The sequence below is a fragment of the Pseudomonas sp. Z1-29 genome, from assembly GCF_051131995.1.
GTDB lineage: Bacteria > Pseudomonadota > Gammaproteobacteria > Pseudomonadales > Pseudomonadaceae > Aquipseudomonas.
Window position 1 is genome coordinate 1,543,226 of the sequence record NZ_CP071645.1, and the last position, 57,671, is coordinate 1,600,896.

Genomic DNA, 57,671 nt, shown 5'->3' on the forward strand with positions numbered 1-57,671 from the left:
AAAGCCCTGGCCGCCGCCACCGCCGTACTGGCGACCAACAATGCCGCCACCGCCGTGGCGATGGACCCGGGCGCGGCGGGCGGGATCAACATCAGCCTGTCCCTGGGCACCAAGAAGAACGAAAGCACCACCACCTACACCAGCGACAGCGCGGCCGGTTCGACCATGACCGCCGGCAGCGACGTTCGCCTGCGTGCCACGGGCGCCGGTGCCGCCAGCAACATCACCGTACAAGGCAGCGATATCAAGGCCGGCCGCAACGCCAGCCTGCTGGCGGACGGTGACATCAGCCTGCTCGCCGCGCGCAATATCGACAAACAGGAAACCGACAGCAAAGGCAGCAGCGCGAGCATTGGCATCGGCTTCTCCCTCGGTGCTCGCAACGGTTTCACCCTGGACCTTGGGGCGTCCGGCACTCGCGGCCAGGCGGATGGCGATGGCCTCACCCACACCAACACCCATGTCCAGGCGGGCAACCAGTTGCTGCTGTCCTCGGGCGGTGACACCAACCTCAAAGGCGCGGTGGCGAGCGGCAAGCGAGTGTTGGCCGATATCGGCGGCGACCTGAACATCGAAAGCCTGCAAGACACCAACACCTACGTGGTCGATGAGAAGAGCCTGGGCGTTGGCATCAGCCTGTGCATCCCGCCGTTCTGCTACGGCATGAGTTCGGTCAACGGCGTCAGCGGCAGCTTCGGTGCCACGGATATCGATTCCAACTACGCCAGCGTGACCGAGCAATCGGGCATCAAGGCCGGGGACGACGGCTTTGATATTCGCGTGGGGGGCAACACCGACCTGGTCGGCGCGGTCATCGCCAGCAGCGACAAGGCCGTGCAGGACGGCAAGAATCGCCTGGTCACCGCCAGCCTCACCAGCCGCGACATCAAGAACAGGGCCGAGTACGACGCCAGCACCGTCAGCGTCGGTGGCGGCTATCGCCAAGTCGGCAAGGACCAACAGGGCAACGCCACCAGCGGCGGCACGCAAACCCCGGGCACCGACCTGCCGAAGAACGACAACGACCTCAGCGCCACCATGCCGATCGCCATCAGTGCCAGCGACGCCGCCAGCAGCGTCACCCGCAGCGGCATCAGTGGCGGGACCATCGTCATCAGCAACGACGCCGAGCAACAGAAACGCACCGGCCAGAATGGCGAGCAAACCGTCGCCAGCCTCAACCGCGATGTCTCCAGCGATCGCGACACCACCAACACCCTCAAGCCGATCTTCGACGAAGACGAAATCCGTGCCGGTTTCGAGATCGTCGGGGCGTTCTCCAACGAAGCCAGCACCTTGCTCGCCAACAAGGCCAAGGAAGTCGACTACAAGCGCAAACAGGCCGAGGAGGCGCAGAACAAGGCCCTGGACCCCAACGCCAAACTCACCGACAGCGAACGCCTGGCGTTGCTCGGCAGCGCTCAGCGCCTCAATGCCGAAGCCAGGGGCATCGCCGACAAGTGGGGCGCGGGCGGCACCTACCGGCAGATCACCACCGCCCTGGTCGGCGCGGCCAGCGGCAACATCAGCGGCGGCAACAGTGCGTTCGTCCAAGGGCTGGTGGTCAACTACCTGCAGCAGCAGGGCGCCGGCTACATTGGCGACCTGGTGGCGGACGGCAAACTCACCGAAGGCTCGCCGCTGCACGCCGCCCTGCACGGCATCGTCGCCTGCGCGGGCGCCGCCGCCAGCAGCCAGAGCTGTGGCAGCGGAGCCGCAGGCGCGGCGGCGTCGAGCCTGCTCACCGGCCTGTTCTCCGAAGCCAGCCCCGATGAAAGCGAAGCCCAGCGCGAAGCCAAGCGCAACCTGATCGTCAGCATTGTCACCGGGTTGGCCGCCACCAGTTCCTCGCTCGACCCGGCTACCGCCAATAGCGCGGCCGGTGCAGCGGTGGACAACAACTGGCTGGCGACCCAGCAGTTGGTTCAGGCGGAGAAGGAATACAGCGCGGCTGATGGCTTAGGCGCCAAAGCGCAAGTGATCGCCAAGTGGGCGTACATCCATCAGAAGCAAGACGTCCTGACCCGCTTCGGCTTGGGTAAGGGCTTGGTGCAGGCGGGTTGGAACGACGTCGAAGGGTTGGCGCAATTCCTCCTTAATCCGGTTGACGGGATCAACGGTATCAAAGCCCTGATCAACGATCCGGAGGTCCGCAAGCAGTTACAGGACGGCGTGTTCAATGAGCTCAATGCCAAACTGGACCGCGTTAAAGATGCCTTGGAAAACGGGGGTGATGATCGCGCCGTGCAATTGGGGCAGGACATTGGCGAACTCGTCTGGCAGGTCGGGAGCATCGCCACGGGCGTCGGTGGGGCGGCCAAGGGCGGGGTGGCGTTGGCGAAGGCCGGGATCAAGGTGGGGGCGGAAGGGCTTGAAAAGATGGCCGATATGGCTAGACTCGAAAAGCTCGCGAAAAATGTAGATCAGTTGCCAGAACGTATTCCTGTCGAGCCAGTAAGACCAAATACTTCCAATGCAGGAGCGGAGACTGGCGGGCAACATGTCGAAAGTCCGCTGGCGTTACCAGCACCTGCAAGGCACAGTGTTCCTGACGGCTATACAGTTGCCGAAAATGCGAACGGAACTGTCACCGTAACCGGGCCACGCGGTGGTATCTATAACTCAACAGGTCGGTATACAAATGACGGTAAGCCGATTTATCGAGATAATAACGGTGGCTTTGTATCGCTCGAAGGTGGACGTACACCTGTTTCCGCGCCGCCGGATTATTCCAGCGTTCCTGTACACCATATCTGCACTAATAAATGTAATGCCGGGGCAAACGGACAGATTGCCTGGTCTAAGCAGTTCCAAAAATTCTTTGATGGTTCCGATCTGGACATTAATAAGGCAACTGAGAATCTGGTCGCGGTTCCGGGTCATAGAGGTCCACACCCTCAAAGTTATCATCAATATGTTTATGGTAGCCTCGACGATGCTACGCGTGGGTTGGAACCCGGTACCGCGCAATATAAGAGTGCAGTGGTGAATACTTTAAATAGGATCAAGGTTGAAGCAGTCACGCCGGGAAGCTCGGTTAATCGATGGCTTACAGGAAGCTGAAATGAAATATTACTTGTTGCGAGAAGATGTACAGTTTCCTGAGCGTTGGTATTTGGGTGATATAAAGCACTGCAATAACTGGCTCTTTATCGATCCTCCTGCAGAATATATGGAGCCATGTACCTACGCTCTTGAGGTTCTTGAAGAGGGCGTGAGTCTGGATTTTTCCTTAGCTGGATATGCCTCCGTGCCGATCTTGAGTAAAAAAGCCAGGGATGCGTTGGCAGGAATTCCCGACGTTGATGAGCCTTATATGAATGTCGTGCTTGAGCCTGTGACGGTTGCAGGTAAGCAAACTCATGATCATTACTATGTAATGATCATCGAGACTCAATTGGATTGCGTAGATGAATCACGTTCCACTTTTGAAAAATATGAGGTTGATGACCCCGTTCGACCTGATCGAGCTGGTGAGTACAGAGTTTTTCTCAATCTTATAATTGATCCTACCAAGGCTCAGAGAAAACATATTTTTCGTATCAAGAAACATTTGGGGGCATTGATAGTTAGCGAGGATGTAAAACTTAAACTGGAACGAGCAGGTCTTACAGGGATGCTATTCGAAGGTGTTAATGGCGAGGGCGAAGTTGTGTGTTAATTGGCGAGAGGAGAGGGTGAGCCAATGTTTCCTCTGGAGCGATAGTCTGGACTCAGAGCTAACAGGTCAGTCAGTATGGAAAAGTAGCAGATTTGTTTATTTGCTCGGTTGTAAATAAAGCTGCCCATTTGTTCTGCGATGTGCTTTGTAATGAAGTTGAAAATTGAATTTCCCAAAAATTTAGTTACGGTTGAGCTGCTCCGACAGGAACGGATTCCCTGTGTATGCAAGATAGCCAGCGAGTTTGAGGTTTATTTTGCTGAGACTATTCCTGAATCGTCTGGAGTGGTGTTGGAGTGGGATCGGAAAGAATTGGAGTTAAGAGCTGTTGCGGGGGCGGGGGGGCAGTACACGCATCATGCTTCTGGTTTGATCACCCTGAAGGACGTTGGGGGCGGGGTTTATGAAATAATCGATCTTGAGATGTTTTATAGGAGTTTTGGTTGGTGCGCTATCTTGAAGAATGGTGAATGTGCACCACCTGGGGAATTCTGGGACGAAGAGTGATGGTTGCGCGGATTTATTGCAGCGTTCACTAAAGAACGACGGGAGCTAGACGTGAAGTCTTTGTTGTTGGACTGGTGTGCCTTCTGTGAAGGCCGGGCAGTCTTCGATAAAACTCGCTTTTTGGGATTGTTGAAGAGGGAAAAGGGGACGGATTGATTTGTTGGGATAAGGGGCGGGTTTATTTAATTGTTAGGCTCTAGGTTTTCAAATAAATCTGTCCCCTTTTCTTTATTTTCTTCAAATTCGGCTCGTCCAAGTTGAAACCAACTAAAGACGGTTTGCAGATGAGTGATGATTGGTTGCAGGGAACCAACACCAACTACGACCGCATTCTGGCGTCGGTCGGGGGCAACCAAAAAGCGGCTGATAGCATCAATAAAGCGATGGCGGCTGGTCGTGTCGAGAAGTGGTTGGTACACACAGATCCATTCGGAAACGTTACCGTAGGTGTTCTGGAAAAAGGCGGGAAGTTCGTGGCTGATCCTGTTGCAACATCCAAGTTACTAGGGGGGATTAAATGATTCGGGCACCGCTGGGAGACTCCCGCTATTGGTCGGAATGGGTTGAGTATGGTGATGAGAGTATCGTCGACGCGCTGGAGACCGCCGCCAAACCTGCTGGCGATCCCGATTATGCGCCGCAGTACGTTTTCATCATTGCGCAGAAACACTGGCACCAGATGCTGCGCCGGTATTCCGCTGGAGATCCGATAGCGGACCTTTCGCGATACTTCCCCGGGCTGCTCGATGCTTGGGAAGAGGCCGAGCACCTTGGCGCGACGGTCTGGACCCAGGAGCAGCAATTCACTCGCCATAGCTGGCGCGTCAACTACGACCATTACATCACCTGCTTCTGGCTGGTAGGGTTGGGATTGGCGCTGGATATTCCAGATGACCAGTGGAAGCGGTTGTTGACGTTGATCGGTAACGAAGGCGAGGACGTGCTACTCGACCGAATAATCGCGAGTCGCAGCCCTGAACGCAAAACAGGTTCTGTGCTTCTTTATCCGAAACCCTACGCTCGGTTGCTGACGGCGATAGACGCTCCGGCGGATTCGCAAGCCTCCCTGTTGAGTGCGTTCGTCAAGCATTGGTACGTGGAGGTGCGTACCGGTGCCAAGTCTGGCTCTGATCTTCAGGCCGTCAGTTATAGACACCCCTATTGGTACACCTATGGCGATGAAAATTTCGAGGGCGGCGCCTATTTCGGTCGTTGGTGCGTTGAGGCCGTGGCGGCGGTCAAGGCTTTCGATATCGACGACTCACAGTGCTTGGGGCTGGAGCATTACCCAGGAGATTTATTGAGACCCAATGGGCCGAGTACGCATCCAGCGAGGCTGGAAGTTGACCCGGCTGCTACGGTGGTTGTGGAGAATAAGGGAGGGTTTTGGGCGAGGTTGTTGGGGCGTCGTGAATGAGCAGTTTTGCGCCGATGGTGGGCCTGACATCGTCCTTTGTGGCAAGGGAGCTTGCTCCCGCTCGGTTGCGCAGCAGCCGCCAAAAAAAATAGGTCCGCTGCGCGGCCCAGCGGGAGCAAGCTCCCTCGCCACGGGGGGGGGGGGCAGCCGGTTCCCTGCACTCGGTTTCTCCCACACCTTCTCCTTAACGGAACGCCACCTCCTGCCGATAACCCGATGAGCCCGTTTCTCTCCAACGTTTCGGCTCGCAATGTACGTCACGACACAGCCAGCCCAAGCGATTGCTGAAATCCCTTGAACGTTGCTGGCTGGTGGCTATCATCTGCGCGCCTCGGGGTTGTGACACGGCGTTTCGTTGTTATGCCATTGGGTTATTTTCTTACTTGCCTGGACATCCTCGATGCTCGCGTACCACCAAAAAAGTTTTCTGATCGTCGATGATTTCTCGGATTTCCGCAGTTCCGTCCGGTCCATGTTGCGGGAGCTGGGCGTCAAGGACGTGGATACCGCCGATACCGGTGAAGTGGCCCTGCGCATGTGCTCGCAGAAGCGCTACGACTTTATCCTGCAGGATTATCACCTGGGCGACGGGCGCAAGAATGGCCAGCAGGTGCTGGAAGACCTGATGGTCGAGAAGCTGATCAGCCATGAAAGCGTGTTCCTCATGGTGACCGCCGAGACCAGCCAGGCGATGGTGCTCAGTGCCCTGGAACATGAGCCGGATGCGTACCTGACCAAGCCGTTCAATCGCTCCGGCCTGGCCCAGCGGTTGGAGCGGCTCGAGCAGCGCAAGACCTTGCTCAAGCCGATCCTGCAAGCCCTTGACCGTGGCAAGCCGATGGAAGTGCTCAATGCCTGCATCGCCCTTTGCAAGCAGGACCCTCGTTATGGACCGTTGTGCCTGCGTTATCGGGCCGATGCGTTACGCGACCTGAATCAGAACGAGGCCCTTGAGCGATTGTACAACTCCATCATCGCGGATCGTCCGTTGCCTTGGGCGTACGCGGGGCTGGGGAAGTTGCTGTTCAAGCGCGGGCAGGTGGGCGAGGCCAAGGCTGTCTATGAAAAAGCCTTGAAAGCTTTTCCGATGATGCCCGCCCTGTACGACGGCATGGCCGATGTGCTGGTGGCCGAAGGTGATACGAAGCAGGCGCAAAACGTGCTCGAAGAGGCGGTGCGCCTGTCGCCCCTGGCGGTGCGCCGGCAAGCGCTGCTGGGCAAGCTGGCAATGACCAATGAAGATTACGACACCGCGTCGAGAGCCTACCGCCAGGCGGTGGGGCAGGGCGCGCAGTCGCGCTTCAAGGACCCGGAAACCAACCTCGGCCTGGCCCATGCGCTGATCAGCAAGGGCAGCGAGAAAGGCCTGGATACCCGCACTCGCCTGGAAATCAACACGACGCTCAGCGCCGTGGCCAAGGAAAACCCCAGCGATCCGGGGCTGCAAGTCCGGGCGCGGCTGATGAAGGCCACGAGCCTGTTGCTCAACGATGCCGAAACCGCCGAGAAGCTCACCGAGCAGGCGTTGCAGCGCCTCGACGGCATGGAGCAATTCATGAGCGCCGAAGCCGCCTTGCTGGTGGCCAAGCAGCTGCAGATGCTTGGGCAGACCAGCGCCGGCGAGTCGATGCTGAAGAACTGCGCGGAAATCTACGGCGATGATCCGACAGTGATGCAAGGCATCGCCAAGCTCACCGATGACCCCAACATTCTCAATCAGGGCAGCGCCGCCGCCGAGCTGAACCGTGAAGGTGTGCGCGTCTACAAGACCGGCGCCTTGCCCGAGGCGCGAGAGCTGTTCCGGCGCGCCCTGAAGCTGCAACCAAAAAACATCAGTATTGCCCTGAACATGGCGCAATCCCTGCTGCACGGCACCGATACCAGCGTCGAATCGGAGCTGCTCCAGGAATGTCGCGCCTGCCTGAAACTGGTGGGCATGATGCCCGATACCGATGCGCGTTTTGCGCGCTATCAGAAACTGCGAAGCAAGGCATTTGGCGATGAATGACAGCGAACAGGCTCTCGATTTTTCCACGGTGATTGCATCTACCGTGCACGATATGAAGAACTCCCTGACCTTGCTCACGCAGGCTCATACGCAATGGCTCGAGCGTTTGCCGGAGTCCGAGCGGCAGACTTCGGAGCAGGGCGTGATGGACTTCGAGTTCGCCCACCTCAACGGCCTGCTGGTGCAACTGCTGGGGCTGTACAAGCTGGGGGTCAACCAGTTGCCGTTGCATCCGGCCTATCATGAGCTGGATGACTTCATCGAAGCGCAGCTGGCCGGCCATCAGGACGTGTTCCGCAGCCGCGGAATCATGGCCACCTACGAAGTCGACCCGCTGAGTCCGCTGGGCTTTTTTGATCGTGAGTTGATTGCCTCGGTGCTCGACAACATGATCAACAACGCGATTCGCCATGCTCGGCAGACGCTCTTGATCAGCGTGAGCGACGAGGCCGGGCAACTGGTATTGACCATCAATGACGACGGCGAAGGCTATCCAGCTGCGATGATCGAGCGTCAGGCCGAGTATGTGCAGGGCATCAACCACAGCTCCGGCAGCACCGGCCTGGGCCTGTATTTCGCCGCGAGGATCGCCGGTCTGCATCAGCGGGGTGGCTTGAGCGGGCGTACCGAGATTGCCAATGGCGGCGTGCTGGGCGGCGGGGTGTTCAGGCTTTACCTGCCCTGAACAAAACCTCTCGCAACACTTCCCTCACCTGTGGGAGCGAGCCCGCTCGCGAAGGCGTCCGCCCATTCGATACTGAATTGGCTGATCCACCGCCTTCGCGAGCAGGCTCGCTCCCACAGTTGTTTCAGTAGTAGCTGTTTATTTTTGTAGCTGCTTGATATTCCGAACAGCTGGAGCCTATTTTGTACGGGTTGCCGTTCGCGGCTCGCACATAACAAGGATTGCGTCATGACGACCGATGGCCAGCGTTCACTCGCACAGCGACTGACGGGCATTGATGAGATTGAATGTGTCACGCCGGATTTGAATGGCGTGCCGCGAGGCAAGGTGATGACCGCCGAGGGCTTCCTCGAAGGCCGGCGGTTGCAGATGGCGCGGGGCGTGCTGCTGCAATGCATCATGGGCGGTTACCCGCCGTCGCGTTTTTATGGCAGCGATGATGGCGACCTGGCGCTGGTGGCCGATCCGAAACAGATCCATCGCTTGCCATGGAGTCATCCGCCCCGTGCCCTGGCGATTTGCGACGCCGACGAGCTCAGCGGGGAGAGCTCGCCGCTGTCGACCCGTGGTCAGCTCAAGGCTGTGATAGCGCGCTATGCGGCGCTTGGGCTGGCGCCGGTCGTCGCGACGGAACTGGAGTTTTTTGTCTTCGCAGCCAATCCGGATCCGACCCAGCCGTTCCGACCGCCGGTGGGCCTGGACGGACGCCGCGAAGACGGCCAGTCGGCGTTCAGCGTCAGCTCCAACAATGGCTTGCGTCCGTTCTTTACTGAAGTCTACGAATGCATGGCGGCGTTGGGTTTGCCGCGCGATACGTTCATGCATGAAATGGGCGTGAGCCAGTTCGAAATCAATCTGCTGCATGGCGACCCTCTGTTGCTGGCCGACCAGACGTTCCTGTTCAAGCACTTGCTCAAAGAAGTGGCGCTCAAGCACGGCCTGACGGTGGTCTGCATGGCCAAGCCCCTGGCGCAGACGCCAGGCAGTTCGATGCACATTCATCAGAGCGTCGTCGAGCTGGACAGTGGTCGGAATGTATTCAGCGACGAGGCGGGCGAGCCGACGGCTGTTTTCCGTCACTTCATCGGTGGGCAGCAGGCCGGCATGGCGGATTTCACCGCACTGTTCGCGCCGAACGTGAATTCCTACCACCGCTTGTGCCACCCGTTTGCTTCGCCAAACAACGCCTGTTGGTCCCATGACAATCGTTCGGCCGGGTTGCGCATTCCGGCCAGTTCGCCGGCGGCCCGACGGGTCGAGAACCGCTTGCCGGGCGCTGACGCCAACCCGTACCTGGCGATCGCCGCCAGCCTGGCGGCCGGGCTGTATGGCATCGAAAACCGGCTGGAGCCAAGCGCCGCGATCCAGGGCGAATTCGAAGTGCCGGAGAATCTCTCCCTGCCATGTACCTTGCATGCGGCCCTTGAGCGTCTCAAGCGTAGCCACTTGGCGAAGGAACTGTTCGGCAGCGAGTTCATCGAAGGTTACATCGCGTCGAAGAGCCTGGAACTGACCAGTTTCTTTGACGAGATCACGCCTTGGGAGCGGCGCGTCCTGGCGGCCCAGGCATAACCAACCGTCGCATTCGGGCTATCTTCAGAAGATAGCCCTCACTCACCTCAAGGAGCCGCTCGGAACGCCGATGCGCCAAATCTGGAAACCTTTTCGAGCGCTTTATTTCGCCTCGCTGATGATGCTCATCGGCTCAGGCCTCCTGAGTACGTACCTGGCCTTGCGTCTGGCTGCCGACAACGTCGACAGCCTGTGGGTCGGTGCGCTGATGGCCGCCAACTATTTCGGCCTGGTGCTGGGCGGCAAGATCGGTCATCGGCTGATCGCCCGCGTCGGGCATATTCGGGCCTATTCGGCGTGCGCCGGGATCGTCGGCGCGGCGGTATTGGGCCACGGCCTGGTGAACTGGCTGCCGGCCTGGATCGTGCTGCGGATGATTGTCGGTCTCGGGATGATGTGCCAGTACATGGTCATCGAGAGCTGGCTCAACGAGCAGGCGGAGGCCAAGCAGCGCGGGGTGGTGTTCAGCGGCTACATGATCGCCTCGTACCTGGGGCTGGTGCTGGGCCAGCTGATCCTGGTCATGCACCCGGCCCTGGGCCTGGAGCTGCTGATGCTGGTGGCGTTGTGTTTCGCCCTGTGCCTGGTGCCCGTGGCGCTGACCCGGCGGATTCACCCGGCGCCGCTGCATCCGGCACCGATGGAGCCGCGTTTCTTTATCAAACGCGTGCCGCAATCGTTGACCACGGTGCTTGGCTCGGGGTTGATCGTCGGCTCCTTCTACGGCCTGGCGCCGCTGTACGCTTCCCAGCAGGGGCTTACTACCGAGCAGGTCGGTCTGTTCATGGGTAGCTGCATCTTTGCCGGCCTGCTGGTGCAGTGGCCGCTGGGTTGGCTGTCGGATCGTTACGATCGTGCGCTGCTGATCCGCTGCTTCGCGCTGATCCTGGTGGTGTGCGCGTTACCACTGGCGATCCTGTCGAAGGTGCCGGTGGAGGTCCTGTTCATCGCGGGATTCTGCTGTTCGCTGGTGCAGTTCTGTTTGTATCCGTTGGCGGTGGCGTTTTCCAACGACCACGTCGAAGGCGATCGCCGAGTGTCGCTTACGGCCATGTTGTTGGTGACTTACGGCGTGGGAGCCAGTATCGGTCCGTTGGCGGCCGGGGTGCTGATGAAGCTGTTCGGTAGCCAGATGTTGTACGGATTTTTCGCCTTGTTCGCTTTGGTGCTGGTGTGGCGGATCCGGCCGAAAGCGGTCACCAACCTGCATCAGGTCGATGATGCGCCGCTGCACCACGTGGCCATGCCGGACAACATGACCAGCTCACCCTTGGTGGCGTGCCTCGACCCTCGGGTAGACGAGCAGGTCGTCCAGGATCAGATGCAGACCTCGCCCAACCCCGACGTGGAACCTGAGCCTGAGGCGGAATTGGAACCGGTCACCGAAGGCGCGGACGACGAACCGCCACCTTCGGATTTCACCCGGGCCAGGCCATGAAGCGGCCATAAAAAAACGGGCAACCCTTGCAAGGGATTGCCCGTTTTTTATCGCCCGCGAAAAAATCAGAAATCGTCTTTGTCGAACCGCCGGGCTTCACGCTGCAATTGATACACGAAGCGTTCGACCTGGCGCTGCACCAGGCCGCTGATGTTGTGAAAGCGCACACCGGCGAAGGTGGTATTGATCCGCTCTTCAAAATGCAGGTAGCGCAGTTCGACCGGCGCGGTCATGTTGCCGAAGGGCAGGGCGGCGACAAAACGTTCGTAGACCTGGCCCAGTTGCAGGCGTGCGGTAATGTCGCCATCGAAGCGCAGCTTGCAGCCGGTTGCGGAAATATCCAGCAGTTTGCCATTCACCGGTGTCTTCAGCTTGTCGCCACCCAGTTCAACATTCACCAGTTGCGCCAGTTTCAGTGCGGCCCGGAAGGCGTTGCGGCGCTGGTGGTAAACCACTTCTTCAGGCAGGGCGCCGCGGTAGCAGCGGCCGTCCTTCGAGTCCTGGATGGTCAGCGGACCGTTGCCTTCCCACGCAATGCGCACGCCGTCATGAAAACCCTCGACCCGAAACGGCTCGCCGGCCAGCAGGAAACGCTCGCCGTCCCGTGGGATCATTTCGTCCAGGGCGATGGTGTTGGTGTCGCGATCGACATCCACCAGGTAGCTCTGGAAACGCTGGGTGCGCTCATGAAAGGTAATGATCAGGGGGTCGTGGCTCTCTTGCAGCATCCGCAGGTTGCCGGAGATTTCCAAGGGGGTGGTGAGGACCATGGGCGGCTGCGGAGCATCATCCGCGTTTGTGGCATTGAACACGGTGGGTCAATCTCCAGGCAAAATACGACTACAAAGAGCCAGCATTTTGCCAGCATGTATCGCGCGTTGATAGTGCGCAGGCATCGTTCGTTTCACGCCTGGCTGAGCGGACGGTGCTTGACCATTTTTGCGGTCGAACCGCGAGCGTCGTAGAGCGTCGGGATTTCGCCGCCATTGAGGATCCGCAACTGGTTGGCGGTAGCGACTTGCTGCATCTGGATGGATTGACCGTTGCGGGCGTTGGCGGCCTGACACTGGCTGAGCAGGTCATTGAGCACCGCGCTTTGCGCCAACAGCTGATCGCCAACCGACGACTGGCTGGCCAGCTGCGCGAGGCCGTTGTTGTCAGCGGGCAGGTTGAGGCTGGCGAGAATCTCGCTGCGCTTGCGGCCATGCTGATCGAGCAAAATGATCAATGCCTGTTTCTGCGCCAGAAGATTTTCCAGCAGAGGCATATCCCGCCCGTGCAATGCCAGGGCTTCGGTCTGCAACAGCTCCAGCAATTGTTGCGCCGGGGCAAAGTCGTCGATGATCAATTGCAACAAATTAGTATCGTGCATGGCTGGCCTTGGGTCTTAAGCGTCCAAAAGCCTGGCGCTGGCATCAGCCTAGCGCTGGGCTTCGAAGTTGAGCAGTTTGCTGGCTACACGGTTGCTGTCGACTTTATAGCTGCCATCGGCGATTGCTGCTTTCAACTGCGCCACGCGGGCGTCGTCGACGACAGGTTGATCGCGCAGCTTGTCAGTGACCTTCTGCAACTGCTGAGCCTCATTGCTGAGGTGTACCGACTCCCCGTTGTTGACAGTGACGGCCTTGTCAGCCGGCTTGGACTTGTCGGTTTCGACGGTTTCCTTGCTGGCGCCAGTGCGCGTTGTGCCTGTCAGCGGCGAGGAGCTGTTTAAACGATTGAAATCGATGACCATGGTAAAAAACCTCTGGGTATTTGGACGCTTGCCATGTTTTCGGCCATTCCCAAAATAACTTTAGGCTCATTTATCAAATGAACGTGCGCACGTCTGCGCTTGCCTTTGCGTAAGGCACAGTCTAGGGAACACCGAGGTCAAGCGCCAGCCTGTCTACCCCGTTACATGGCCACTTCCACGTGGCCGGGCGCTATCACCTGCGCCTTGATCACCCGTTTCGAATTGAGGTTCTTTACCCGAATCTGCTCGCGTACGCCGCCATTGGCCAGCGCCTCGCCGGGCATCCGCACGGCCAGGGTGCCGCTGCGGGCGGTAATGACGACCTGGTCGCCCTTGCGGATCACTTCGGCCTGTTCCAGGTGCACGAGGGTAACGACCTGATCGGCGACCATTGGTCGGACAAGTTTCTGCCCGATGGCCTGATCGGCGGACGTCAGGAAACCCTGGCTGATCTGGCTGATGTCGCGTTCACGCAGCACCACGTCCTGCGGCTCGACAATCCCGGCGCGCTTGAGCGGACGGGTGGTCGTGACGATCTCGCGGAACAGCCGCACTTGAGCGGGCACAAAAACCGTCCAGGGCGCGGCGCTGTCGCAACGTACCTTCACCGTGACCCGGCCCAGGGGCCTTGCCGGGCTTTCCAGCGAGGCAGTCAATTCCTTGTCGCACATCGGCATGCGCAGGCGCGGGTCGAGCTGGTTGACTTCAATCTCGTAGCGACCTTCGGTTTGACTGGTTGCCAGATAGTCTTCTACGGTGAATTCAAGAAAGCCCTGCGTGACGCCGATAAGGAGATCAGGCAAGGTAACCGGCACATCAGCGACGGCGCGTCCGCCGACCGCAAACAGGCAGACAGCCAACAGTGCACCGAGCCAGTGGCGGCAGTGAGTGGTCAGGCGTCGAGAAAATGTCGTTTGTGCGTTCATGCCGGTTCAATAGCAAGCCCCGTGCCGTTTAGTGATGAATGCGCGTCGGACACATTAGCGTTAGGTAGGAGTCAGGGCATGGCGGGAGTGATGGATTCGGTAAACCAGCGCACACAGCTGGTCGGTCAGAATCGCCTGGAGCTGTTGTTGTTCCGTCTCGATGGCCAACAACTGTATGGGATCAACGTATTCAAGGTTCGCGAAGTGCTGCAATGCCCTAAGCTGACCCTGATGCCGAAATCCAGTCCCGTCGTGTGCGGTGTGGCGAATATCCGGGGTGCGACCATCCCGATTCTCGACCTGGCAATGGCGACCGGTTCCGGTCGGCTGCTGGATCAGAGCAATCCGTTTGTGATCATCACCGAGTACAACACCAAGACCCAAGGGTTCCTGGTGCGGTCGGTGGAGCGCATCGTCAACATGAACTGGGAAGAGATCCATCCGCCACCCAAGGGCACCGGCCGCGATCACTACCTGACGGCGGTGACCCGGGTCGACAACCAGTTGGTGGAAATCATCGACGTGGAGAAGATCCTCGCCGAAGTGGCGCCGACCCCGGAGACGATTTCCGTCGGCGTGGTGGATGCCGAGACCCAGCACAAGGCGATTTCGCTGCGAGTCCTGACCGTCGACGATTCTTCAGTGGCACGCAAGCAGGTCACGCGGTGTCTACAAACGGTCGGCGTCGAAGTGGTCGCCCTCAACGACGGACGGCAAGCGCTGGATTACCTGCGTCAGATGGTCGATGAGGGCAAGAAGCCGGAAGAAGAGTTCCTGATGATGATTTCCGACATCGAGATGCCGGAGATGGATGGCTACACGCTGACATCAGAGATTCGCAGCGACCCGCGCATGCAGAAGCTGCACATCATCTTGCATACTTCGTTGTCCGGGGTTTTCAACCAGGCGATGGTCAAGAAAGTCGGCGCCGATGATTTTCTGGCCAAGTTCCGGCCCGATGACCTGGCGTCGCGGGTGGTCGAGCGAATCAAGGCAGCAGAATAAAGGTCGGGCGCGTTGTGCGCCCGGCAAGTCAACACAGTGAAAAGAGGCGGTATCTTGTCTACGGGTAATTTGGATTTCGAACAGTTCCGGGTCTTCCTGGAAAAAGCCTGTGGCATCTTGCTTGGTGAAAACAAGCAGTACCTGGTGTCAAGCCGTCTCAACAAATTGATGGAACAACAGGGTCTCAAGTCGCTGGGCGAACTGGTGCAACGCATCCAGACCCAGCCCCGCAGCGGTTTGCGCGAGATGGTGGTGGATGCGATGACCACCAACGAAACCCTGTGGTTTCGCGATACCTATCCCTTCGAGGTATTGAAGAACCGAGTGTTGCCGGCGGCCATCAAGGCCAGTCCGGGGCAACGCCTGCGCATCTGGTCGGCGGCCTGCTCGTCGGGACAGGAACCGTATTCGCTGTCGATGTCCATCGATGAGTTCGAACGCTCCAACCTCGGCCAGCTGAAGATGGGCGTGCAGATTGTCGCCACCGACCTGTCCGGGACCATGCTCAACAACTGCAAGACCGGTGAGTACGACAGCCTGGCGATCGGCCGTGGTCTGTCGCCTGATCGCCTGCAACGCTATTTCGATCCGAAAGGGCCGGGCAAGTGGGTGGTCAAGGCGCCGATCAAGAGCCGCGTGGAGTTCCGCTCGTTCAACCTGCTGGACAGCTATGCCAGCTTGGGCAAGTTCGACATCGTGTTCTGCCGCAACGTGCTGATCTACTTCTCCGCCGAGGTGAAGAAAGACATCCTGCTGCGTATCCACAGCACCCTGAAGCCGGGCGGCTACCTGTTCCTTGGCGCGTCCGAGGCGTTGAACGGCTTGCCGGATCATTACCAGATGGTCCAGTGCAGTCCGGGGATCATTTATCAGGCGAAGTGATTGGCCTGGGTTGTAAAAAACGGGAGCCCTACGGGGCTCCCGTTTTTTTTGCCCTCCAGTTCCTCCAATCCAACACATCCCTGTGGGAGCGAGCTTGCTCGCGATAGCGGCGGCACATCCAAAACCCATGTATCTGACAGATCGCTATCGCGAGCAAGCTCGCTCCCACATTTGTCCCCCATTGTCTGGATGAAAGCGGCAGAAAAGCGGCAGCCAGCGGAAACCGATTGCCGCTTTTCTGGCATTGCCGCTTTGCCGATCGCCGCAAAGCCCCGGTTTACGGGCTTTTGGAAAGTGGCACGGTGATTGCTAAAGCCATCGTACGAACATTCTGGTCACCCAAAGGTTTCCGCCATGAGCATCAGCTTCGATAAAGCGCTCGGTATCCACGAACAGGCCCTGAGCTTCCGCGCCCAGCGTGCCGAAGTCCTGGCCAACAATATTGCCAACGCCGACACCCCGAACTACAAGGCCCGTGACCTGGACTTTTCCAAGGTGCTCGCCGAGCAGAACGAAAAAACCAAGAACGGCCACTTCGCCTTGAACATGACCAACAACCGTCATATCGAAGCCGAAGGCGTTGGCAGTGGCGACGGATCGTTGATGTATCGCACGCCGATGCAGCCGTCGATCGACCAGAACACCGTGGATGCTCAACTGGAACAGTCCAACTACGCGGAAAACTCCGTGAATTTCCAGGCCAGCTTCACCCTGCTCAACAGTAAATTCAAAGGGCTGGTATCAGCCCTGCGTGGAGAGTAATTCATGTCGATCGCGAGCGTATTCAACATCGCCGGCAGTGCCATGAGTGCCCAGACCACTCGCCTGAACACCGTCGCCAGTAACATCGCCAACGCCGAGACCGTCTCGTCGAGCATCGACCAGACCTACCGCGCCCGCCACCCGGTATTCGCCACCATGTTCCAGGGCGGCCAGTCCGGCGGCAGCGACTCGCTGTTCCAGAACCAGGACGCGGCCGGGCAGGGTGTACAGGTACTCGGCGTGGTTGAAGACCAGAGCAACCTCGACGCCCGTTACGAGCCGAATCATCCGGCCGCCGACGCCAAGGGTTACGTCTACTACCCGAACGTCAACGTCGTTGAAGAAATGGCCGACATGATTTCCGCCAGTCGTTCGTTCCAGACCAACGCCGAAATGATGAACACCGCCAAAGCCATGATGCAGAAGGTCCTGACCCTCGGTCAGTGATAAGGGGCGAGTCACATGAGCGTCACCAATACCACCGGTTTGAGCCTCAACGAAGTACTGGCCAACTCCTCGGTCAAGACCAACACCACGACCGATGGCCTGGGCGCGGCGTCGGCTGCGGCGACTGGCAAGAAAGAGCTGGGCAAGGATGCGTTCCTGCAGTTGCTCGTCACTCAGCTGAATAACCAGAACCCGCTGGAGCCACAGGACAACGGCGAGTTCGTTGCCCAGCTGGCGCAGTTCAGCAGCCTGGAAGGCATCACTACCCTCAACGACACCGTCAAGGGAATTGCCAGCAACTACAACTCGTCCCAGGCCCTGCAGGCTTCTTCGCTGGTGGGCCGCTCGGTCATTGCCCCGGGCGACAAGGCGGTGGTCGACACCTCCAAGAGCTTCAACGGCACCGTGGTGGTACCGACATCGGTGTCGTCCCTCTCGATCAAGATCAACGACAAGGACGGCAAGACCGTGCGCACCATCGAGCTGGACAGCCAGAACGCTGGCAAGGCCGATTTCATCTGGGATGGCAAGAACGACGACGGCGTCACGCTCGAGTCGGGCACCTATACCTTCGCCGCCTCGACCACCATCGATGGCAAGGCGACTTCGCTGGTCACCAACCTGCCGGCCACGGTCAGCAGCGTCACGATCAGCCAGACCGGCGGCGAGCTGATGCTCAACCTCGCCGGCCTGGGCAGCATCCCGCTGTCACGCGTACAAACTATTGGTATGTAAGAGCCGACTAACCCGGCAAAAAGGAGTGCAATATGTCTTTCAATATCGGCCTTAGCGGTCTCTATGCAGCCAACAAACAGCTGGACGTGACGGGTAACAACATCGCCAACGTGGCGACCACCGGTTTCAAGTCGTCCCGCGCGGAATTCGCCGACGTCTACTCGGCCACCAAACTGGGCTCGGGCTCCAAGACCGTCGGCAACGGCGTGCGCCTGGCCAACGTTTCCCAGCAGTTCGGCCAGGGTGACGTGAACAACACCGGCAACGTGCTGGACATGGGTATCCAGGGCCAGGGCTTTTTTGTCCTGAGCAACAACGGTTCGCTGAGCTACACCCGTGCCGGTACCTTCAAGACCGACAAGGAAGGCTTCATCACCAACAGCGAAGGCACCGCGCGCCTGCAGGGTTATGGCGTGGATGCCAACGGCAAGATCCAGAACGGCATCCTGACCGACCTGCGCATCGACACGTCCAACCTGCCGCCCAAGCCCACCGACCTGATTTCTTCGACCATCAACCTGAACTCGACGGCAGACGCGATTCCGAAGACGGCGACCTACAAGTTCGATCCGGCCAACACCGCCACCTTCACCAAGCAGTTCACCACCCCGGTCTACGATGCCCAGGGCAACCAGCACTCCATGGACCAGTACATGGTCAAGACGGGCGCCAACACCTGGGACGTCTACACCCTGATCGATGGTCGTAACCTGGACGGTAATTCGCCGACCGACGCAACCACCCTTGCGGTCCCTTCGACCATGACTTTTGGCGAGAGCGGCGAGTTGCTTAAGGTTAGTACGCCAATGCCGTCGGGCGCGCCGCGCGAGAGTAGCGATCTGCTGCTCACAGGCTGGATTCCAGGCACCGTGAAAGATGGCGTGTGGAGCGCCAACGGTGCCGATGGCGCTGATACCATCACACTTTCCCTGGGCAAGACCACCCAGTTCAACGCTGACACCGCACGGTCGATTCCTACTCAGAACGGCTACGCCACCGGCCAGATCACCAACCTGACCATCGACGGCAGCGGTGTGCTGCTGGCGAACTTCAGCAACAACCAGACCAAGCCGATCGGCCAGCTCTCCCTGGCCAGCTTCACCAACGAGCAAGGTCTGCAGCCGGTAGGCGGCACCAGCTGGAAAGAAACCTTCGCGTCGGGCATCCCGGGCTACGACTCTCCGGAAACCGGCACCCTGGGTTCGATCGTCTCCAACTCCCTGGAAGAGTCCAACGTCAACCTGACCAACGAACTGGTCGAGCTGATCAAGGCCCAGAGCAACTACCAGGCGAACGCCAAGACCATTTCCACCCAGAGCACCATCATGCAGACCATTATTCAGATGACTTGATGGCAGTGGCTTGAAGAGAACCGACGTCGTGAGACGTCGGTTTTTTTATGCCTGAAATTCCTGGTGCGCGAGTTGCTTGCCGCTTGTCGGTTGGCTGGTGCGAAACTTGCGGTTGGGATCCAATCGCTTATGGAGCGTCAAGTTTCCATACGAATTCTGTCATCAAGTCAGTATTGACTGACGACACGGATGTTCTGAAACCAAGGGATGGATACAGTTGAAAACCGACAACGCTGTCAGTGCGCCTGTTGTTGCGCCTTCATTAAAATCGCTGTTGCGCCGGGGGCTGATCGGCGCTGCGCTGTTCTCCGGGGTGATCAATATCCTGGCACTGGTCGGCCCGGTGTTCATGCTGGAAGTCTACGACCGCGTCATCCCCAGCCAGAGCGTCCCTACCCTGGTCGCCCTGGGGCTGCTGGCGCTAGGGGTTTATGCGCTTTCGGGGCTGCTGGAAATCATTCGTTCACGGGTCATGGTGCGAATTGCCTCCTCGCTGGACCTGGCGCTGTCATCCAAGGTCTTTAAAGTCATCGCCGGTGCGTCACTGAAGACACCCATTACCGGCGACGCCTTGAAACCGGCCCAGGAGCTGGACCAGATTCGCGGTTTTATTGGCGGACCGGGCCTGGTGGCTTTTTTCGATTTGCCCTGGATGCCGGTCTATCTCGCCGTCTGCTTTTATATCCATCCGTTGTTTGGTCTCTTGACCGTCGGCCTGATGGTCATCCTTATCGGCCTGACCCTGATCACCGATCGCCAGACCCGCAAGCTGATGCAGGCTTCGGCCGATGCGTTGAACAAGCGCAACCACCTCGGTCAGCAAGCTCACCAGAACGCCGAAGCGCTGATGGCCATGGGCATGTTGGCCAACACGTCGAATATCTGGCAGAAGAACCACGGCACCTTCATCACGCTGCAGCGACGTTCGATCGACATCGGCGGTTTTTACGGTGGCATCTCCAAGACCTTGCGCCAGGTCGTGCAGTCGGCCGCCCTGGCCCTGGGGGCATGGCTGGTGATCAAAGGTGACTTGAGCGGTGGCACGATGATCGCGGCATCAATCATCGTGGCGCGGACCCTGGCACCGGCTGAGCAAGTGATTGCCACGTGGCGAAGTCTGCTGGGTGCCCAGATAGCCTGGAAGAAGCTGGTGGAAGTGTTCGCCCTGTTCCCTGATGCCCAGAGCAAGACCGAGCTACCCGCTGCTCATCGCAATTTGCAGGTCGAAAACGTTTTTGCGGCGCCGCCCGGCGCGCAGCGCCTGACCTTGCAAAATATCAACTTCATGGTCGCCGCGGGTACTGCCGTAGGCGTGGTAGGGCCGAGCGCATCGGGCAAGTCATCACTGGCGCGCGTGCTGGTCAACGCCTGGACGCCGGCCCGCGGGCATGTGCGGCTCGATGGTGCGCCGCTCGATCTGCTGACCGAACAGGCGCGAGGCAAGTTGATCGGCTACCTGCCTCAAAGCGTCGGCCTGTTCACCGGAACCGTCGCCCAGAACATCGCCCGGTTGGACCCTGCTGCACAGGACAGCGCAATTGTCAGCGCTGCGCAATTGGCCGGCGTGCATGAGCTGATCCTGCAATTGCCCCAAGGCTATGAAACCCAGGTGGGCGAGGGCGGGGTCAACCTCTCGGCCGGCCAACGGCAACGGGTGGCGCTGGCCAGGGCGCTGTTTGGTGATCCGTTCCTGGTGGTGTTGGACGAGCCGAATTCAAACCTCGATGCCGAAGGCGAGCAGGCGCTGGCCAAGGCCATCCTGGCGCTCAAGGCCCGTGGTGCAATCGTGATAGTGATTGCCCACCGCACCAATATCCTGTCGGTGATCGATCAGGTGCTGATCCTCGAACAGGGCGTACAGGCCGCTTACGGTCCGAGGGATGTCGTCCTTAAACGCTCTCCCGCAGCGCCTCCCCGGCCCTCCAGCAATGTTGTGGAACTGGGAGCGTCGAACTGATGCATACCGATCAAGAAGTCACTCTGACAGCTTCCTTGTCCCGTCATCTGCGTTGGGGCGCTATCTCGTTGCTGGTGCTGCTCGGCGGAGGGCTGACCTGGGCGGTATTCACCAATCTGTCCGGCGCAGTCATCGCCACCGGTGTGGTCGCGGTGGAGGGCAGCGTCAAGACCGTCCAGCATCCTACCGGTGGCATCGTCGCCGAATTGCTGGTCAAGGAGGGACAGGCCGTTGCCGCCGGAGACGTGCTGTTGCGCCTCGATGCCACATTGCCCGCCGCCAGCCAGGCCATCGTCAGTAAATCATTGAACCAGGCCTGGGCTCGGCTGGCTCGCCTGGAGGCCGAGCGCGACAATGCCGGCGAAGTCGCAATACCCAAAGAGTTGTTGACTCGCATGAGCCTGGAAGAGGCCAAGTCGGTCATGGCTATCGAGCAGCAATTGTTCTTCGATCGTCGAGCATCCCGCGAAGGCCAGAAAAAACAGCTTCGCGAGCGCGTTCAGCAACTCAACGAAACCATTGCCGGCCATGACATCCAGCAGAAAACCAAGCTGGAAGAAATCGAGCTTATCGACTCGGAATATCAGGCGGTCAAGACGCTGTTTGACAAAGGCATGATGACCCTCGACCGGGTCAATGCCCTGGCCCGGGGGATTGCCCGGCTGCGCGGCGAACGCGGTCAATTGATGGCCTCCATCGCCGAGGCACGGGGCAAAATCGCCGAAACCGAGTTGCAACGGCTCCAGGTCGACCAGACCTTCCGCAGTGAGGTGTCCCAGGAACTGCGCGACCTGCTGGCCCGCCAGGGCGAACTGATCGAGCGGGAAATCACTGCCAGCGACCAGCTCAAACGCATCGACATCACCGCGCCTATCGCCGGGCGCGTGCAGCAATTGGCGGTACATACCGTCGGGGGCGTCATTTCACCGGCCGAAGGGCTCATGCAGATCGTGCCGGCAGACGATGAATTGTTGGTGGAGGCGAAGATCAGTGCGCAGGACATTGATCAATTAACTGTCGGGCAATCCGCGACCTTGCGCTTGAGCGCGTTCAACCGCAGCACCACCCCAGAATTGACTGGCACCGTGGTGCGGCTGTCGGCGGATCTGATAGAGGACCAGCGCACCGGGGTGGGCTTTTATCTAGCGGGCATCAAGATTCCTCAAAGCGAATTGGCAAAGTTGCAAGGGCTGGCGCTGGTTCCGGGAATGCCTGTGGAGTCGCTAATCAAAACAGGTGACAGGAACGTCATGTCCTATCTGCTCAAACCTATCAGCGACCATGCCCAGCGAGCGTTTAAAGAAGGGTAAATCTTCTTACGTACCTGATGTTTTCAGCACAGTTTCCAACACACACAAGGAAGAATGTAATGGCAGCAATCAACGGGACCAACGGCGCAGATACGCTGGTAGGTACTGCAGGCGACGATCAGATACGCGGTTTGGCGGGCGACGATGTTTTGAGTGGCGGGGGCGGTAACGATCTTGTGATGGGAGGTGATGGCGCGGATCAGATCAACGGCGGCTCAGGTATCGACACCGTCAGCTATGAAGATGTAGTCAATGCCGTTGGCGTAACGCTGAACTTGAAAACAGGTTTGCATACGGGCGCTGCCAAGGGGGACACATTTACCGATGTAGAGGTCTACCGTGGGACGAGCTATGGGGATTCTTTCGTCAGCAGCACAGCGGCGGATTCTTTTGATGGTTTTGGCAGTATTGATACCCTTGATTACTCGACGTCCGGGCAGGGGATCAACATTGTCTCGTCGACAGCTGCTAGCGGCGCCGGCACCGGTGGCGACGCTGAAGGTGACTCCTTCATCAATATCGAAAATATTGTCGGCTCGGCTTACAACGATACGTTCACGCTCAACGCTAGCACTCTGACGTTATCGGGCGGCGCAGGTAATGATGTTTATATCATCGACGGTGCTTCTTACACGACGATTTATGAAGTCGCCGGAGGCGGCGATGACGAGATCCGTACCAATCAAAGCAGCATGACATTAAGTAATAATGTCGAACGCCTGACCTACACCGGCACGGGGAACTTCAAAGGTGTCGGCAACGCAGGGGACAATATCATCACTGGTGGTGCAGGTAATGATTTGCTAATCGGCGGTGCTGGAGCCGACCAATTCATCGGTGGTGCCGGCGTCGATGTGGTGAGCTATGAAGACGTAGTCAATGCAATTTCAGTGACGCTGAATTTAAAAACTGGCGTGCACACTGGAGTGGCATTGGGCGACACCTTCGCCGATATAGAAGTCTTCAAGGGTACGAATTACGCCGACACCTTTGTGAGTGGTAATCGCGTTGATACGATGGATGGATCGGTAGGTAACGACACGCTGAATTATGCTTCATCTGGCGAGGCGATCACTATGACAGTCGCTAATGGAGCTGGTGTAGGTGCAGGAGGGGATGCGCAAGGAGACGTCTTTACGAATATGGAATGGATTGTCGGTACGGTTTATGACGATACGTTCACCGTCACCGCTGGGGGTATGACATTTAACGGTGGTGCTGGGAATGATACTTATATCGTTAATGGCACCGGCTCCATGAGTATTTATGAATCAGCAGGTGGTGGAGTCGATGAAATCCGTACCACCCTGAACAGCGCCGTATTGGGGGCTGACATCGAGCGCCTGACGTACACGGGCACTGGTAACTTCACCGGACGTGGCAATGCGGGAGATAACATCATCACCGGTAGTGCGGGTAATGACTTGCTTATAGGTGGCGCAGGCGCTGACCAGCTAATCGGCGGTGCTGGTATTGACACGGTCAGCTACGAAGATGTAGCGAACGCTACATCTGTGACGCTGAATTTGAAAACCGGCGTGCACACCAATGTCGCTCAAGGCGATACATTTAACGGAGTGGAAGTCTTCAAAGGCACGAATTGGGGCGATACATTCATTAGCGGTAACGGCGTTGATACCTTCGATGGTTCTGCCGGTGCGGACACTTTGAGCTATTCCACGTCCAATCAAGCCATCAATATGAATGTTGCAAACGGTGCGGGTGTCGGTGTGGGGGGCGATGCTCAAGGCGATGTATACAGCAACATGGAGTGGATTGTTGGTACGGATTATAGCGATGTCTTTAACGTGACCGCCGGGACGATGAGTTTCACTGGAGGCATGGGCAATGATGTTTACATAGCCAGCGGAACGGGAGCCATAGGTGTTGTGGAAGCTGTTGGCGGTGGTGATGATGAAATCCGCACCTACCAGACCAGTGCTATTTTGAGCGCGAACGTCGAGCGCTTGACTTATACAGGTACCGCTAATTTCATTGGGCGCGGTAACTCAACCGATAACGTTATCACCGGTGGCTCTGGCAATGACCTGCTGATAGGGGGCGCGGGTGCTGACCAACTGATTGGCGGTGCAGGCATTGACACCGTCAGTTATGAGGATGAAAACACGGGCGTAGGTGTGACGGTGAACCTTAAGACCGGGTTACATACCGGCTTGGCGGCTGGTGATGTCTTCAACGGTATCGAAGCCTTCCGCGGTTCTGCGTACGGGGACACCTTTTACGCCAGCACGGCAGCTGACACTTTTGATGGTTCCGGTGGTAGTGACAAGTTGGATTACTCAGGTTCCGCCCAAGCAATTGTGGTGTCTGTTGCTAGCGGTGCTGGGACAGGTTTGGGTGGCGACGCTCAAGGTGATGTATTTAGCAACATCGAGGTGCTTACCGGCTCGGCCTACGATGATGTCTTTACCCTAAACGCTGGCAGTGTGACCTTCAATGGTGGTGCCGGTAATGACGTCTACGTCGTCAATGGCAGCGGCTCGATGGGAGTTGCTGAATTGGCAGGTGGGGGCGATGATGAAGTCCGCACCAACCAGGCCAGCGCAGCGTTGGGCGCCGAAGTCGAACGTCTGACCTACACCGGTACCGTTAACTTCACGGGTCGCGGAAACGCCGGCGACAACATCATTACCGGCGGTGCGGGCAACGACCTATTCATAGGCGGCGCCGGTGCCGACCAATTCATAGGTGGTGCCGGGACTGATACGGTCAGTTACGAAGACAGCACCAGCACCGGCGTTACGGTCAACTTGAAAACCGGCGTCCATACGGGTATTGCCATGGGCGATACATTCTCCAGCATCGAAGTGATTCGCGGCAGCAATAGCGGCGATACATTCTTCAGTGGTGCTGAAGCTAACAACTTTGATGGCGGGACCAGCGGTGGCGGCACTGATACGATTGATTACTCGCTATCGGCTCAGACCGTCAATATCACTCTTGCGACCACGGGCGTAGGCAGTGGCCAGGGTGGCGATGCGCAGGGCGATACTTACATTAATATCGAGAAAATCGTCGGCTCGGCCCAAGACGATATCTTCACCACGGGTGCCGGTACGTTTACGTTGCAAGGCGGGGCGGGCAATGATCTTTACGTCATCAATGGCCCGGCCTATCAGACAGTGATCGAGACCGCCGGTGGCGGGGATGACGAGATTCGCACGAGCCTTGCCAACATTTCGATGAGTGCCGAAGTCGAACGCTTGACCTACACCGGCACCGGTAATTTCACCGGTACCGGTAACGCCAGCAACAACATCATTACGGCTGGTGTTGGCAACGACCTGCTTTTAGGGGGGGCGGGGGCTGATCTTTTTGTCGGTGGCGCAGGGACTGACACCGTCAGCTATGACGATGCCACTACTGGGGTCACGGTTAATCTCAAAACCGGTGTTCACACAGGCATTGCCGCTGGCGATACCTTTGACGGCATCGAAGTCATTCGTGGTTCCAAGTACAGCGATACCTTTGTTGCCGGTGCAAGCGTCGACAAGTTCGAGGGCGGCACCGTCACTGCCGATAATATCGACGTTGTCGACTACTCGCTTTCCTCTGGGCCCATCAACCTGACCCTGGGTTCCGGGGCCGGTACCGGTACCGGTGGCGATGCCGAGGGCGACAGTTTCTCAGGCATCGAGAAGGTCATCGGCTCGGCCTACGACGATGTGTTCAACTCTGCCACAGCGGGCGGCTTCAATCTGCAGGGTGGAGCAGGCAACGATCTCTACATCGTCAACGGCAATGCTACGGCAGTAATCACCGAGGCCGTTGGTGGCGGTGATGACGAAGTGCGAACCAACATCGCCAGCATGGGTTTGCACAACAACGTCGAACGCCTGACCTATACCGGTACCGGTAACTTCACCGGTCGTGGCAATGCCTCCGACAACATCATCACCGGTGGGGCCGGTAATGACACCTTGCTTGGCGGCGGAGGCGCCGACAGTTTCATTGGCGGCAGCGGTACGGACACAGCCGCGTATGACGACAGTACCGTTGGTGTGACGCTCAACTTCAAAACCGGCATGCACAGCGGCATTGCCGCCGGTGATACCTATACCGATATTGAGGTTATCCGCGGTTCACAGTACGCCGATACGTTCATGGGCGGTACGACCGCAGACAAATTCGACGGTGGCGCGGGCAATAGTGTCGACGTGGCGGATTATTCTCAATCCGTCCAAGGCGTAACGCTGACACTGGGTGCATCTGGTGTCGGTTCGGGCACCGGGATGGGAGGCGATGCCGAAGGGGATAGCTTCTCGGGCATCGAGAAAGTTGTCGGCTCGGCCTATAACGATTTCTTCATCGCTAACACCAATTCGATCGGATTCACTGTGCAAGGTGGTGCGGGCGATGATGTCTATGTCCTCAATAACGCTACCTATGGGGCGATTGTTGAACTGGTGGGGGGCGGCATCGATGAGGTGCGCACTAATCAGGGGTACTACCAGCTCAGTGCTCAAGTCGAGAATTTGACTTATACCGGCACTGTCGGTTTCCAAGCGCGGGGTAACGCACTGGATAACGTCATCACCGGAGGTGTTGGCAACGATATCCTGATGGGGGGAGATGGCGGTGACACCTTCATCGGTGGAGATGGCATCGATACGGTCAGTTACAACGACATCGGGCCGATCGGCGTGACGCTCAACTTCAAGACTGGTGAACATACGGCTATCGCCAAGGGCGATACGTTTGACAGCATCGAGAAGTTCGTAGGATCGGGTAGAGACGATATCTTTATGGGTAATGAACAGGCCAATAATTTCGATGGTGCTCTCGGCAGAGACACTGTCAGTTTTGCCTATGAAACCTCGGCCATCACGCTGGACCTCACCCAGCCTTTGGCTGGCGCTGCGGCAGGGGACACCTACGCCAACATCGAGAACTGGGAAGGGACGGCATTCAACGATACGTTGATTGGCGGAACTGGCACCGAGACATTTATCGGTGGAAAAGGCGCTGACTTCATCGACGGCGGAGCCGGCGCTTCCGACGCAGCCTGGTACATCGGCAGTTCGTCAGCGGTGCAAGTGAACCTGCAGGCGGGCACCGTCACCGGAGGCGATGCAACCGGTGATGTGCTGGTTAATATTGAGGGCCTGCATGGCTCGGAGTTCGGCGATATCCTGACCGGTAACGCTGTTCAAAACGAGATCTATGGCGGTGAGGGCAATGATCTGGTCTATGGCGGCGACGGCAATGACTACATCTATGGTGGTAGGTACGAGCCCTATGCCTTTAATGGTCCCGATCGCAGTGGCCCTGCCGAAGCAGATGAACTGCACGGCGGTAATGGCAATGACGGTATGTTCGGTGCCAACAACGATGCTGGCAGCGTCCTGCACGGAGATGCCGGCAATGACAACATCACGGTTTACGCCGGCATTGCTTACGGTGACGAAGGCAGTGATTCACTGGTGGGGGTGGGCCCCGAGTACCAACTGCATGGAGGTGCCGGTTCGGATACCTTGAACATGGTCGGTGGTGGCTATGCCTATGGCGGTGAGGGCAGCGACACTTACAAGGCGCAATCGTCCACCAGCGTAATGATCAAAGACGAAGGCACTTCCAGTGGTGATGTGGTCCAGCTCCTGAACATCCAGTCCTATGCGGATGTGATGATCAAGACGGATGGTACCAATGCTTTCATTTTCAATGCCGTCGAGTGGAATTCGGGTAACCAGAACAATGCGGTCATTCTTGCTGACTGGTACGCGGGCTCCAATACCATTGAGTCCTTTCAGACTGCCAATGGAGATGTATTCACTATTCCCGTCTAAGTCTGGCGAAAACTGCGGCTGTCATTGAGTCTTGGCAGTTGCGGTCATAAAAACACACCGAGGGTCAGTTGAGGCTGCACAAGGAGCCCCTCGCAAGAGGGGCTTTTTCATGGGCGATGGTTTTGTATTGTTTGTGCCGGCCTCTTCGCGAGCAGGCTCGCTCCCACAGAGAGGACACATTCCAATGTGGGAGCGAGCCTGCTCGCGAAAGCGGTGGGTCAGTCAACACTTTATTCCAGACAAAAGAAAACCCCCGATAAACCAGCGGTCTATCGGGGGCTTTCCTCAGCAGGCGCCTTTCAGCGCCCACCCGCTCAGCTTATTGGCAAGCTTCGCAATCCGGCTCGTCGATGGCGCAGGCTTTTGGCACTGGCGCAGGGCCGGCTGGAGCAGCCAGGACCGAATCGTCACCGTGGTTGCCGCCAGCGGAAACCGCGTTCAGCTTACCGGTGTTGATGGTCGACTTCTCGGTGCTGGTGGCGGCCAGGGCACGGAGGTAGTAGGTGGTTTTCAGGCCACGGTACCAGGCCATGCGGTAGGTCACGTCGAGCTTCTTGCCCGAAGCGCCGGCGATGTACAGGTTCAGCGACTGAGCCTGGTCGATCCACTTCTGGCGACGGCTGGCGGCGTCTACGATCCACTTGGTGTCCACTTCGAACGCGGTGGCATAGAGCTCTTTGAGTTCCTGCGGGATGCGCTCGATCTGCTGTACCGAACCGTCGTAGTACTTCAGGTCGTTGATCATGACCGAGTCCCACAGGCCGCGAGCCTTGAGGTCGCGAACCAGGTACGGGTTGATCACGGTGAATTCGCCCGACAGGTTCGATTTCACATACAGGTTCTGATAGGTCGGTTCGATCGACTGCGACACGCCGGTGATGTTGGCGATGGTCGCGGTCGGTGCGATGGCCATGATGTTGGAGTTACGGATGCCTTTCTGCACACGGGCGCGAACCGGAGCCCAGTCCAGGGATTCGTTCAGGTCGACATCGATGTACTTCTGGCCGCGCTGGGCGATCAGGATCTGTTGCGAGTCCAGCGGCAGGATGCCCTGGGACCACAGCGAACCCTGGAACGTCTCGTACGAACCGCGCTCGTCGGCCAGGTCGCAGGAAGCCTGGATCGCGTAGTAGCTGACCGCTTCCATGGACTTGTCGGCGAACTCGACCGCAGCGTCCGAACCGTACGGGATGTGCTGCAGGTACAGCGCGTCCTGGAAGCCCATGATGCCCAGGCCGACCGGACGGTGCTTGAAGTTGGAGTTCTTCGCTTGCGGCACCGAGTAGTAGTTGATGTCGATCACGTTGTCGAGCATGCGCACGGCGGTGTTCACGGTGCGTTGCAGCTTGGCGGTGTCCAGCTTGCCGTCGACGATGTGGTTCGGCAGGTTGATCGAGCCCAGGTTGCAGACCGCGATCTCATCCTTGTTGGTGTTCAGGGTGATCTCGGTGCACAGGTTCGAGCTGTGGACCACGCCCACGTGCTGCTGCGGGCTGCGCAGGTTGCACGGGTCCTTGAAGGTAAGCCATGGGTGGCCGGTCTCGAACAGCATCGAGAGCATCTTGCGCCACAGGTCTTTGGCCTGGACGACTTTGAACAGCTTGATCTTGTTGTACTCGGTCAGCGCTTCGTAGTACTCGTAGCGCTCTTCGAAGGCCTTGCCGGTCAGGTCGTGCAGGTCTGGCACTTCGGATGGCGAGAACAGGGTCCACTTGCCGTCATCGAAGACGCGCTTCATGAACAGGTCCGGGATCCAGTTGGCGGTGTTCATGTCGTGGGTACGACGACGGTCATCACCGGTGTTCTTGCGCAGCTCGATGAACTCTTCGATGTCCATGTGCCAGGTTTCCAGGTAGGCGCAGACCGCGCCCTTGCGCTTGCCGCCCTGGTTGACCGCAACGGCGGTGTCGTTGACCACTTTGAGGAACGGCACGACGCCCTGGGATTTGCCGTTGGTGCCCTTGATGTAGGAGCCCAATGCGCGAACCGGGGTCCAGTCGTTGCCCAGGCCACCGGCGAATTTCGACAACATGGCGTTGTCGTGGATGGCGCCGTAGATGCCCGACAGGTCGTCCGGCACGGTGGTCAGGTAGCAGCTCGACAGTTGTGGACGCAGGGTGCCGGCGTTGAACAGAGTCGGGGTCGACGCCATGTAGTCGAAGGACGACAACAGGTTGTAGAACTCGATGGCACGGTCTTCACGCTGCTTCTCTTCGATCGCCAGGCCCATGGCCACGCGCATGAAGAACACCTGCGGCAGTTCGAAACGCACGCCATCCTTGTGGATGAAGTAACGGTCGTACAGGGTTTGCAGGCCCAGGTAGGTGAACTGCTGGTCGCGCTCGTGGTTGATCGCCTTGCCGAGTTTTTCCAGGTCGAATTCGGCCAGGACAGGGTTCAGCAATTCGTACTCGATACCCTTGGCGACATAGGCCGGCAGGGCCTTGGCGTACAGGTCGGCCATTTCGTGGTGGGTCGCGCTCTCGGCAACTTCCAGGAAGCTCAGGCCTTCGGCGCGCAGGGTGTCCATCAGCAGGCGGGCGGTCACGAACGAGTAGTTCGGCTCGCGCTCCACCAGGGTGCGGGCGGTCATCACCAGCGCGGTGTTGACGTCCTTGAGGGCGACGCCGTCATAGAGGTTCTTCAGGGTTTCGCGCTGGATCAGGTCGCCGTCGACTTCTTCCAGGCCTTCGCAGGCTTCGGTGACGATGGTGTTCAGGCGGCCCATGTCCAGTGGCGCCAGGCTGCCGTCGGCGCGGGCGATGCGGATCGAAGGGTGGGCCTGGACCGGTGCGTCGGCCGGCGTGCGGATGGCGCGTTCCTTGGCCCGGGAGTCACGGTAGATCACGTAGTCGCGGGCGACTTTCTGCTCGCCGGCACGCATCAGGGCCAGTTCGACCTGGTCCTGAATTTCTTCGATGTGGATGGTGCCGCCCGACGGCATGCGACGCTTGAAGGTCGCGGTGACCTGTTCGGTCAGGCGGGCCACGGTGTCGTGGATTCGCGACGAGGCGGCAGCGGTGCCGCCCTCAACTGCGAGGAACGCTTTGGTGATGGCGACGGTGATCTTGTCATCGGTGTAAGGAACGACAGTCCCGTTACGCTTGATCACGCGCAGCTGGCCAGGCGCGGTGGCGGACAGATCCGGGCTCGAATCGGCGGCCAGCGGCGCGGTGCCCTGCGGGTTCTCGCGAGTTGTGTCGGTGTGCATGGGTGTCTCCACGTTCTCTATGTTTATTTGGGCACCATCACGGTGCCCACCGTTCCGTCCTGAAGCACTACAACCGGCTGGCGCCGGGTATAACAACTTCGGGACAGTAGGAAGCGGGCCGGTGGCACCGCTTCCATCCGAAGTTCTCGGGTCGCGAGCCTGGGCTCGAAACCGGGTTTGCCAGGTGGCAGCAAAGGACTGCAACACCCGTACCGTTCCGGTCGTTTTCGACCTTGGAAACAGTTGCCATCCGCAGGGGCGGTCTGGGTTTGGAAAAATGCGCTGTTGCAGCAAGACAGAGGCAAGAAAAGCGCTTGAATTCTCTATCCGACTTGTGTTTGGTTTTTGGCCTGAAACCCTACATGTAGGGTTTTTTGCGCGGCGGGCTACAAGATAATGCGTTTTGGGGGATGAATCAACGTGCTACCTGTGGATAAGCCTGTGCGTAATTTGTGTGCGAAACGTGGAACTGCTCTGTAGGCCGCGACCTTGCTGGAGCGAGCCTTTTTTCAACGATTTCGAGCGGCCGAAAACAGCTTGGTGTTTTTGCGGGCGCGCACGTTACCACACACATCCGGCTCGACCGAGCGCATTTGTCCGCTTGTTTTCCATGCAGCCGCCGTTTATACAATCGGCCGGTGCATGAGCGGGATGATCCTCCTTTGATATGACAAAAAGATGGGAGGACGCAGGTTTTCAAGTGGACACTGTTGTGGCGAGGGAGCTTGCTCCCGCTGGGCTGCGTAGCGGCCCCAGAATTTTACGGTCGCTGCGCAACCGAGCGGGAGCAAGCTCCCTCGCCACAGGGTGAGCGTTCATCCTTTCTTTTTATAGCTACAACAAGACGAGGCCCCTCCGTGGAACAAGAAGCCTGGCAGATATTGATTGTCGAGGATGACCAGCGCCTGGCCGAGCTGACCCGCGAATACCTGGAAAGCAACGGCCTGCGCGTCGCCATCGAGGGCAACGGCGCGGTGGCGGCCCAGCGGATCATCGACGAGCAGCCGGACCTGGTCATTCTCGACCTGATGCTGCCCGGCGAAGATGGCTTGAGCATCTGCCGCAAGGCGCGCGAACACTACGACGGGCCGATCCTGATGCTCACCGCGCGGGCCGACGACACCGACCAGATCCAGGGCCTGGACCTGGGCGCCGACGACTATGTCTGCAAGCCGGTGCGCCCGCGCGTCCTGTTGGCCCGCATCCAGGCCCTGTTGCGGCGTAGCGAGCCGGAGCCGTCCGCGGCGCCGAAGCAGCGACGCCTGGAGTTCGGCCCGTTGGTGGTGGACAACGCCTTGCGCGAAGCCTGGCTGCAGGGCAACGGTATCGAGCTGACCAGCGCCGAATTCGACCTGCTCTGGCTGCTGGTGTCCAACGCCGGGCGCATCCTGTCCCGCGAGGAAATCTTCACCGCCCTGCGCGGTATCGGCTATGACGGCCAGGATCGCTCCATCGACGTGCGCATCTCGCGCATCCGTCCGAAGATCGGCGACGACCCGGACCATCCTCGATTGATCAAGACCATCCGCAGCAAAGGCTACCTGTTCGTCCCTGAAGCCTGCGTAGACGCGACCCCGTGAACTCCATCTTCCTGCGCATCTATGGCGGCATGTGCGCGGCACTGGTGCTGGTGGCGGTGCTTGGCGTGCTGGCGCTGCACCTGCTCAACCAGACGCGCGGCGAGCAATACCGCGAGCGCCTGGCCCATGGCACGTTTTCCTTGATGGCCGACAACCTGCGGCCGATGAACGACACCGAACGGCGCCGGGCCCTGGCGGTGTGGGAGCGCCTGCTGGGCATTCCGCTGGCGTTGCAGACGTTCAGCCAGACCGACCTCGACCTGGGCCAGCGCACCCGGGTATTGCGCGGGCAGGTCCTGGTGGAGCAGATCGGGCCGCATGCGGCGAAGGTTTATCGGCTGGTCAGCGACGGCGAGCAGTTGACCCTGGTCGGGGAGGTTCGCCAGATCAGCGAGCAACTGGCCCGGGCGACCATTTACCTGTTGGCCGACGAACTGGTGCGCTATCCGGTAGCCGAGCAACCCGAGCGGCTGGCGCAACTCAAGCAGGAAAAAGGCTTCGGTTTCGACCTGCGCCTGATGACTGTCGAGCAGGCGGACATGGACGACGACCAGCGCCGGCGGGTGGCCGAGGGCGACACGGTGATGGCCCTGGGCAAGGGCGCCGACTCGATCCGGGTGTTCGCCGGCATGGTGGGGACGCCGTGGGTGCTGGAAATCGGCCCGCTGTACCAGATGAATCCGTACCCGCCCGAGTGGCTGGTGCTGATCGCCGCGCTCGGGTTGAGCCTGATCGGCCTGATTGTCTATCTGCTGGTGCGCCAGCTGGAGCGGCGTCTGCGTGGCCTGGAGTCGGCCGCGACCCAGATCGCCCAGGGTAGCCTGGAGACCCGCGTACCCGCTCGGGGCGCTGACTCGGTCGGGCGCCTGGCAGCAGCGTTCAACGGCATGGCCGAGCACTTGCAGCAACTGCTGGCGATCCAGCGCGAGTTAGTGCGCGCGGTGTCCCATGAACTGCGTACACCGGTGGCGCGCCTGCGCTTCGGCCTGGAAATGCTCGGCAGCGCCAGCACGCCCGAGGCCCGGGACAAGTACCTGGCCGGCATGGATCACGACATCGAAGACCTGGATCGGCTGGTGGATGAAATGCTGACGTATGCGCGGCTGGAGCAAGGGTCGCCGGCGTTGAATTTCCAACGGGTCGACCTGGATGCGTTGGTCAACCAGGTCATCGAAGAACTGGGCCCGTTGCGCGCCGGGGTTACCGTGGAGCGCGGTCTGTGCCTGTCCGCCGCCGATTGCGACGGCGCCTGGGTCGAGGCCGAGCCACGCTTTTTGCATCGGGCGTTGCAGAACCTGGTAGGCAATGCCATGCGCCACGCCAGATCCCAGGTGACCGTCAGTTACCAGGTCGGCCAGTTGCGCTGTCGGGTCGACGTCGAGGATGACGGCCCGGGCGTACCGGAGGCGGCCTGGGAGCGGGTGTTCAAGCCATTCCTGCGCCTGGACGACAGCCGCGCACGCGCGTCGGGCGGCCATGGGCTGGGGCTGTCGATTGTGCGGCGGATCATCCATTGGCACGACGGCCGGGCGCTGATCGGCAAGAGCAAGCGCCTGGGCGGGGCGTGTTTCAGCTTGAGCTGGCCGAGGCATCAGGATCGGTCTTGAAATATGGGGTGCCCGACCTGCCGTCATCGCGAGCAAGCTCGCTCCCACAGTGGATCTGGTGAACACCAATGCCGTGCCCAACCCCGAATCCATGTGGAGCCTGCTCGCGAAGAGGTCCCGAAAGTCTCCCACATTGAAATGCAGTCCAACCTGTGGGAGCGAGCTTGCTCGCGATGAGGCCCTGTAAAGCGCCAGAAATCTCAGGCCTTGACTCCCAACAGGCTCAACAACTGCCCATCCTTCACCCCAAACTGCCCCTGCAGCTCACTGCCATGGCGCCACTCGGTCGACAGATCGGTCAATAACCGCAGCCGCGCTTGCCCGGAGTGGGACCACTCGACTATTTCGGCATGCTCGAAGTAGAAACGCTGCCCGACGATGGGGTACAGCGCCTTGAACAGGCTTTCTTTCATCGAAAAAGTCAGGGTGACCAGCAATGCGCGGTCATCCTGCGGCGCGGTGGCCATGCGCAGCAGTTCCGCCGGGGTGAGGATTTCACCGGCCAGGCGCTCGGCGCGTTCGGGGTCGAGGAGGTTTTCCAGATCCATGCCCAGCCCTTGCCAGTCCCGTTTTTGCGCGACGATTGCCGCGGCCCGGCCGGTGCTGTGGGTGATCGAGCCGCTGACATGGGCCGACCACACCGGGGCGCGGTCTTCGCCGATGGCCGGCACGTCGGCCTGCCCGTCGAGGCGCAGCAGTGCCGCCCGGGCACAGATCCGCCCGGCGAGAAACTCCGCCTGACGTTTGGCTACCGAGCGCCGGATGCTCGCCGGAGGCTCGATGGCGCTGTTCGGAAAATCGTCAGCGACAAGCAACATCGGATCGAAGCGAGTACTGAGCAGCACCGTATCGGGCAGGGCGTCAGGCAGCAGCCATTGGTCATCCAGGGGCGAACAGCAGGCGGGCAGGGCAGGGAGTGGGTTCATGCCGGGCATTTTGCCGGGTTGGCTTGCGCCTGGGTAGTGGCAGGGGCTGTGAGCGAGGAGGCTTTTGTGGCGAGGGAGCTTGCTCCCGCTGGGCGGGCTGGCGCTCCAGCGCGAAGCGGCCCTGAAATCTTGCGGTCGCTGCGCAACCGAGCGGGAGCAAGCTCCCTCGCCACGGGTGATGGTTTCAGCTGAAAGACCCGCCGTCAGTTGAAAATCTTCTTGAAGAACTTCTGCATATCCGCCCACGACTTCTCGTCAGCTTCCTTGTTGTAGGCGATGTCCGGCCCACCATGTTCGCCATGGCTCAGGCGGTCGGCGTCGGGGTTGCTGAAGCCGTGCTTGGCGCCTTCCAGGCTGACAAACTTGTAGTCGGCGCCGGCCTTGTCCATCTCGCTCTTGAACGCGGTGACGTTGTCTTCGGTGACCATGCTGTCCAGCGCGCCGTGCTCCACCAGGATCCTGGCCTTGACGCTGCCGGGGGTGGCCGGCGTGTTGGTGACCAGCGCGCCGTGGAAGCTCACCACGCCGGCCAGTGGAACGCCTTGGCGCGCCGCGTCCAGCACCACCTTGCCGCCGAAGCAGTAGCCGATGGCGGCGAGTTTGTCCGGGTCGGTCTGCGGTTGTTTCTTCAACAGGTCGAGGCCGGCCTGGAAGCGCGCGCTGGCCGCCTTGCCATCCTTGAGCGCGGCCTGCATGAAGCCCTTGGCGTCCTCCGGATGCTCGGTGTTCTTGCCGTCGCCGTACATGTCGATGGCCAGGGCGCTGTAGCCCAGGCCGGCGAGGTCACGGGCGCGGCGCTTGGCATAGTCGTTCAGCCCCCACCATTCATGCACCACCACCACGCCGGGGCGCGGGCCTTTGACCGCGTCGTCATAGGCGTAATAGCCGATCAGCTTCGTGCCGTCGGCACTGGTGTAGGGAATCTCCTGGGTCTGGATGGCGGCGTGGCTCGCGCCGCTCAAGGCCAGAAGTACAACAGCAAGCAACCTGCGCATGATCGATCTCCTTAAAAAGTTTGTTGGAACAGACTAGCCGATTCATTCAGCCCAGGTTCAGAGAACGTTCAAGAGGGGTTCAGGGACCCCTGGATATCGTGGCTGCGACTTCACACAACCACCGCATCACAAGGAACCTGACCATGACTCATATGAAAAAACTGCTGCTGGCCTTCACCGTGCTGGGCGCCAGCGCCCTGGCCCATGCCGATGACAACTTCGCCGGCCTGACCCTCGGCCAGACCAGCGACAAGGTCAAGAAATCCAACGCCCTGGACAGCGCGCTGAACAACCCGAACGCCGACGGTATCATCGGCAAGGACACCACCTACGGCCTGCGCCTGGGTCGTCAGAATGACCAGGGCCGCTACTACGCCACCTACGACAACGTATCGGGCACCCACAACGGAATCAAGCTGCGCCAGGAAAACCTGCTGGGCAGCTACGATCTGTTCTATCCGGTCACCGCCAGCACCAAATTGTTCGGAGGTGGCACGGCGGGGCTGACTAAGTTGACCCAGGATTCCCCAGGCTTCAGCCGCGACAGCGATATCGGTTATGCCGTTGGCCTGCAAGGCGGCGTGCTGCAGCAGATTTCGCAAAACACCTCGGTGGAACTGGGTTACCGTTACCTGCGCAGCAATGCCAGCACCGAGATGAGCCCGCGCGATGGCGCCAAGGTGGGATCGCTGGACCTGACCAGCAGCGCCCAGACCTACCTGTCCGCCAACTATACGTTCTAGGCGGCAGGGCAATGATGACGTGAAGCCGGATCGGCGCGTACGATCCGGCGCCTTTGGTTGGAAATTGGTTGTTTGATTCGCCTGGGAGAGGCCCATGAAACTATTGGTTGTCGAAGACGAAGCGTTGTTGCGCCACCACCTGCAAACCCGTCTCACCGACAGCGGCCATGTGGTCCAGGCCGTGGCCAATGCCGAGGAGGCCTTGTACCAGGTCGGCGAATTCAATCACGACCTGGCGGTGATCGACCTGGGCCTGCCGGGCATCAGCGGCCTGGAACTGATTCGCCGGTTGCGCTCGCAGGACAAGACCTTTCCGATCCTGATCCTGACCGCCCGCGGCAACTGGCAGGACAAGGTCGAAGGCCTGGCTGCCGGGGCCGATGACTACGTCGTGAAGCCGTTTCAGTTCGAAGAGCTCGAAGCCCGGCTGAATGCACTGCTGCGTCGCTCCAGCGGTTTCACCCAGTCAACCATCGTGGCCGGTCCATTGTTGCTCGACCTCAACCGCAAGCAGGCGTCCCTCGGTGACGAGCCGCTGGCCTTGACCGCCTACGAATACCGCATCCTCGAGTACCTGATGCGCCATCACCAGCAGGTGGTCGCCAAGGATCGCCTGATGGAGCAGCTTTATCCCAATGACGACGAGCGCGATCCCAATGTGATCGAAGTGCTGGTCGGGCGCCTGCGCCGCAAACTGGAAGCCCCGGCCGGGTTCAAGCCGATCGATACCGTGCGTGGCCTGGGTTACCTGTTCAACGAGCGCTGCCAGTGATTCGTTCGCTGCGGCTGCGGTTGATGCTGGCCGCCATGACATTGGCGGTGCTGTTCATGCTGGCGTTGCTGCCGGCGATGCAGGGCGCCTTCAGCCTGGCCTTGCAGGAATCCATCGAGCAGCGCCTGGCTTCGGACGTGACCACGCTGATCTCCGCCGCCCGGGTCGAAAACAATCGCCTGAAGATGCCGGCGCAATTGCCCGATGAGCGCTTCAACCTCGCCGATGCCCGGCTGCTGGGCTACATCTATGATCGCGAGGGGAGGCTGGTCTGGCGTTCGAAGGCGACCCAGGAAGAACACATCAACTACGCGCCGCGCTACGACGGGCTGGGCAACCAGTTTGCGCGCATCCGCGAGGACAACGGCCAGGAGTTCTTCGTCTACGACGTTGAGGTCAAGCTGCTCGGGGGCCAGAGCGCGGCGTTCAGCATCGTCACCCTGCAGCCGGTGCACGATTACGAAATGACGCTGCAAGGCCTGCGAGAAAACCTTTACCTGGGGTTCGGCGCCGCGCTGGCGGTGCTGCTGGCGCTGTTATGGATCGGCCTGACCTGGGGCTTGCGGGCGTTGCGCCGTCTGAGTCAGGAATTGGACGAAATCGAAACCGGCACCCGCGAAAGCCTCAGCACCGCGCATCCCCGCGAGCTGTTGCGCCTGACCGGCTCGCTCAACCGCCTGCTGCACAGCGAGCGTGAGCAGCGCAGCCGTTATCGGGACTCCCTCGATGACCTGGCGCACAGCCTCAAGACACCGCTGGCGGTGCTGCAAGGCGTCAGCGAGGACATGGCTCGGCGTCCCGAGGATCGTGGGCAGGCCTGGGTGCTGCAAACCCAGATCGAGCGCATGAGCCAGCAGATCGGCTACCAGTTGCAGCGCGCCAGCCTGCGCAAAAGCGGCCTGGTGCGCCATCAGGTGCCCTTGCGCCCGGTGTTGCAAAGCCTCTGCGACACGCTCGACAAGGTCTATCGCGACAAGCGCGTGCAGGTCGAATTCGACCTGCCGGAGGATTGCCAGGTGCCGATCGAGCAGGGCGCCTTGCTGGAGATGCTCGGCAACCTGTTGGAAAACGCCTATCGGCTGTGCCTGGGGCACGTGCGGGTGAGCGTGCACCAGACGCTCGGCGGGACGGAGTTGAGCATTGAGGACGATGGACCGGGCGTGCCACCGGACCAGCGTGCACGGATCCTGCAGCGGGGTGAACGGCTGGATCGCCAGCACCCGGGGCAGGGGATCGGCCTGGCGGTGGTAAAAGACATCATCGAGAGCTATGGCGCCCGGTTGACGCTGGGAGATTCAGAGCTGGGCGGGGCGGCGTTCCGGATTCATTTCTCGGTGGTTTGACTGGAACATTTTCGGTGTGTTTGCCGGCCCCTGTGGCGAGGGGATTTATCCCCGCTGGGCTGCGTAGCAGCCCCCCAAACAGACAACTCGGTGTGTCAGGTAGATTGAGTCACTGCTTTAGGGCTGCTGCGCAGCCCAACGGGGATAAATCCCCTCGCCACGGGGGCAGCACATTCGATGTCACCACTCAGCTCTCCTGCTCCCGATAAGCCCCCGGCGTCACCCCCGTCCACTTCTTGAACGCCCGATGAAACGCCGACGGTTCGGAGAACCCCAGCTGTTCGGCGATCTGCTGCAACGACAGGTCTGCGCGGCCCAGGTGGTAGATGGCGATATCCCGCCGCAACTGATCCTTGAGCTCCTGGAAGCTGGTGCCTTCCTCACGCAGATGCCGGCGCAGGGTCTGCGAGCTGATATGCAGATGCGCCGCGACCGTGTCCAGGTCCGGCCAGCGCGCCGTGTCGCGGCTGAGCAGGCGCCGCAATTGGCTGGTGAGGCTGTGGCCATCGTCCGGGCGCGAGAGCAGGTCGGCGGGGGAGCGTTCGAGAAAGTGCTTGAGGGTTCGCTCGTCCTGCAGCAACGGCATTTCCAGGTAGCGGGCATGGAATAACAAGCTGCTGCTTCGCGCCTCGAAGACCAAGGGGCAGGAGAACAGCAAGTCGTACTCCGCGCCGTGGCTTGGCCTGGCATAGCTGAACGTCGCTTGTTCCAGGCCGATCCGCTGGCCGATCAGCCAACTGCCGAGGCGATGCCAGATGACCAGCAGGCTTTCGGCCAGGAAGTGGTCGGGATCACGCAGTGTCGACTCGTCCAGGCTCAGCCTTACCCGTTCGCCTTCAGCTTCGAGGGTCAGGCTCGGGGCGTCGGGGAACAGGCTGTAGAACAACAGGCCGCGCTGCAGCGCCTTGCCCAGCGTCCGACAGTGGATCAACGTGTGGCACATCATGGCGAACGTCCCGGGTTTACTCGGTGCCCGGCCAAATCCCAGGTATTCGTCCGCCAATGCGACCCACAGCGCCTGCAACAGGCGGGCGAATTGCTCGGGGGCGATTCGCGCGCGCGGCTCGTCCAGCAGCTCCGGGCTGATCCCCAGTTGCTGCAGCAGGGGAACGTAGTCGAACCCCTGGCGACGCGCGCCACCCAGGGCGGCGCGGGCGAAGTGGCTGGCGATGGTGCGTTGGCGCATGGCACAAATCCGTCCGTTGAGCGGACGAATGGTAACAGGGCGTCTGGGCTCGACAAGGCGGATATCCGCCAAATCCAGGAACGTGACGCGGGAGGTTGGCGGAAAACCGCCAAGTTTGGGCGTGCGTTTAATTTCCAGGTAAGAAGCAAACGCCGTCTGCCCCGGCACTTGTAGGACGTTTCGTAAAAATGGCACGGGCCTTGCGATGCCATACACAGGTCTGCCGCGTGCAGCCGACAAAAAACAAATCCCTCCAGTGCAGGAGGGTTCGCAATTGAGGTGTCGTGGACAACAGGTGGATGTTGTCACACGGGACTCTTGAGGAAGGTTTGCCATGACGACTCGTCAGCCACTGTACAAATCCCTGTATTTCCAGGTGATCGTAGCCATTGCCATCGGCATTCTGCTCGGCCACTTCTACCCGCAGACCGGCGTTGCCCTCAAGCCGTTCGGTGACGGGTTCATCAAACTGATCAAGATGGTCATCGCACCGATCATTTTCTGTACCGTCGTCAGCGGCATCGGCGGCATGCAGAACATGAAATCGGTCGGCAAGACCGGCGGCTATGCACTGCTCTATTTCGAAATCGTTTCCACCATTGCCCTGCTGATCGGCCTGGTCGTGGTCAACGTCGTGCAGCCGGGCAACGGCATGCACATCGACGTGTCGACCCTGGACACCAGCAAGATCGCCGGCTTCATCAATGCCGGTAAAGACCAGAGCATCGTTGCCTTCATCCTCAACGTGATTCCGAACACCATCGTCGGCGCCTTCGCCAACGGCGACATCCTGCAAGTGCTGATGTTCTCGGTGCTCTTCGGTTTCGCCCTGCATCGCCTGGGTGCCTACGGCAAGCCGGTGCTGGACTTCATCGATCGCTTCGCTCACGTCATGTTCATCATCATCAACATGATCATGAAGCTCGCGCCGATCGGTGCGTTCGGTGCCATGGCCTTCACTATCGGTGCCTACGGTGTCGGTTCGCTGGTGCAACTGGGCCAGTTGATGATCTGCTTCTACATCACCTGCGTGGTGTTCGTGCTGGTGGTGCTGGGCGCCATCTGCCGCGCCCACGGCTTCAGCGTGATCAAGCTGATCCGCTACATCCGTGAAGAACTGCTGATCGTGCTGGGCACCTCCTCGTCGGAATCGGCCCTGCCACGCATGCTGATCAAGATGGAGCGCCTGGGTGCCAAGAAGTCCGTGGTGGGCCTGGTGATCCCGACTGGCTACTCGTTCAACCTCGACGGTACCTCGATCTACCTGACCATGGCTGCGGTGTTTATTGCCCAGGCCACCGACACCCCGATGGACATCACGCATCAGATCACCCTGTTGCTGGTGCTGCTGTTGTCCTCCAAAGGTGCTGCCGGCGTAACCGGTAGCGGCTTCATCGTACTGGCGGCCACCCTGTCGGCCGTGGGCCACCTGCCGGTTGCCGGCCTGGCGCTGATCCTCGGCATCGACCGCTTCATGTCCGAAGCTCGCGCGCTGACCAACCTGGTCGGTAACGCCGTTGCTACCATCGTGGTTGCCAAGTGGGTCAAGGAACTGGACGAAGACCAGTTGCAGACCGAGCTGGCTTCCGGTGGTCGCGGTATCTCCGACGTGCGTGAAGATGACGAGCAGATCGCTCAAGCGCAGATTGTCGCGGCTGAATCCGCTGCTCCAGGCGCTGTGAAGTAAGCTTCAGGCTGCAACGAAAAACCCGCTTCGGCGGGTTTTTTATTGCGCCGCATTTTCCAGGTGAGGCGCTTTTGTGGCGAGGGAGCTTGCTCCCGCTGGACTGCGCAGCAGTCCCCCTGCGTATAACCTGAAGCTATGCGGTGGCAGATAGATCCTGGGGCTGCTTCGCAACCCAGCGGGAGCAAGCTCCCTCGCCACGACAGCCCTCGCGCTGAGCGGATTTGTCAGCCCGAACGACACCCCCGGTAATTGCCCCATCGCCAGGCCCTGCCTAGTCTTGAACGCACCATTCAAGCGGAGATCGCCCATGCAAGGCCCACTGGCATCGCTCAAGGTTCTGGATTTTTCCACCCTGCTGCCCGGCCCGTTTGCCTCGTTGTTGCTGGCGGACATGGGCGCCGAGGTGCTGCGCATCGAATCGCCGGAGCGTCCTGACCTGCTGCGGATATTGCCGCCCCACGACCAGGACACCTCGGCCAGCCATGCCTACCTCAACCGCAACAAGCGCAGCCTGGCCCTGGACCTCAAGCAGCCGGCGGCACTGGAGATCATCAAGCGGTTGCTGGACGACCATGACATCCTGCTGGAACAGTTCCGCCCCGGCGTGATGGAGCGGCTGGGCCTGGGTTACGAAGCCTTGAAGGCGATCAATCCCCGGCTGATCTACGTGTCGATCACCGGTTATGGCCAGACCGGCCCGTTCAAGGATCGCGCCGGCCATGACATCAACTACCTGGCCCTGGCCGGGCTGGCGAGCCACACCGGTCGGGCCGACAGCGGGCCGCTGCCGCTGGGCATCCAGGCGGCGGACATCGCCGGTGGTTCGCTGCACGGGGTGATCGGCCTGCTGGCGGCGGTCATTGCCCGCCAGCAGAGCGGGCAGGGCCAGCACCTGGACGTGAGCATGACCGACTGCGTCTTCAGCCTGAACGCACTGGCCGGCGCCGGTTACCTGGCCTGCGGTGTGAAACCGGGGTGGGAAAACCATGCGTTGAACGGTGGCAGTTTTTATGATTACTACCGCACGCGGGATGGTCGCTGGATGTCGGTGGGCAGTCTCGAGCCAGGGTTCATGCAGGCACTGTGCGCGGCCTTGGGGCGGCCGGAGCTCGCCGCCCAAGGCCTGGCGCCCGAGCAACAGCAGCGGCTCAAAGAGCAATTGCGCGCCGAATTCGAGAAGCGCGATTTTGCTGACCTTTGCGCGCTATTCGCCGAGGTGGATGCCTGCGTCGAACCAGTGCTGGAGCTGGACGAAGCGCTTGAGCATCCGCAGTTGAAGGCCAGGCATCTGGTCACCCAAGTGCCCCGTGGCGACGGGTCGAGCCAGGCGCAGATGGCGTGCCCGTTGAAGTTTTCCGAAGGCTTGCCCGAGCCTCGGCATATAGGCGCGAGGCTGGGGGCGCATACGGAGCAGGTGTTGCGGGAGTTGGGGTTCAGTGATGAGCGGATTGCCCGGCTGCGGGATGACGGGGTGGTTGTGTAGTGCTCTCTCGGGCCCTTTCGCGAGCAGGCTCGCTCCCACAGGGATTGTGAACGCCGCAGACCCTGTGTGGGAGCGAGCCTGCTCGCGAAGGGGCCAACCCAGACACTACAAAAACCAGCTACTCGACCCGCGTCTCCCCGCTGAACACCAACGTACTGCGACAACTTCGGCACAAGTACCGCCGCCCCTGGCGGACCAGGCTGTGGCGCTGTGCGGTAAAGGGGAAGTCGCTGCCGTCGCACGGGCACTTGTAGATGTAGCGGGTGGCGGTGCGGCGTTTTATCTCGTAGGTGTGGCAACGGTTGGGCGGCAGTTCGTAGACCCCGCGCATGATCAGTTGCCATTCCTCGCCATGGGCCTGGATGCGGTCGCCAAACAACTGATGGGCGATCAGGTGCGCGACTTCGTGGGCAACGGTCTGCTTGAGGAAGTCGTCGGCGTTTTCCCGGTACAGCTGGGGATTGAAACGCAGCAGGTTTTCATGAAGGTGCGCGACACCGGCCTTCTGGCCGCGCAACTTGAGGCTGACCACCGGGCGTTTGAAAGGACGTTTGAAAAAGGATTCGGCTTGTTGGTAACACTCTTCGACGCGGGTATTGAGTTGCTCGAGCATGCTTTACGGGTCTCCAGAAAGCCGAGTATGCCGCAAGCGCTGGCCGTTGCGAATCGCCCAGCTGCCCAGCGGTCGTTTCGCCGGCCCCAGGCACAGGAAGGCCGCCTTGCGGCGGCCTGTGTTGGCAGATCGTCTTTTTTCCCGGAGGGCGTGTGCAAGCCTTCAGTTGGTATAGACCGGACCCACGCCCAATCCCCAGACAATGACCGTGAACGCCATGATGGCGACCAGCACGACCAGGCCGACGGCCAGCACCGAGCTGGAAAACAGGAAGCCTTCGTCCTGCGGGATGTTCATGAACGTCGGCAAACCCACGTACAGCAGGTAGACCGTGTAGCAGATCGCCGCGGTGCCGACGATCATCCCCAGCCACATGTGCGGGTAGAGCGCTGCCAGCCCGCCAATGAACAACGGCGTCGCGGTGTAGGTAGCGAACGCGACACAACGGGCCAGGCTCGGGTTGGCGTCATAGGTGCGAGCCATCCAGTGGATGAACGCGCCCATCACCGCCACGCCGCCCAACATCGCGAGGTACGACATGATGGTCATCCACAGCGCGCTTTCCAGGGTGAGCATGACCGGTGGGCGATTGCCGATGACCCATCCCACCTGCGTGGTGCCGATGAACGCCGACACCGCCGGGATAGCCGCGAGGATCAGCGTGTGGGTGAGGTACATGTGGCTGATGCTTTCCTCCTGATCGCCACGGATTTCCTTCCATTCTTGATCAGGGTGGGTAAAGAGCCCCACGACATGATGGATCATAGTCAGTCACTCCTTTGTTATTGCCATCGCCCCCCAACGGAGCGCCTACGGGCCAAAGGGCCGGGTAAGTAAAGGTCTGTAAGTGTGTGCGACCTTATGCCGCAGTATAGAAAGGAGTGACCGCCAAGGGGATGGGCGGCTTAGAGCAAATCGCGCTGTAACGAAGCGGCTTAATCGCGACCTGATCTGTGCGCTGTACGCTATGCCAGGCAAATCCGCCCCGTGGCGAGGGAGCTTGCTCCCGCTCGGCTGCGAAGCAGACGCCAACAGGGCAGTCCCAGAGGGTCGCTTCGCAACCCAGCGGGAGCAAGCTCCCTCGCCACGAAGGGCGGTGCCACGGGAGGGATTTTTTGCGTAAAATGCCGGCCTTTCGTCACACCTCACGGATTTCGCGTCATGGGCACTCTCACGGTCAACCAGAACAAACTGCAAAAGCGCCTGCGCCGCCTGGCCGGTGAGGCCGTCGCCGATTTCAACATGATCGAGGATGGCGACAAGGTCATGGTCTGCCTGTCCGGCGGCAAGGACAGCTACACCTTGCTCGACGTGCTGATGCATCTGCAGAAAGTTGCGCCGATCAAGTTCGACATCGTTGCCGTGAACATGGACCAGAAGCAGCCGGGCTTTCCCGAGCACGTGCTGCCGGCCTACCTCGAATCGTTGGGCGTTGAATATCACATCGTCGAGAAAGACACCTATTCGGTGGTCAAGGAACTGATCCCCGAAGGCAAGACCACCTGTTCGCTGTGCTCGCGCCTGCGCCGTGGAACGCTCTATACCTTCGCTGACCAGATCGGCGCGACCAAGATGGCCCTGGGTCACCACCGCGACGATATCGTCGAGACCTTCTTCCTCAACATGTTCTACAACGGCTCGCTCAAGGCCATGCCGCCCAAGCTGCGCGCCGACGACGGGCGCAACGTGGTGATCCGTCCGCTGGCCTATTGCAGCGAGAAGGACATCCAGGCCTATTCGGATTTCAAGCAGTTCCCGATCATTCCCTGCAACCTGTGCGGCTCCCAGGAAAACCTGCAACGCCAGGTGGTCAAGGAGATGCTCCAGGAATGGGAGCGCAAGACCCCGGGCCGTACCGAGAGCATTTTCCGGGGCCTGCAAAACGTCATTCCGTCGCAACTGGCGGACCGCAACCTGTTCGATTTCGCCAGCCTGCGCATCGACGAAAGCGCCACGCCGCGGTTCGTCAATGTGGTGAATCTCTGACGGTCCCAGCGATAGCTATTCACGGCGCTTGCGAGCGCCGTTTTTTATTTCCGACCTCAGGAGAGGGCATGCGCGATTACAAGTGGCTGCACGAGTATTGTCTGAACCGCTTCGGTTCGGCGGCTGAATTGGAAGCCCACCTGCCTGTACCCAAGACCCCGGCGCAACTGCGCAAGATCAGCGATGATCGCTACCTCTCGACCATGGCGCTGCGGGTGTTTCGCGCCGGGCTCAAGCACAGCCTGGTCGACGCGAAATGGCCGGCGTTCGAAGAGGTGTTTTTCAGGTTCGACCCGGAAAAGGTCGTGCTGATGAGTGCCGAGCACCTGGAGCGGCTGATGCAGGATGCACGGATCATCCGCCACCTCGGCAAGCTCAAGAGCGTGCCGCGCAACGCGCAGCTGGTGCTGGATGTGGCCCATGAAAAGGGCAGCTTCGGTGCGATGATCGCCGATTGGCCGGTGACCGATATCGTCGGCTTGTGGACCTACCTGAAAAAACACGGCCATCAGTTGGGCGGCCTGTCGGCGCCGCGTTTCCTGCGGATGATGGGCAAGGATACGTTCGTGCCCAGCTATGACGTCGTGGCGGCGCTCAATGCCCAGGACCTCATCAATAAAGTCCCGACCAGCCTGCGGGACCTGGCTACCGTGCAGAATGCGTTCAACCAGTGGCATGAAGAGAGTGGCGGGCGGCCGCTGAGCCAGATCTCGATGATGCTGGCTTATACCGTGAATCATTGAAACCGAGTTGCGGCCATCGCGAGCAAGCTCGCTCCCACAGGGGATTTCTGAACGCCGCAGATCCAGTGTGGGAGCGAGCTTGCTCGCGATGGCGGTCTATCAGGCGACGGAGATATCGCCCTCGCCAGCCAACCGCCGGTTCAACTGGAAACGCCAGCGCACATATAGCAATGCCGAGCAGAACAGCGCCACGCTCGCCGCCATCTCCAGCACGCCGAACCATTGCCGGTTCGGATCGTAGGCCGCCAGCGCGCCCTTGATGAAATACAGATTCACCACGAAGCACATCCACGAATGCCCGCGCGCGCTGCCGCTGAGCATGCCCGGCGCGAGTAGCAGCAGTGGCACCAGTTCGATCAGCAGAATCACCCAGGGGCGCGCGCCGTGCAGATCGGCGATCAGCAGGTAATACCCACTGAGCAGCCCCACCAGGCCGAAAAAGCACAGCAGGCTGAGGTTACGAGCGATGTGCACACGCGGCTCCAGCCACTCGACCGGCGGCAGGATCTTCGGCTTCTTAGCCACGGCGGTTCTCCAGCAACAAAGCGGTTTTTGCCAGGCGCAGGCCCAAGGCGCGGCACAGGGCGACTTCGTGTTCATTCAAGCCGCTTTTACCGTCGGCGCCGGCGTGGTGGCTCGGGCCGTAGGGTGTGCCGCCGCCCTGGGTGTCGATCAGGGCCGACTCGCTGTAGGGCAGGCCGGTGATCAGCATGCCGTGGTGCAGCAGTGGCAGCATCATCGACAACAGCGTGGTTTCCTGGCCGCCATGCAGGCTCGCGGTGGAGGTGAACACCCCGGCCGGCTTGCCCACCAGGGCGCCGGTCAGCCACAGGTTGCTGGTGCCGTCGAGGAAGTATTTGAGCGGCGCGGCCATGTTGCCGAAGCGGGTCGGACTGCCCAGGGCCAGGCCGGCGCAGTTCTTCAGATCATCGAGGCTGGCGTAGAGCGGGCCCTGTTCGGGGATCTCCGGCGCCACCGCCTCGCACTCGGTGGAGATCGCCGGCACCGTGCGCAACCTGGCTTCCAGCCCGGCCTGCTCGACGCCGCGGGCGATCTGGCGGGCCATTTCGTTGGTAGAGCCACTGCGGCTGTAATACAGCACCAGGATATAGGGCGTGCTCACGGCAGGATCTCCAGGATTTTCTCCGGTGGGCGACCGATCACCGCTTTGTCGCCGACTTCGAGAATCGGCCGTTCCATCAGTTTCGGGTGGGCGGCGATGGCGGCGATCAACTGCGCCTGGCTCAGGCTTTCGTCAGCCAGGTCCAGGGTCTTGTATTCATCTTCGCCGGTGCGCAACAACTGGCGTGCCTCAATGCCGAGCTTGCCCAGCAGCCGCTCCAGCTGCGCAGCGTCCAGCGGGGTTTCGAGGTAGCGGACCACGGTTGGCGCCAGGCCACGGGCTTGCAACAGTTCCAGCGCACCGCGGGATTTCGAGCAGCGCGGGTTGTGATAAAGCGTCAGATCAGTCATGAGCGGGTCGCATCTTGCGTAAGGTGGCGGCTATTCTACTGTGCTGCGAGGCCCCTAGCACCTGATGGGGTCGCGCAGCTGTTCACATTCAGACAAGGATCGGCACATGGCAAGGCGATTGGCGGCGGCACTGACATTCATCGGCTTTTTATTGCTCGGCGGCTGCGGCAACGATTACGGCGTGGACCAGAACGGTCAGCCGATTGCCGCGCAGCGGCTGGACAACCAATGGCTGGTGCTCAACTACTGGGCCGAGTGGTGCGCGCCGTGTCGCACTGAAATCCCCGAATTTAATGCCTTGGCCGAACAGCTCAAGGGACGCAACGTAGGTGTCTTCGGGGTCAACTTCGATCAGGTGCAAGGCGAAGAACTCAAGAGTGCCAGCGAGAAGCTGGGCATCCGCTTCACCGTACTGGCCCGGGATCCGGCCGAGTTCTTTGATGTCCCGCGCAGCGAAGGCCTACCGGTGACGTACATCATCGACACCCAGGGCAAGGTGCGTGAGCAACTGCTGGGAGAGCAGACGGCGGCGGCGGTAATGGCCAGGCTGGAGGCGTTGCAAGCGCTAAAATAGCCTGATTGGGAATAGGCACTTTGTGGCGAGGGGATAAATCCCCTCGCCACAGGCAGAAGCTGGTTGACCTGGGCCTCAACCCTCTTCCAACCACCACCGCAACGGCTTGCCCTGGGCCGGCCAGAAACGGGTCTGGCCCGTGGGCGATACGTCCCAGCGCTCGACCTTCTCCAGCGCCTGCAAGAAACGCGTCTCTTGCTCCATCAACGCCGGGGCGCAGAGTTTGCGGGTGCTGCCGATCCTGCCGAAACTCAAGCGGTCGCCTTCCAGGGTGTAGGGCGCAAACCAGTGGTTGCAGCCGGCATTGCCGTAGGCACGGCCATCGTCGTCGAGGGTGATGGTCAGGTGGCTGTAATCCATCAACGGCCGCTCGCCGATCCATTCGAGGATGTAGCTGCGGTTGTGTTGCAGTTGCACCGGATCGGCGGCGCAGCCCATCAGGCCGACGCCCATCAGCGTGGCCAGGACCAGATGTTTCATCAGGCGGCTTCCTGGCATTTCGGGCAGCGGTGTTTCTCCCCGTCGGTCGTCCAGCCCAGCTCGGCAATGCGTGCGCTGGCGGCCGGTTTCTGGGCCTTGGTGCCGAGCTTGGCATCGACGGCGAACTCGAAGCTCAGTTCCTTGGCGCATTGGTCGCACTTGACCTGCCAGGTGTGGATCGCCAGTTCACCGAACACCGGACCGGTGGTCATGGCGGTCCATTGGCCCATCGGCTTGAGCAGATGGCGAACGGTGTCGACGGTCAGGCGCATGGAAAGATCCTTGCTGCCCTTGAGGGTGACCAGCAATACATCGTTGGCCTGGATCGAGCCGCCATTGCCGGTGACCTGGTAACGGCCCGGCGCCAGGGCGCGGACCTCGGTCAAGGTGTGCTGCGGGTTCATCAGGGTGTAGCGAAAATCGTGTTCGGCCATGGGTCCTCCAGATAGGCGCGACATGCTAGCACGGGGGCTGGCTTGGGCATCGCCTACAAGCGGAGCGGGCCGACGAAATCCCCCTGTGGGAGCGAGCCTGCTCGCGAAAGCGGCGCCTCAGTCGATCGACGTGTGGCTGACACACCGTCTTCGCGAGCAGGCTCGCTCCCACAGGGGATATGTCAGCCATCCACCAGGTTCTGCGGAGCGCCAGCCGCCCAGGCGGCGATGTTGTCGAGGGTGGTGGTGGCAATCGCGGCCAGTGCTTCGCGAGTCAGGAACGCCTGGTGTGCAGTCACCACGACATTGGGGAAGGTCAGCAGCCGCGCGAGCACGTCGTCCTGCAACGGCAGGTCGGAGCGGTCCTCGAAAAACAATTCGGCCTCTTCCTCGTAGACATCCAGCCCCAGGTAACCCAGCTGGCCGCTTTTCAGCGCTTCGATCAGTGCCGGCGTATCCACCAGGCCGCCGCGTCCTGTGTTGATCAGCATGGCGCCGCGTTGCAGGGTTGCCAGGGAATGAGCATTGATCAGGTGTCGGCTCTGGTCGTTGAGCGGGCAGTGCAGGCTGATGATCTGCGCCTGCGCCAGCAGATCGGCCAGAGGCAGGTAGCGGGCCCCCAAGGCTTCGACCTGAGGGTTGGGGAACGGGTCGTAGGCCAGCAACTGGCAACCGAAACCGGCCATGATCCGGGCGAAGGTCGCGCCGATCTGTCCTGTGCCGACCACGCCCACGGTCTTGCCCACCAGGTCGAAGCCAGTCAACCCATTCAGGCTGAAATTGCCGTCCCGGGTGCGGTTGCAGGCGCGGTGCAGGCAGCGGTTCAAGGCCATGATCAATGCCACCGCATGTTCAGCCACCGCATGGGGCGAGTAGGCCGGCACCCGGGCGATGCTCAGCCCCAGACGCTTGGCGGCGGGCAGGTCGACATGGTTGAAGCCGGCCGAGCGCAGGGCAATCAGCCGGGTGCCGCCGGCCGCGAGTCGTTCCAGCACCGGCGCGCTCAGGTCGTCGTTGATGAAGGCGCACACCACCTCGCACCGTTCGGCCAGGGCCACGGTGTCGAGGCTCAGGCGTGCCGGCTGGAATTGCAATTCAAGGCCGGCGGGTACGGCGGCCTTGCTGAAACTGTCACGATCGTAGGTCTGGCTGCTGAATAGAATTGCACGCATGGCGGCCTCCTGGCGCTGGGATGAACCGAGCTTAACAGCCATTGTGCCGGTGACCATTGCGCTGGGTCAGGCGCTGATGCGCGCCTCGCTGGCCAGCCTGTGGATGGCACGGTCCAGGTCTTCCAGAGCCGCGGCAGCCCGCGGGTCTTGCTGCTTGAGCAAGGTTTCGCTGCGCTGGCAGGCCGCGCGCAGTTGCGGTACGCCGCAATAGCGCGTGGCCCCGTGCAGGCGGTGGACCCGTTCGATCAGGGCGTTGTGGTCGTTGGCCTCGCTGGCCTGGCGGATCGCTTCGCGGTCGGCTTCAAGGGACGCGAGCAACATCGCCAGCATGTCCGCCGCCAGGTCGGCCTTGCCGGCGGCCAGGCGCAGGCCTTCCTCGTGGTCGAGCACCAGCAGCTCGCTGCTGCCTTGGGCATCAGCGCCCCGATCCGGGGTCTGGTTGCGCAGCGCCAGGCCGGTCCACTTGAGTACGACCTGGGCCAATTGCCGCTCGCTGATAGGCTTGGTCAGGTAGTCGTCCATGCCGCTTTGCAACAGGGCGCGCTTCTCGTTGGCCATGGCGTGGGCGGTGAGGGCGACGATCGGCAGTGGCGTGCAATGCCGCTCGCTTTCCCATTGGCGGATCGCTTCGGTGCTCTGGCGGCCATCCATGCCGGGCATTTGTACGTCCATCAGGACCAGGTCGAAGGTTTCCTTCTGCACGGCCTTGACCGCCGCGTAACCACTTTCCACCGCCAGCACCCGGGCGCCCATGTCTTCGAGCAGGGTCTGCACCAGCAGCAGGTTGGCCGGGTTGTCGTCCACGCACAACACTTTTGGCGCGCGGCTGGCCACCGGTTCATTGGGTTCGTTGCGGGTCGGGCGCGGGTTGACCAGGTCGGAAAGCGACCGGCGCAGCTTGCGGGTGCAGGCCGGCTTGGCCTGCAACTGACTGTGAGGGTTGGGCACCGAGAGATGGAACAGCGTCTGTTCGGTAGTGGGGCACAGCACCAGCACCTTGCAGCCCAAGTGCTCGAGGTCCCAGATGTGTTGGTTGAGACGCTCCGGCGGCATGTCATTGCTGGTGATGCCGAGTACGGCCAGGTCAATCGCCTGATCCGTCTGGTGGGCGACGGTGACGCCGTTGGTCAGGTTTTCCAGGGTATTGAACGGCGTCACCTGCAAACCGCAGTCCTCCAACTGGTGCTGCAAGGCCTGGCGGGCCAGCTCGTGATTTTCCAGAACCGCCACGCGGCGCCCCAGCAGCGGCGGACCGGGCAGGTCTTCGGCGTCGTCACGGGTCTTGGGCAGGCGCAGGCTGATCCAGAACTCCGAGCCTTCGCCCGGCGTGCTGTCGACGCCGATCTCACCGCCCATCTGTTCCACCAGCCGCTTGGAAATCACCAGGCCCAGACCGGTCCCGCCGGGCTGCCGGGACAAGGAGTTGTCGGCCTGGCTGAAGGCCTGGAACAGCGCCCGCACGTCCTGGCTGGACAGGCCGATGCCGGTGTCCTGGATGCTGATGCGCAACTGCACGCTGTCTTCGTGCTCATCTTCGAGCATGGCGCGGGCGACGATGGTGCCTTCACGGGTGAACTTGATGGCGTTGCTCACCAGGTTGGTGAGGATCTGCTTGAGCCGCAGCGGGTCACCCACCAGCGACAACGGCGTGTCGCGGTAGACCAGGCTCACCAGCTCCAGCTGTTTGGCGTGGGCGGCGGGGGCGAGGATGGTCAGGGTGTCCTGCAGCAGGTCCCGCAAGTTGAAGGGGATGCTGTCGAGCACCAGCTTGCCGGCCTCGATCTTCGAGAAGTCGAGAATCTCGTTGATGATGCCGAGCAGGCTGTCGGCGGATTTTTCAATGGTGCCCAGGTAGTCGAGCTGGCGCGGGGTCAGCTCGCTTTTCTGCAATAAATGGGTGAAACCGAGGATGCCGTTGAGCGGCGTGCGGATTTCATGGCTCATGTTCGCGAGGAATTCGGACTTGATCCGGCTTGCTTCGAGCGCTTCCTTGCGGGCCAGGTCCAGTTCGATGTTCTGGATCTCGATGGTTTCCAGGTTCTGGCGCACGTCTTCGGTGGCCTGGTCGATGCTGTGCTGCAATTCTTCCTGGGCATTCTGCAAGGTGCCGGCCATGCGATTGATACCCGACGCCAGCTCATCCAGCTCCTGGCTGCCCAACGGTGGCAGGCGGGTTTCCAGATGCCCGTCCTTGAGCTGCGCCACGGCCTGCTTGATCTGGCTCAGCGGTCGATTGATGGTGCGGCCCATGCGCAGGGCCAGCAGCGCGGTGCAACCCAGGCCGGCGGCGATCAGCAACAGGCTGGCGAACAGGCTGCGGTAACCGCGCAGCAACATGCCGCTGTGGGACAGCTCCAGCTCGACCCAGCCCAGCAGGCGATCGGCTTCTTCGGGAATCAGTTCGCCAGCCAGGTTGCGATGCTTGCCGAACACCGGCAGCAGGTAGCGTGTGGCATCGTTGCCGGTGCGTTGCAGCAGTTGGCTGCTGTTGCCCTCCGGCGCCCGGTTGAGCATGGTCGGGCCGGCATGGGCGAGCGGTGTGCGGTCGGGGGCGAGGAAGGTCACCGCGCGAACGTCGGCTTGCTCGAGAGACTGGGTGGCGACGCGTTCCAGCAGCTCGATGTCCTGGCGGCTCATGGCCGGAGCGACCAGCGGGGCCAGTTGTTCGGCGATCATTTCACCGCGTTGCAGCAACTGAGCGTGCAGGTCCGATTGCTGCATCCAGGTGAAATAACCGCCCAGGACCAGCGCCATCAAGGTGGTCGGCAGCAGGGTGAGCAACAGCACACGGCCTTTGATTCCCAGTTTCTTGAGCACACTTGTCTCCTGCATCCAGCGGTCCGATTGAGCTTTGCGCGCATCCGGCGCGCAACATCTGCGCAGTGTAGCGATTTGCAGGCGAGCCTTCTTCGTAAAATTCATGTCCTCGCGCATCCCGACCGACCGGCCATCTGCCGTGGCGATACACGGCGGTTGCCTGTCGGGAGCCGATCTTGAATAATCGTTCAACTGAGAATTGTTTGCAGATACTGATGAATCCCATCCCCGCTGTACCGCCGCGCATCCTTGCCATCGAAGACGACCCCGTGCTGGGTGCTTATGTCCATGAGCACCTGGCCCGCAACGGCTTCGAAGTGACCTGGTGCCAGAACGGCCAGGATGGCCTGGACATCGCCTGCCGGCAGGCTTTTGACGTGGTGCTGATGGACATCCTGCTGCCCGGGCTGGATGGCCTTGCAGTGCTGACCCGTTTGCGCCTGAGTCATTCGACCCCGGTGTTGCTGATGTCTGCCCTGGGCGCGGAAGCGGATCGCATCAGCGGCTTTCGCCTCGGCGCCGACGATTACCTGCCCAAACCGTTCAGCATGGCGGAGCTGCGTGTGCGCATCGAGGCCATCCTGCGCCGAGTGGCGCTGGATCGGCGCCCGGCTCAAATGACGACGCTGCCCCAGGCGCAGGACCTGGACTTTGATGAGCAGCGCAGTGATGTACAGGTCCAGGGCCAATGGGCAGGGCTGACGCGCAGCGAATACCGTTTGCTCGACGTCCTGCACCGCAGTGACAGTGAAGTCCTGAGCAAAGCCTTCCTCTATCAGCATGTGTTGCAGCGCGGCTATGCACCGCATGATCGCAGCCTGGACATGCATGTCAGCCAGATCCGCCGCAAGCTCAAGTCTATCGGCTACACCGTGCGGGAGCTGCGCACGGTGTGGGGCAAGGGCTACGTGTTGAGTGCCGTCGATGAAGTGGTCTGATCTGCCTGGGCGGCACTCGTTGTTCTGGAAACTGGCATGCCTGCTGGTGGCGTTCTGTCTGCTGATGATCTGGCTGAGCTGGTCCTGGGGCCGTTATATGGAGGAGCGCAACCAGTTTCTCTCGGACCAGGCCCGCGGCACCCTCACGCGTTACGCCGCCGAGGCCGAGCACGCCTGGCGTTCCGGTCGACAGGCGGGGGTGGACCGCTGGTTGCAAGGCATGCAGCCGCGGGAGGCAAGCTGGGTGGGGGTGATCGGCCCCGACCTGCAATCGTTGAGCGGGCAGCCGTTGACCGAGAAAGAGGTCGAGCGGCTGACCTTCCTCCGTGGTCTGGATTGGCCGATCCACAAGAAGGGCCGACCGTGGCTGCGGGTGCCGTTCCCCGGCGACCCGTCCGTCGGCAGCCTGGTGATCGAACTGCCCGAGCGTTTCCTGCCGGGGCAGTACCAGTTGTTCTGGCGCGTGATGACCAACGGCGTGATCCCCGGACTGTTCACCCTGTTGCTCTGTGTCGGGCTGTATCGCCTGCTGGTGGTGCCGCTCAATCAACTGCGCGAACAGGCCAATGCCTGGCAGGCCGATCAGTTGGGCGTGCGCCTGTCCAGCCGCACCACCGAGCGTGCCGATGAACTGGGCGAGCTGGGCCGCGCGTTCGATCACATGTCCGAGCGGTTGCAATCGACCGTCGCGCTGCAACAGCAACTGCTGCGCGACCTGTCCCATGAGCTGCGCACGCCGCTGAGTCGCCTGCAAGTCGCCAGCGACAGCGAGCAGGACCTGGGCCAATTGCGCGAGCGCGTCGCCCGGGAAGTCGAGGGCATGCAGCGACTGGTCGAGGACACCCTGCAACTGGCCTGGCTCGACACCGAACGCGCGCCGTTGGCGGTCGAGGCGATCCAGGTCCAGGCCTTGTGGGAAATGCTCACGGAAAATGCCTGTTACGAAAGCGGCTGGCCCAGCGCTCAACTGCAATGCGCGGTCGATGCCGATTGCTGGGTCCAGGGCAACCTCAATACCTTGGCGCAGGCTTTGGAAAACATCCTGCGCAACGCCATCCGGCACTCGCCGCCCGGCGGCGTGGTGCGGCTGGACGGTCGACGTGAGGGCGGTTTCTGGCTGCTGTGGCTTGAAGACGAAGGCGGTGGCGTGGCCGAGCAGGATCTTGAGCGTATCTTCGACCCGTTCACCCGTCTCGATGGCTCTCGCCCGGGAGACGGCGGTTTCGGTTTGGGATTGAGCATCGCCCGTAATGCGCTGGCGCGCCAGGGTGGGCGACTGTGGGCGCAGAACGGCAGGAAGGGCTTGCGGTTGAACCTGCGTCTGGTCGCCACTCAAGCGGCCACCGCCCCCGTGGCGAGGGAGCTTGCTCCCGCTGGGGCGCGCAGCGGCCCCCTGCAACCTGCCTGACACCACCAAACCCGAATTGGGGCGACTTCGTCACCCAGCGGGAGCAAGCTCCCTCGCCACGTAAGTACGTTTGGGCTGGAGCTGCTTATTCCCATAAGCCATAACCACCACACTTTGCGTGATATGGCCTCGCCGGGTTTGCCGGTATGATAGGCGCCCCCGCAGCCCGGATTGCGAATACGCCATGACTTTGCAGTACCCAACCATCGCCGATTGCGTCGGCAACACCCCGCTGGTTCGCTTGCAGCGCCTGCCTGGCGCGACCAGCAATACGCTTTTGCTCAAGCTCGAAGGCAACAACCCGGCGGGTTCGGTCAAGGACCGGCCGGCGCTGTCGATGATCACCCGTGGCGAATTGCGCGGGCAGATCCGCCCGGGCGACACGCTGATCGAGGCGACCTCCGGGAACACCGGCATCGCCCTGGCGATGGCGGCGGCGATCAAGGGCTACAAGATGATCCTGATCATGCCCGACAACTCCAGCGCCGAGCGCAAGGCGGCGATGACGGCCTATGGCGCCGAGCTGATCCTGGTGACCCAGGAAGAGGGCATGGAAGGCGCCCGTGACCTGGCCGAGCGCATGCAGGCCGAAGGCCGGGGCAAGGTGCTCGATCAGTTCGCCAACGGCGACAATCCAGAAGCCCACTACACCACCACCGGCCCGGAGATCTGGCGCCAGACCGATGGCACGATCAGCCATTTCGTCAGCTCGATGGGCACCACCGGCACCATCATGGGTACTTCTCGCTACCTGAAAGAACAGAACCCGAACGTGCAGATCATCGGCCTGCAACCGATGGAAGGCTCGGCCATCCCCGGCATTCGCCGCTGGCCCGAGGAATATCTGCCGAAGATCTACCAGGCCGATCGCGTGGATCGCATCATCGACATGGCCCAGAGCGAAGCCGAAGACGTGACCCGTCGCCTGGCCCGTGAAGAAGGTATTTTCTGCGGCGTGTCGTCGGGCGGTGCCGTGGCGGGCATGCTGCGTTTGTCGAAGGAAGTGGAAAATGCAGTGATCGTCGCGATCATCTGCGACCGTGGCGACCGTTACCTGTCGACCGGCATCTTCGACGCGCCCAACTGATGGCCAAACAAGAAAGAGGCTTGCGCTTCCAGCCCAGCGGCGGAAGCCGGGCCCCGCAAGTGCCCACCGGCAAGAAGCAGCGCCTGACCATTGAACGCCTGGCCAACGATGGCCGGGGCATTGCGTTTGTCGACGGGCGGACCTGGTTTGTCATCGGCGCCCTGGCTGGTGAAGAGGTCGAGGCGCGGGTGCTCGGTACCCACGGCA

General features: G+C 60.7%; 49 protein-coding genes (2 of these 49 running past the window's edge). 32 read left to right on the forward strand and 17 right to left on the reverse strand.

All coding sequences use genetic code 11. The features are described 5' to 3' along the window. The 9 genes from J3P84_RS07240 to J3P84_RS07280 all read left to right on the forward strand — a co-directional run. Nucleotides 1–3,063: the end of a hemagglutinin repeat-containing protein gene (locus J3P84_RS07240; protein ID WP_434628974.1), read on the forward strand. The gene continues 6,162 nt to the left of window position 1, outside the view; 3,063 of the gene's 9,225 nt are visible here — the last part of the coding sequence; its start codon lies beyond the left edge, outside the window; its stop codon occupies nucleotides 3,061–3,063. A 1-nt stretch (nucleotide 3,064) separates the two neighbouring features. Beyond that, nucleotides 3,065–3,661 carry an imm11 family protein gene (locus tag J3P84_RS07245; RefSeq protein WP_434628976.1) on the forward strand — a complete coding sequence of 199 codons (597 nt, stop codon included), beginning with the start codon at nucleotides 3,065–3,067 and terminating at the stop codon, nucleotides 3,659–3,661. Nucleotides 3,662–3,811: 150 nt separating this feature from the next. After that, on the forward strand, nucleotides 3,812–4,168 hold the full coding sequence (locus J3P84_RS07250) for a hypothetical protein (RefSeq protein ID WP_434628978.1): 357 nt from the start codon (nucleotides 3,812–3,814) through the stop codon (nucleotides 4,166–4,168). A gap of 284 nt (nucleotides 4,169–4,452) precedes the next feature. After that, a complete protein-coding gene (locus J3P84_RS07255; protein WP_434628980.1) occupies nucleotides 4,453–4,689 on the forward strand; it encodes a hypothetical protein in 237 nt (78 codons plus the stop codon). Then, complete coding sequence (locus J3P84_RS07260) at nucleotides 4,686–5,585, forward strand: PoNe immunity protein domain-containing protein (protein ID WP_434628982.1); 900 nt, start codon at nucleotides 4,686–4,688, stop codon at nucleotides 5,583–5,585. The genes J3P84_RS07255 and J3P84_RS07260 overlap by 4 nt, the downstream gene beginning before the upstream one ends. 400 nt (nucleotides 5,586–5,985) lie before the next feature. Then, nucleotides 5,986–7,593, forward strand: coding sequence for a response regulator (locus J3P84_RS07265; protein WP_434628983.1), 1,608 nt, complete (start codon nucleotides 5,986–5,988; stop codon nucleotides 7,591–7,593). Next, complete coding sequence (locus J3P84_RS07270; protein ID WP_434628985.1) at nucleotides 7,586–8,278, forward strand: sensor histidine kinase; 693 nt, start codon at nucleotides 7,586–7,588, stop codon at nucleotides 8,276–8,278. The genes J3P84_RS07265 and J3P84_RS07270 overlap by 8 nt, the downstream gene beginning before the upstream one ends. 330 nt (nucleotides 8,279–8,608) lie before the next feature. Beyond that, nucleotides 8,609–9,850 (forward strand): glutamine synthetase family protein, encoded by a 1,242-nt coding sequence (locus tag J3P84_RS07275; protein ID WP_434605194.1) that lies wholly within the window; start codon nucleotides 8,609–8,611, stop codon nucleotides 9,848–9,850. Between the two features lie 70 nt (nucleotides 9,851–9,920). After that, the gene (locus J3P84_RS07280; RefSeq protein WP_434628987.1) at nucleotides 9,921–11,288 is read left to right on the forward strand and encodes an MFS transporter; all 1,368 of its coding nucleotides are present in this window, start codon (nucleotides 9,921–9,923) and stop codon (nucleotides 11,286–11,288) included. A gap of 65 nt (nucleotides 11,289–11,353) precedes the next feature. On the opposite strand, the gene J3P84_RS07285 is transcribed toward J3P84_RS07280, so the two are convergent. The 4 genes from J3P84_RS07285 to flgA all read right to left on the reverse strand — a co-directional run bounded on the left by J3P84_RS07285 (nucleotide 11,354) and on the right by flgA (nucleotide 13,949). Then, the gene (locus J3P84_RS07285; protein WP_434628989.1) at nucleotides 11,354–12,100 is read right to left on the reverse strand and encodes a flagellar brake protein; all 747 of its coding nucleotides are present in this window, start codon (nucleotides 12,098–12,100) and stop codon (nucleotides 11,354–11,356) included. 92 nt (nucleotides 12,101–12,192) lie between these two features. Beyond that, nucleotides 12,193–12,660 (reverse strand): flagella synthesis protein FlgN, encoded by a 468-nt coding sequence (locus J3P84_RS07290; protein WP_305499365.1) that lies wholly within the window; start codon nucleotides 12,658–12,660, stop codon nucleotides 12,193–12,195. A gap of 48 nt (nucleotides 12,661–12,708) precedes the next feature. Next, nucleotides 12,709–13,023, reverse strand: a complete 315-nt coding sequence (gene flgM, locus J3P84_RS07295; protein ID WP_434628992.1) for a flagellar biosynthesis anti-sigma factor FlgM — start codon at nucleotides 13,021–13,023, stop codon at nucleotides 12,709–12,711. 161 nt (nucleotides 13,024–13,184) lie between these two features. Then, nucleotides 13,185–13,949 carry a flagellar basal body P-ring formation chaperone FlgA gene (flgA, locus tag J3P84_RS07300; RefSeq protein ID WP_434628994.1) on the reverse strand — a complete coding sequence of 255 codons (765 nt, stop codon included), beginning with the start codon at nucleotides 13,947–13,949 and terminating at the stop codon, nucleotides 13,185–13,187. Nucleotides 13,950–14,027: 78 nt separating this feature from the next. On the opposite strand from flgA, the gene J3P84_RS07305 reads away from it, so the two are divergent. The 9 genes from J3P84_RS07305 (at nucleotide 14,028) to J3P84_RS07345 (ending at nucleotide 28,206) form a co-directional block, all read left to right on the forward strand. Then, entirely contained in the window at nucleotides 14,028–14,954 is a 927-nt protein-coding gene (locus tag J3P84_RS07305) for a chemotaxis protein CheV (RefSeq protein ID WP_305499370.1), read from the forward strand. Nucleotides 14,955–15,008: 54 nt separating this feature from the next. Next, nucleotides 15,009–15,836 (forward strand): protein-glutamate O-methyltransferase CheR, encoded by an 828-nt coding sequence (gene cheR, locus J3P84_RS07310; RefSeq protein ID WP_305499372.1) that lies wholly within the window; start codon nucleotides 15,009–15,011, stop codon nucleotides 15,834–15,836. Nucleotides 15,837–16,190: 354 nt separating this feature from the next. After that, on the forward strand, nucleotides 16,191–16,598 hold the full coding sequence (gene flgB, locus J3P84_RS07315; protein ID WP_434572378.1) for a flagellar basal body rod protein FlgB: 408 nt from the start codon (nucleotides 16,191–16,193) through the stop codon (nucleotides 16,596–16,598). Nucleotides 16,599–16,601: 3 nt separating this feature from the next. After that, the gene (gene flgC / locus J3P84_RS07320) at nucleotides 16,602–17,045 is read left to right on the forward strand and encodes a flagellar basal body rod protein FlgC (protein ID WP_434572380.1); all 444 of its coding nucleotides are present in this window, start codon (nucleotides 16,602–16,604) and stop codon (nucleotides 17,043–17,045) included. 15 nt (nucleotides 17,046–17,060) lie between these two features. Next, complete coding sequence (gene flgD / locus J3P84_RS07325) at nucleotides 17,061–17,780, forward strand: flagellar hook assembly protein FlgD (RefSeq protein WP_434628997.1); 720 nt, start codon at nucleotides 17,061–17,063, stop codon at nucleotides 17,778–17,780. A gap of 32 nt (nucleotides 17,781–17,812) precedes the next feature. Further along, the gene (gene flgE, locus J3P84_RS07330; RefSeq protein WP_434628999.1) at nucleotides 17,813–19,132 is read left to right on the forward strand and encodes a flagellar hook protein FlgE; all 1,320 of its coding nucleotides are present in this window, start codon (nucleotides 17,813–17,815) and stop codon (nucleotides 19,130–19,132) included. Nucleotides 19,133–19,349: 217 nt separating this feature from the next. Further along, nucleotides 19,350–21,089, forward strand: coding sequence for a type I secretion system permease/ATPase (locus J3P84_RS07335; protein WP_434629001.1), 1,740 nt, complete (start codon nucleotides 19,350–19,352; stop codon nucleotides 21,087–21,089). Next, a complete protein-coding gene (locus J3P84_RS07340) occupies nucleotides 21,089–22,399 on the forward strand; it encodes an HlyD family type I secretion periplasmic adaptor subunit (protein WP_434629003.1) in 1,311 nt (436 codons plus the stop codon). Before J3P84_RS07335 ends, J3P84_RS07340 begins: the two co-directional genes overlap by 1 nt. Nucleotides 22,400–22,458: 59 nt before the next feature. Then, complete coding sequence (locus tag J3P84_RS07345) at nucleotides 22,459–28,206, forward strand: hypothetical protein (RefSeq protein WP_434629005.1); 5,748 nt, start codon at nucleotides 22,459–22,461, stop codon at nucleotides 28,204–28,206. A gap of 319 nt (nucleotides 28,207–28,525) precedes the next feature. On the opposite strand, the gene J3P84_RS07350 is transcribed toward J3P84_RS07345, so the two are convergent. Then, nucleotides 28,526–31,417, reverse strand: a complete 2,892-nt coding sequence (locus J3P84_RS07350) for a ribonucleoside-diphosphate reductase subunit alpha (protein WP_305499377.1) — start codon at nucleotides 31,415–31,417, stop codon at nucleotides 28,526–28,528. Nucleotides 31,418–32,274: 857 nt separating this feature from the next. Between J3P84_RS07350 and J3P84_RS07355 the strand changes: the two genes are divergently transcribed. Both J3P84_RS07355 and J3P84_RS07360 read left to right on the forward strand, forming a co-directional pair. Then, nucleotides 32,275–32,997: a response regulator gene (locus J3P84_RS07355; RefSeq protein ID WP_434601592.1), complete on the forward strand. Its 723-nt coding sequence runs from the start codon at nucleotides 32,275–32,277 to the stop codon at nucleotides 32,995–32,997. After that, entirely contained in the window at nucleotides 32,994–34,604 is a 1,611-nt protein-coding gene (locus J3P84_RS07360) for an ATP-binding protein (protein WP_434629008.1), read from the forward strand. Before J3P84_RS07355 ends, J3P84_RS07360 begins: the two co-directional genes overlap by 4 nt. A 200-nt stretch (nucleotides 34,605–34,804) precedes the next feature. Here J3P84_RS07360 and J3P84_RS07365 read toward each other — a convergent pair whose 3' ends face one another. Both J3P84_RS07365 and J3P84_RS07370 read right to left on the reverse strand, forming a co-directional pair. Continuing rightward, on the reverse strand, nucleotides 34,805–35,530 hold the full coding sequence (locus tag J3P84_RS07365; RefSeq protein ID WP_434629010.1) for a 4'-phosphopantetheinyl transferase family protein: 726 nt from the start codon (nucleotides 35,528–35,530) through the stop codon (nucleotides 34,805–34,807). Nucleotides 35,531–35,733: 203 nt separating this feature from the next. Beyond that, nucleotides 35,734–36,525 (reverse strand): dienelactone hydrolase family protein, encoded by a 792-nt coding sequence (locus tag J3P84_RS07370; protein ID WP_434629012.1) that lies wholly within the window; start codon nucleotides 36,523–36,525, stop codon nucleotides 35,734–35,736. A gap of 143 nt (nucleotides 36,526–36,668) precedes the next feature. Between J3P84_RS07370 and J3P84_RS07375 the strand changes: the two genes are divergently transcribed. The 3 genes from J3P84_RS07375 to J3P84_RS07385 all read left to right on the forward strand — a co-directional run bounded on the left by J3P84_RS07375 (nucleotide 36,669) and on the right by J3P84_RS07385 (nucleotide 39,383). Next, complete coding sequence (locus J3P84_RS07375) at nucleotides 36,669–37,268, forward strand: hypothetical protein (RefSeq protein ID WP_434629014.1); 600 nt, start codon at nucleotides 36,669–36,671, stop codon at nucleotides 37,266–37,268. A gap of 94 nt (nucleotides 37,269–37,362) precedes the next feature. Next, nucleotides 37,363–38,040 carry a response regulator gene (locus J3P84_RS07380; RefSeq protein ID WP_434629016.1) on the forward strand — a complete coding sequence of 226 codons (678 nt, stop codon included), beginning with the start codon at nucleotides 37,363–37,365 and terminating at the stop codon, nucleotides 38,038–38,040. Continuing rightward, the gene (locus J3P84_RS07385; RefSeq protein WP_434629018.1) at nucleotides 38,037–39,383 is read left to right on the forward strand and encodes an ATP-binding protein; all 1,347 of its coding nucleotides are present in this window, start codon (nucleotides 38,037–38,039) and stop codon (nucleotides 39,381–39,383) included. The genes J3P84_RS07380 and J3P84_RS07385 overlap by 4 nt, the downstream gene beginning before the upstream one ends. Before the next feature lie 187 nt (nucleotides 39,384–39,570). Here the strand turns inward: J3P84_RS07385 and J3P84_RS07390 are convergent, their stop codons facing one another. Next, complete coding sequence (locus J3P84_RS07390; RefSeq protein WP_434629020.1) at nucleotides 39,571–40,569, reverse strand: AraC family transcriptional regulator; 999 nt, start codon at nucleotides 40,567–40,569, stop codon at nucleotides 39,571–39,573. Between the two features lie 334 nt (nucleotides 40,570–40,903). Here J3P84_RS07390 and J3P84_RS07395 point away from each other — a divergent pair, with 334 nt between their 5' ends. Beyond that, nucleotides 40,904–42,256, forward strand: a complete 1,353-nt coding sequence (locus J3P84_RS07395; RefSeq protein ID WP_305499392.1) for a dicarboxylate/amino acid:cation symporter — start codon at nucleotides 40,904–40,906, stop codon at nucleotides 42,254–42,256. A 307-nt stretch (nucleotides 42,257–42,563) separates the two neighbouring features. Continuing rightward, nucleotides 42,564–43,739, forward strand: coding sequence for a CaiB/BaiF CoA transferase family protein (locus tag J3P84_RS07400; protein ID WP_434629022.1), 1,176 nt, complete (start codon nucleotides 42,564–42,566; stop codon nucleotides 43,737–43,739). Nucleotides 43,740–43,857: 118 nt separating this feature from the next. On the opposite strand, the gene J3P84_RS07405 is transcribed toward J3P84_RS07400, so the two are convergent. Continuing rightward, nucleotides 43,858–44,352 (reverse strand): SprT family zinc-dependent metalloprotease, encoded by a 495-nt coding sequence (locus J3P84_RS07405; protein WP_434629024.1) that lies wholly within the window; start codon nucleotides 44,350–44,352, stop codon nucleotides 43,858–43,860. Nucleotides 44,353–44,514: 162 nt separating this feature from the next. Continuing rightward, nucleotides 44,515–45,117 (reverse strand): Yip1 family protein, encoded by a 603-nt coding sequence (locus J3P84_RS07410; protein WP_305499396.1) that lies wholly within the window; start codon nucleotides 45,115–45,117, stop codon nucleotides 44,515–44,517. 396 nt (nucleotides 45,118–45,513) lie between these two features. Here J3P84_RS07410 and ttcA point away from each other — a divergent pair, with 396 nt between their 5' ends. Both ttcA and J3P84_RS07420 read left to right on the forward strand, forming a co-directional pair. Then, a complete protein-coding gene (ttcA, locus tag J3P84_RS07415; RefSeq protein WP_434572407.1) occupies nucleotides 45,514–46,338 on the forward strand; it encodes a tRNA 2-thiocytidine(32) synthetase TtcA in 825 nt (274 codons plus the stop codon). Nucleotides 46,339–46,406: 68 nt separating this feature from the next. Beyond that, nucleotides 46,407–47,081: a DNA-3-methyladenine glycosylase I gene (locus J3P84_RS07420; protein ID WP_434629027.1), complete on the forward strand. Its 675-nt coding sequence runs from the start codon at nucleotides 46,407–46,409 to the stop codon at nucleotides 47,079–47,081. Nucleotides 47,082–47,180: 99 nt separating this feature from the next. Here the strand turns inward: J3P84_RS07420 and J3P84_RS07425 are convergent, their stop codons facing one another. Genes J3P84_RS07425 through arsC form a run of 3 tightly spaced genes read right to left on the reverse strand, consistent with a single transcriptional unit; the run spans nucleotide 47,181 to nucleotide 48,554 of the window. After that, entirely contained in the window at nucleotides 47,181–47,606 is a 426-nt protein-coding gene (locus J3P84_RS07425; RefSeq protein WP_434629029.1) for a DUF2069 domain-containing protein, read from the reverse strand. Beyond that, nucleotides 47,599–48,204 (reverse strand): NAD(P)H:quinone oxidoreductase, encoded by a 606-nt coding sequence (wrbA, locus tag J3P84_RS07430; RefSeq protein WP_434629031.1) that lies wholly within the window; start codon nucleotides 48,202–48,204, stop codon nucleotides 47,599–47,601. The genes J3P84_RS07425 and wrbA overlap by 8 nt, the downstream gene beginning before the upstream one ends. Next, nucleotides 48,201–48,554, reverse strand: coding sequence for an arsenate reductase (glutaredoxin) (gene arsC, locus J3P84_RS07435; RefSeq protein WP_434629033.1), 354 nt, complete (start codon nucleotides 48,552–48,554; stop codon nucleotides 48,201–48,203). Before arsC ends, wrbA begins: the two co-directional genes overlap by 4 nt. Before the next feature lie 106 nt (nucleotides 48,555–48,660). Between arsC and J3P84_RS07440 the strand changes: the two genes are divergently transcribed. After that, nucleotides 48,661–49,128: a TlpA family protein disulfide reductase gene (locus J3P84_RS07440; RefSeq protein ID WP_434629035.1), complete on the forward strand. Its 468-nt coding sequence runs from the start codon at nucleotides 48,661–48,663 to the stop codon at nucleotides 49,126–49,128. 75 nt (nucleotides 49,129–49,203) lie between these two features. Here the strand turns inward: J3P84_RS07440 and J3P84_RS07445 are convergent, their stop codons facing one another. The 4 genes from J3P84_RS07445 to J3P84_RS07460 all read right to left on the reverse strand — a co-directional run bounded on the left by J3P84_RS07445 (nucleotide 49,204) and on the right by J3P84_RS07460 (nucleotide 54,031). Further along, on the reverse strand, nucleotides 49,204–49,608 hold the full coding sequence (locus tag J3P84_RS07445; RefSeq protein WP_434629037.1) for an META domain-containing protein: 405 nt from the start codon (nucleotides 49,606–49,608) through the stop codon (nucleotides 49,204–49,206). Further along, nucleotides 49,608–50,042, reverse strand: a complete 435-nt coding sequence (locus J3P84_RS07450) for a hypothetical protein (RefSeq protein WP_434629039.1) — start codon at nucleotides 50,040–50,042, stop codon at nucleotides 49,608–49,610. Before J3P84_RS07450 ends, J3P84_RS07445 begins: the two co-directional genes overlap by 1 nt. A 182-nt stretch (nucleotides 50,043–50,224) precedes the next feature. Beyond that, complete coding sequence (locus tag J3P84_RS07455; protein WP_434629041.1) at nucleotides 50,225–51,214, reverse strand: 2-hydroxyacid dehydrogenase; 990 nt, start codon at nucleotides 51,212–51,214, stop codon at nucleotides 50,225–50,227. A gap of 66 nt (nucleotides 51,215–51,280) precedes the next feature. Continuing rightward, entirely contained in the window at nucleotides 51,281–54,031 is a 2,751-nt protein-coding gene (locus J3P84_RS07460; RefSeq protein ID WP_434629043.1) for a response regulator, read from the reverse strand. A gap of 215 nt (nucleotides 54,032–54,246) precedes the next feature. Here J3P84_RS07460 and J3P84_RS07465 point away from each other — a divergent pair, with 215 nt between their 5' ends. The 4 genes from J3P84_RS07465 to rlmD form a co-directional block, all read left to right on the forward strand. Then, nucleotides 54,247–54,969, forward strand: coding sequence for a response regulator transcription factor (locus J3P84_RS07465; protein ID WP_434629045.1), 723 nt, complete (start codon nucleotides 54,247–54,249; stop codon nucleotides 54,967–54,969). Further along, nucleotides 54,956–56,377 carry a histidine kinase sensor domain-containing protein gene (locus J3P84_RS07470; RefSeq protein WP_434629047.1) on the forward strand — a complete coding sequence of 474 codons (1,422 nt, stop codon included), beginning with the start codon at nucleotides 54,956–54,958 and terminating at the stop codon, nucleotides 56,375–56,377. The genes J3P84_RS07465 and J3P84_RS07470 overlap by 14 nt, the downstream gene beginning before the upstream one ends. Before the next feature lie 184 nt (nucleotides 56,378–56,561). Further along, nucleotides 56,562–57,464 carry a cysteine synthase CysM gene (cysM, locus tag J3P84_RS07475; RefSeq protein ID WP_305499413.1) on the forward strand — a complete coding sequence of 301 codons (903 nt, stop codon included), beginning with the start codon at nucleotides 56,562–56,564 and terminating at the stop codon, nucleotides 57,462–57,464. Then, nucleotides 57,464–57,671, forward strand: partial view of a 23S rRNA (uracil(1939)-C(5))-methyltransferase RlmD gene (gene rlmD, locus J3P84_RS07480; RefSeq protein WP_434629049.1) — the 5' portion only. Its footprint extends 1,163 nt past the window's final position; only the first 208 of its 1,371 coding nucleotides appear in the window; its start codon is at nucleotides 57,464–57,466; its stop codon lies beyond the right edge, outside the window. Before cysM ends, rlmD begins: the two co-directional genes overlap by 1 nt.

What these genes read in the sequence shown, in the direction of transcription:
- J3P84_RS07245 (WP_434628976.1), top strand. Translation starts at nt 3,065, where the DNA reads ATGAAATATTACTTGTTGCGAGAAGATGTACAGTTTCCTGAGCGTTGG.
- J3P84_RS07250 (WP_434628978.1), top strand. Translation starts at nt 3,812, where the DNA reads ATGAAGTTGAAAATTGAATTTCCCAAAAATTTAGTTACGGTTGAGCTG.
- J3P84_RS07255 (WP_434628980.1), top strand. Translation starts at nt 4,453, where the DNA reads ATGAGTGATGATTGGTTGCAGGGAACCAACACCAACTACGACCGCATT.
- J3P84_RS07260 (WP_434628982.1), top strand. Translation starts at nt 4,686, where the DNA reads ATGATTCGGGCACCGCTGGGAGACTCCCGCTATTGGTCGGAATGGGTT.
- J3P84_RS07265 (WP_434628983.1), top strand. Translation starts at nt 5,986, where the DNA reads ATGCTCGCGTACCACCAAAAAAGTTTTCTGATCGTCGATGATTTCTCG.
- J3P84_RS07270 (WP_434628985.1), top strand. Translation starts at nt 7,586, where the DNA reads ATGAATGACAGCGAACAGGCTCTCGATTTTTCCACGGTGATTGCATCT.
- J3P84_RS07275 (WP_434605194.1), top strand. Translation starts at nt 8,609, where the DNA reads ATGACCGCCGAGGGCTTCCTCGAAGGCCGGCGGTTGCAGATGGCGCGG.
- J3P84_RS07280 (WP_434628987.1), top strand. Translation starts at nt 9,921, where the DNA reads ATGCGCCAAATCTGGAAACCTTTTCGAGCGCTTTATTTCGCCTCGCTG.
- J3P84_RS07290 (WP_305499365.1), bottom strand. Translation starts at nt 12,660, where the DNA reads ATGCACGATACTAATTTGTTGCAATTGATCATCGACGACTTTGCCCCG.
- flgM (WP_434628992.1), bottom strand. Translation starts at nt 13,023, where the DNA reads ATGGTCATCGATTTCAATCGTTTAAACAGCTCCTCGCCGCTGACAGGC.
- flgA (WP_434628994.1), bottom strand. Translation starts at nt 13,949, where the DNA reads ATGAACGCACAAACGACATTTTCTCGACGCCTGACCACTCACTGCCGC.
- J3P84_RS07305 (WP_305499370.1), top strand. Translation starts at nt 14,028, where the DNA reads ATGGCGGGAGTGATGGATTCGGTAAACCAGCGCACACAGCTGGTCGGT.
- flgB (WP_434572378.1), top strand. Translation starts at nt 16,191, where the DNA reads ATGAGCATCAGCTTCGATAAAGCGCTCGGTATCCACGAACAGGCCCTG.
- flgC (WP_434572380.1), top strand. Translation starts at nt 16,602, where the DNA reads ATGTCGATCGCGAGCGTATTCAACATCGCCGGCAGTGCCATGAGTGCC.
- flgD (WP_434628997.1), top strand. Translation starts at nt 17,061, where the DNA reads ATGAGCGTCACCAATACCACCGGTTTGAGCCTCAACGAAGTACTGGCC.
- flgE (WP_434628999.1), top strand. Translation starts at nt 17,813, where the DNA reads ATGTCTTTCAATATCGGCCTTAGCGGTCTCTATGCAGCCAACAAACAG.
- J3P84_RS07340 (WP_434629003.1), top strand. Translation starts at nt 21,089, where the DNA reads ATGCATACCGATCAAGAAGTCACTCTGACAGCTTCCTTGTCCCGTCAT.
- J3P84_RS07345 (WP_434629005.1), top strand. Translation starts at nt 22,459, where the DNA reads ATGGCAGCAATCAACGGGACCAACGGCGCAGATACGCTGGTAGGTACT.
- J3P84_RS07350 (WP_305499377.1), bottom strand. Translation starts at nt 31,417, where the DNA reads ATGCACACCGACACAACTCGCGAGAACCCGCAGGGCACCGCGCCGCTG.
- J3P84_RS07365 (WP_434629010.1), bottom strand. Translation starts at nt 35,530, where the DNA reads ATGAACCCACTCCCTGCCCTGCCCGCCTGCTGTTCGCCCCTGGATGAC.
- J3P84_RS07370 (WP_434629012.1), bottom strand. Translation starts at nt 36,525, where the DNA reads ATGCGCAGGTTGCTTGCTGTTGTACTTCTGGCCTTGAGCGGCGCGAGC.
- J3P84_RS07375 (WP_434629014.1), top strand. Translation starts at nt 36,669, where the DNA reads ATGACTCATATGAAAAAACTGCTGCTGGCCTTCACCGTGCTGGGCGCC.
- J3P84_RS07380 (WP_434629016.1), top strand. Translation starts at nt 37,363, where the DNA reads ATGAAACTATTGGTTGTCGAAGACGAAGCGTTGTTGCGCCACCACCTG.
- J3P84_RS07390 (WP_434629020.1), bottom strand. Translation starts at nt 40,569, where the DNA reads ATGCGCCAACGCACCATCGCCAGCCACTTCGCCCGCGCCGCCCTGGGT.
- J3P84_RS07395 (WP_305499392.1), top strand. Translation starts at nt 40,904, where the DNA reads ATGACGACTCGTCAGCCACTGTACAAATCCCTGTATTTCCAGGTGATC.
- J3P84_RS07400 (WP_434629022.1), top strand. Translation starts at nt 42,564, where the DNA reads ATGCAAGGCCCACTGGCATCGCTCAAGGTTCTGGATTTTTCCACCCTG.
- J3P84_RS07405 (WP_434629024.1), bottom strand. Translation starts at nt 44,352, where the DNA reads ATGCTCGAGCAACTCAATACCCGCGTCGAAGAGTGTTACCAACAAGCC.
- J3P84_RS07410 (WP_305499396.1), bottom strand. Translation starts at nt 45,117, where the DNA reads ATGATCCATCATGTCGTGGGGCTCTTTACCCACCCTGATCAAGAATGG.
- ttcA (WP_434572407.1), top strand. Translation starts at nt 45,514, where the DNA reads ATGGGCACTCTCACGGTCAACCAGAACAAACTGCAAAAGCGCCTGCGC.
- J3P84_RS07420 (WP_434629027.1), top strand. Translation starts at nt 46,407, where the DNA reads ATGCGCGATTACAAGTGGCTGCACGAGTATTGTCTGAACCGCTTCGGT.
- arsC (WP_434629033.1), bottom strand. Translation starts at nt 48,554, where the DNA reads ATGACTGATCTGACGCTTTATCACAACCCGCGCTGCTCGAAATCCCGC.
- J3P84_RS07440 (WP_434629035.1), top strand. Translation starts at nt 48,661, where the DNA reads ATGGCAAGGCGATTGGCGGCGGCACTGACATTCATCGGCTTTTTATTG.
- J3P84_RS07445 (WP_434629037.1), bottom strand. Translation starts at nt 49,608, where the DNA reads ATGAAACATCTGGTCCTGGCCACGCTGATGGGCGTCGGCCTGATGGGC.
- J3P84_RS07450 (WP_434629039.1), bottom strand. Translation starts at nt 50,042, where the DNA reads ATGGCCGAACACGATTTTCGCTACACCCTGATGAACCCGCAGCACACC.
- J3P84_RS07455 (WP_434629041.1), bottom strand. Translation starts at nt 51,214, where the DNA reads ATGCGTGCAATTCTATTCAGCAGCCAGACCTACGATCGTGACAGTTTC.
- J3P84_RS07465 (WP_434629045.1), top strand. Translation starts at nt 54,247, where the DNA reads ATGAATCCCATCCCCGCTGTACCGCCGCGCATCCTTGCCATCGAAGAC.
- J3P84_RS07470 (WP_434629047.1), top strand. Translation starts at nt 54,956, where the DNA reads ATGAAGTGGTCTGATCTGCCTGGGCGGCACTCGTTGTTCTGGAAACTG.
- cysM (WP_305499413.1), top strand. Translation starts at nt 56,562, where the DNA reads ATGACTTTGCAGTACCCAACCATCGCCGATTGCGTCGGCAACACCCCG.